Origin of the sequence: Nonomuraea sp. NPDC051191, from assembly GCF_044455665.1 — a bacterium.
Lineage (GTDB): Bacteria > Actinomycetota > Actinomycetes > Streptosporangiales > Streptosporangiaceae > Nonomuraea.
The window spans coordinates 54,616-98,178 of sequence record NZ_JBITEZ010000033.1 but is presented as its reverse complement, the minus strand read 5'-3'; the positions used below and the strand labels follow the sequence as shown (position 1 = coordinate 98,178).

At 73.9% G+C, this 43,563-nt stretch carries 47 protein-coding genes (1 of these 47 only partly in view); 32 read left to right on the top strand and 15 right to left on the bottom strand.

The window, feature by feature from the left end; genetic code table 11:
• Positions 1 to 116: 116 nt before the first annotated feature.
• The 3 genes from ACIA8R_RS51760 to ACIA8R_RS51750 all read left to right on the top strand — a co-directional run bounded on the left by ACIA8R_RS51760 (position 117) and on the right by ACIA8R_RS51750 (position 3,907).
• Positions 117 to 1,865: a CBM35 domain-containing protein gene (locus ACIA8R_RS51760; RefSeq protein WP_397045488.1), complete on the top strand. Its 1,749-nt coding sequence runs from the start codon at positions 117 to 119 to the stop codon at positions 1,863 to 1,865.
• A 111-nt stretch (positions 1,866 to 1,976) separates the two neighbouring features.
• Entirely contained in the window at positions 1,977 to 2,519 is a 543-nt protein-coding gene (locus ACIA8R_RS51755) for a cysteine hydrolase family protein (RefSeq protein WP_397045486.1), read from the top strand.
• Between the two features lie 80 nt (positions 2,520 to 2,599).
• On the top strand, positions 2,600 to 3,907 hold the full coding sequence (locus ACIA8R_RS51750; RefSeq protein WP_397045484.1) for an MFS transporter: 1,308 nt from the start codon (positions 2,600 to 2,602) through the stop codon (positions 3,905 to 3,907).
• Positions 3,908 to 3,925: 18 nt separating this feature from the next.
• Here the strand turns inward: ACIA8R_RS51750 and ACIA8R_RS51745 are convergent, their stop codons facing one another.
• The gene (locus ACIA8R_RS51745; protein ID WP_397045482.1) at positions 3,926 to 4,771 is read right to left on the bottom strand and encodes an alpha/beta fold hydrolase; all 846 of its coding nucleotides are present in this window, start codon (positions 4,769 to 4,771) and stop codon (positions 3,926 to 3,928) included.
• Between the two features lie 68 nt (positions 4,772 to 4,839).
• Between ACIA8R_RS51745 and ACIA8R_RS51740 the strand changes: the two genes are divergently transcribed.
• Complete coding sequence (locus ACIA8R_RS51740) at positions 4,840 to 5,454, top strand: helix-turn-helix domain-containing protein (protein WP_397045480.1); 615 nt, start codon at positions 4,840 to 4,842, stop codon at positions 5,452 to 5,454.
• A 13-nt stretch (positions 5,455 to 5,467) separates the two neighbouring features.
• On the opposite strand, the gene ACIA8R_RS51735 is transcribed toward ACIA8R_RS51740, so the two are convergent.
• Positions 5,468 to 6,319, bottom strand: a complete 852-nt coding sequence (locus ACIA8R_RS51735) for an MEDS domain-containing protein (protein WP_397045478.1) — start codon at positions 6,317 to 6,319, stop codon at positions 5,468 to 5,470.
• Between the two features lie 123 nt (positions 6,320 to 6,442).
• Here ACIA8R_RS51735 and ACIA8R_RS51730 point away from each other — a divergent pair, with 123 nt between their 5' ends.
• Together ACIA8R_RS51730 and pip are read left to right on the top strand one after the other, a co-directional pair.
• Positions 6,443 to 6,892, top strand: coding sequence for an ATP-binding protein (locus ACIA8R_RS51730; RefSeq protein ID WP_364100314.1), 450 nt, complete (start codon positions 6,443 to 6,445; stop codon positions 6,890 to 6,892).
• Positions 6,893 to 6,904: 12 nt separating this feature from the next.
• The gene (pip, locus tag ACIA8R_RS51725) at positions 6,905 to 7,867 is read left to right on the top strand and encodes a prolyl aminopeptidase (protein WP_397045476.1); all 963 of its coding nucleotides are present in this window, start codon (positions 6,905 to 6,907) and stop codon (positions 7,865 to 7,867) included.
• A 30-nt stretch (positions 7,868 to 7,897) separates the two neighbouring features.
• On the opposite strand, the gene ACIA8R_RS51720 is transcribed toward pip, so the two are convergent.
• Positions 7,898 to 8,389, bottom strand: coding sequence for a nitroreductase family deazaflavin-dependent oxidoreductase (locus ACIA8R_RS51720; protein ID WP_364100308.1), 492 nt, complete (start codon positions 8,387 to 8,389; stop codon positions 7,898 to 7,900).
• A 53-nt stretch (positions 8,390 to 8,442) separates the two neighbouring features.
• Positions 8,443 to 9,039 (bottom strand): TetR/AcrR family transcriptional regulator, encoded by a 597-nt coding sequence (locus ACIA8R_RS51715; protein ID WP_397045474.1) that lies wholly within the window; start codon positions 9,037 to 9,039, stop codon positions 8,443 to 8,445.
• Positions 9,040 to 9,102: 63 nt separating this feature from the next.
• On the opposite strand from ACIA8R_RS51715, the gene ACIA8R_RS51710 reads away from it, so the two are divergent.
• Positions 9,103 to 9,705, top strand: coding sequence for a hypothetical protein (locus tag ACIA8R_RS51710; protein WP_364100302.1), 603 nt, complete (start codon positions 9,103 to 9,105; stop codon positions 9,703 to 9,705).
• Between the two features lie 53 nt (positions 9,706 to 9,758).
• Positions 9,759 to 10,292: a GNAT family N-acetyltransferase gene (locus ACIA8R_RS51705; RefSeq protein ID WP_397045472.1), complete on the top strand. Its 534-nt coding sequence runs from the start codon at positions 9,759 to 9,761 to the stop codon at positions 10,290 to 10,292.
• Positions 10,293 to 10,308: 16 nt separating this feature from the next.
• Here the strand turns inward: ACIA8R_RS51705 and ACIA8R_RS51700 are convergent, their stop codons facing one another.
• Positions 10,309 to 11,730, bottom strand: coding sequence for a hypothetical protein (locus ACIA8R_RS51700; RefSeq protein WP_364100296.1), 1,422 nt, complete (start codon positions 11,728 to 11,730; stop codon positions 10,309 to 10,311).
• Between the two features lie 82 nt (positions 11,731 to 11,812).
• Positions 11,813 to 12,334, bottom strand: a complete 522-nt coding sequence (locus ACIA8R_RS51695) for a snapalysin family zinc-dependent metalloprotease (protein WP_397045470.1) — start codon at positions 12,332 to 12,334, stop codon at positions 11,813 to 11,815.
• A 188-nt stretch (positions 12,335 to 12,522) separates the two neighbouring features.
• On the opposite strand from ACIA8R_RS51695, the gene ACIA8R_RS51690 reads away from it, so the two are divergent.
• Positions 12,523 to 13,779, top strand: a complete 1,257-nt coding sequence (locus ACIA8R_RS51690; RefSeq protein WP_364100292.1) for a cation:proton antiporter — start codon at positions 12,523 to 12,525, stop codon at positions 13,777 to 13,779.
• A gap of 143 nt (positions 13,780 to 13,922) precedes the next feature.
• Positions 13,923 to 14,678, top strand: coding sequence for a ZIP family zinc transporter (locus tag ACIA8R_RS51685; protein WP_364100290.1), 756 nt, complete (start codon positions 13,923 to 13,925; stop codon positions 14,676 to 14,678).
• Between the two features lie 15 nt (positions 14,679 to 14,693).
• Here the strand turns inward: ACIA8R_RS51685 and ACIA8R_RS51680 are convergent, their stop codons facing one another.
• Positions 14,694 to 15,293, bottom strand: a complete 600-nt coding sequence (locus ACIA8R_RS51680; RefSeq protein ID WP_364100287.1) for an XRE family transcriptional regulator — start codon at positions 15,291 to 15,293, stop codon at positions 14,694 to 14,696.
• A gap of 117 nt (positions 15,294 to 15,410) precedes the next feature.
• Here ACIA8R_RS51680 and ACIA8R_RS51675 point away from each other — a divergent pair, with 117 nt between their 5' ends.
• Positions 15,411 to 16,247 (top strand): EamA family transporter, encoded by an 837-nt coding sequence (locus tag ACIA8R_RS51675; RefSeq protein ID WP_357705657.1) that lies wholly within the window; start codon positions 15,411 to 15,413, stop codon positions 16,245 to 16,247.
• Positions 16,248 to 16,273: 26 nt separating this feature from the next.
• Here the strand turns inward: ACIA8R_RS51675 and ACIA8R_RS51670 are convergent, their stop codons facing one another.
• Together ACIA8R_RS51670 and ACIA8R_RS51665 are read right to left on the bottom strand one after the other, a co-directional pair.
• Positions 16,274 to 17,014 carry a hypothetical protein gene (locus ACIA8R_RS51670; protein ID WP_397045467.1) on the bottom strand — a complete coding sequence of 247 codons (741 nt, stop codon included), beginning with the start codon at positions 17,012 to 17,014 and terminating at the stop codon, positions 16,274 to 16,276.
• Entirely contained in the window at positions 17,011 to 17,715 is a 705-nt protein-coding gene (locus ACIA8R_RS51665; protein WP_397045465.1) for an ABC transporter ATP-binding protein, read from the bottom strand. Before ACIA8R_RS51665 ends, ACIA8R_RS51670 begins: the two co-directional genes overlap by 4 nt.
• Positions 17,716 to 17,802: 87 nt before the next feature.
• Between ACIA8R_RS51665 and ACIA8R_RS51660 the strand changes: the two genes are divergently transcribed.
• Genes ACIA8R_RS51660 through ACIA8R_RS51640 form a run of 5 tightly spaced genes read left to right on the top strand, consistent with a single transcriptional unit; the run spans position 17,803 to position 21,970 of the window.
• A complete protein-coding gene (locus tag ACIA8R_RS51660; RefSeq protein WP_364100277.1) occupies positions 17,803 to 18,906 on the top strand; it encodes a sensor histidine kinase in 1,104 nt (367 codons plus the stop codon).
• On the top strand, positions 18,903 to 19,532 hold the full coding sequence (locus ACIA8R_RS51655; protein ID WP_397045463.1) for a response regulator: 630 nt from the start codon (positions 18,903 to 18,905) through the stop codon (positions 19,530 to 19,532). The genes ACIA8R_RS51660 and ACIA8R_RS51655 overlap by 4 nt, the downstream gene beginning before the upstream one ends.
• A gap of 50 nt (positions 19,533 to 19,582) precedes the next feature.
• Positions 19,583 to 20,089, top strand: a complete 507-nt coding sequence (locus tag ACIA8R_RS51650; protein WP_397045461.1) for a PadR family transcriptional regulator — start codon at positions 19,583 to 19,585, stop codon at positions 20,087 to 20,089.
• Positions 20,082 to 20,747 carry an ABC transporter ATP-binding protein gene (locus ACIA8R_RS51645; RefSeq protein WP_397045459.1) on the top strand — a complete coding sequence of 222 codons (666 nt, stop codon included), beginning with the start codon at positions 20,082 to 20,084 and terminating at the stop codon, positions 20,745 to 20,747. Before ACIA8R_RS51650 ends, ACIA8R_RS51645 begins: the two co-directional genes overlap by 8 nt.
• Positions 20,744 to 21,970: a hypothetical protein gene (locus ACIA8R_RS51640; RefSeq protein ID WP_364100267.1), complete on the top strand. Its 1,227-nt coding sequence runs from the start codon at positions 20,744 to 20,746 to the stop codon at positions 21,968 to 21,970. The genes ACIA8R_RS51645 and ACIA8R_RS51640 overlap by 4 nt, the downstream gene beginning before the upstream one ends.
• Positions 21,971 to 21,975: 5 nt before the next feature.
• On the opposite strand, the gene ACIA8R_RS51635 is transcribed toward ACIA8R_RS51640, so the two are convergent.
• Positions 21,976 to 22,500: a GyrI-like domain-containing protein gene (locus ACIA8R_RS51635; RefSeq protein WP_397045457.1), complete on the bottom strand. Its 525-nt coding sequence runs from the start codon at positions 22,498 to 22,500 to the stop codon at positions 21,976 to 21,978.
• Positions 22,501 to 22,660: 160 nt separating this feature from the next.
• Between ACIA8R_RS51635 and ACIA8R_RS51630 the strand changes: the two genes are divergently transcribed.
• The 12 genes from ACIA8R_RS51630 to ACIA8R_RS51575 all read left to right on the top strand — a co-directional run bounded on the left by ACIA8R_RS51630 (position 22,661) and on the right by ACIA8R_RS51575 (position 35,587).
• The gene (locus ACIA8R_RS51630; RefSeq protein WP_357705648.1) at positions 22,661 to 23,059 is read left to right on the top strand and encodes a hypothetical protein; all 399 of its coding nucleotides are present in this window, start codon (positions 22,661 to 22,663) and stop codon (positions 23,057 to 23,059) included.
• Between the two features lie 36 nt (positions 23,060 to 23,095).
• On the top strand, positions 23,096 to 23,641 hold the full coding sequence (locus tag ACIA8R_RS51625; RefSeq protein WP_364100259.1) for a GNAT family protein: 546 nt from the start codon (positions 23,096 to 23,098) through the stop codon (positions 23,639 to 23,641).
• A 98-nt stretch (positions 23,642 to 23,739) separates the two neighbouring features.
• Positions 23,740 to 24,237, top strand: a complete 498-nt coding sequence (locus ACIA8R_RS51620; RefSeq protein ID WP_397045454.1) for a hypothetical protein — start codon at positions 23,740 to 23,742, stop codon at positions 24,235 to 24,237.
• 197 nt (positions 24,238 to 24,434) lie between these two features.
• Positions 24,435 to 25,871, top strand: coding sequence for an MFS transporter (locus ACIA8R_RS51615; RefSeq protein ID WP_357705645.1), 1,437 nt, complete (start codon positions 24,435 to 24,437; stop codon positions 25,869 to 25,871).
• Positions 25,868 to 27,394 carry an FGGY family carbohydrate kinase gene (locus ACIA8R_RS51610; RefSeq protein ID WP_397045452.1) on the top strand — a complete coding sequence of 509 codons (1,527 nt, stop codon included), beginning with the start codon at positions 25,868 to 25,870 and terminating at the stop codon, positions 27,392 to 27,394. The genes ACIA8R_RS51615 and ACIA8R_RS51610 overlap by 4 nt, the downstream gene beginning before the upstream one ends.
• Positions 27,391 to 29,064, top strand: coding sequence for a glycerol-3-phosphate dehydrogenase/oxidase (locus ACIA8R_RS51605; RefSeq protein ID WP_357705643.1), 1,674 nt, complete (start codon positions 27,391 to 27,393; stop codon positions 29,062 to 29,064). Before ACIA8R_RS51610 ends, ACIA8R_RS51605 begins: the two co-directional genes overlap by 4 nt.
• Positions 29,061 to 30,614 (top strand): FAD-binding oxidoreductase, encoded by a 1,554-nt coding sequence (locus ACIA8R_RS51600; protein WP_397045450.1) that lies wholly within the window; start codon positions 29,061 to 29,063, stop codon positions 30,612 to 30,614. The genes ACIA8R_RS51605 and ACIA8R_RS51600 overlap by 4 nt, the downstream gene beginning before the upstream one ends.
• A 10-nt stretch (positions 30,615 to 30,624) precedes the next feature.
• Positions 30,625 to 31,236 carry a glycerol-3-phosphate responsive antiterminator gene (locus ACIA8R_RS51595; RefSeq protein WP_357705641.1) on the top strand — a complete coding sequence of 204 codons (612 nt, stop codon included), beginning with the start codon at positions 30,625 to 30,627 and terminating at the stop codon, positions 31,234 to 31,236.
• A gap of 26 nt (positions 31,237 to 31,262) precedes the next feature.
• Positions 31,263 to 32,180, top strand: a complete 918-nt coding sequence (locus ACIA8R_RS51590; protein WP_397045448.1) for a DMT family transporter — start codon at positions 31,263 to 31,265, stop codon at positions 32,178 to 32,180.
• The gene (locus tag ACIA8R_RS51585) at positions 32,180 to 33,292 is read left to right on the top strand and encodes an alcohol dehydrogenase catalytic domain-containing protein (protein WP_357705639.1); all 1,113 of its coding nucleotides are present in this window, start codon (positions 32,180 to 32,182) and stop codon (positions 33,290 to 33,292) included. The genes ACIA8R_RS51590 and ACIA8R_RS51585 overlap by 1 nt, the downstream gene beginning before the upstream one ends.
• 128 nt (positions 33,293 to 33,420) lie before the next feature.
• The gene (locus ACIA8R_RS51580; protein WP_397045446.1) at positions 33,421 to 34,917 is read left to right on the top strand and encodes a carboxylesterase/lipase family protein; all 1,497 of its coding nucleotides are present in this window, start codon (positions 33,421 to 33,423) and stop codon (positions 34,915 to 34,917) included.
• Between the two features lie 112 nt (positions 34,918 to 35,029).
• Positions 35,030 to 35,587 (top strand): hypothetical protein, encoded by a 558-nt coding sequence (locus ACIA8R_RS51575; RefSeq protein WP_364100233.1) that lies wholly within the window; start codon positions 35,030 to 35,032, stop codon positions 35,585 to 35,587.
• A 17-nt stretch (positions 35,588 to 35,604) separates the two neighbouring features.
• On the opposite strand, the gene ACIA8R_RS51570 is transcribed toward ACIA8R_RS51575, so the two are convergent.
• Both ACIA8R_RS51570 and ppk2 read right to left on the bottom strand, forming a co-directional pair.
• Entirely contained in the window at positions 35,605 to 36,795 is a 1,191-nt protein-coding gene (locus tag ACIA8R_RS51570) for a MarP family serine protease (RefSeq protein ID WP_397045444.1), read from the bottom strand.
• Between the two features lie 123 nt (positions 36,796 to 36,918).
• The gene (ppk2, locus tag ACIA8R_RS51565) at positions 36,919 to 37,713 is read right to left on the bottom strand and encodes a polyphosphate kinase 2 (RefSeq protein ID WP_364100227.1); all 795 of its coding nucleotides are present in this window, start codon (positions 37,711 to 37,713) and stop codon (positions 36,919 to 36,921) included.
• A 134-nt stretch (positions 37,714 to 37,847) separates the two neighbouring features.
• Here ppk2 and ACIA8R_RS51560 point away from each other — a divergent pair, with 134 nt between their 5' ends.
• Positions 37,848 to 38,726 carry a GerMN domain-containing protein gene (locus tag ACIA8R_RS51560; protein WP_397045442.1) on the top strand — a complete coding sequence of 293 codons (879 nt, stop codon included), beginning with the start codon at positions 37,848 to 37,850 and terminating at the stop codon, positions 38,724 to 38,726.
• A gap of 225 nt (positions 38,727 to 38,951) precedes the next feature.
• Positions 38,952 to 39,557, top strand: coding sequence for a hypothetical protein (locus ACIA8R_RS51555; RefSeq protein ID WP_397045440.1), 606 nt, complete (start codon positions 38,952 to 38,954; stop codon positions 39,555 to 39,557).
• A gap of 15 nt (positions 39,558 to 39,572) precedes the next feature.
• On the opposite strand, the gene ACIA8R_RS51550 is transcribed toward ACIA8R_RS51555, so the two are convergent.
• A complete protein-coding gene (locus tag ACIA8R_RS51550; protein ID WP_364100218.1) occupies positions 39,573 to 40,448 on the bottom strand; it encodes a universal stress protein in 876 nt (291 codons plus the stop codon).
• Positions 40,449 to 40,650: 202 nt separating this feature from the next.
• On the opposite strand from ACIA8R_RS51550, the gene ACIA8R_RS51545 reads away from it, so the two are divergent.
• Positions 40,651 to 41,505, top strand: a complete 855-nt coding sequence (locus ACIA8R_RS51545) for a universal stress protein (protein ID WP_397045438.1) — start codon at positions 40,651 to 40,653, stop codon at positions 41,503 to 41,505.
• Positions 41,506 to 41,525: 20 nt separating this feature from the next.
• On the opposite strand, the gene ACIA8R_RS51540 is transcribed toward ACIA8R_RS51545, so the two are convergent.
• Entirely contained in the window at positions 41,526 to 42,191 is a 666-nt protein-coding gene (locus ACIA8R_RS51540; RefSeq protein ID WP_364100215.1) for a response regulator transcription factor, read from the bottom strand.
• On the bottom strand, positions 42,188 to 43,300 hold the full coding sequence (locus ACIA8R_RS51535) for a sensor histidine kinase (protein ID WP_397045436.1): 1,113 nt from the start codon (positions 43,298 to 43,300) through the stop codon (positions 42,188 to 42,190). The genes ACIA8R_RS51540 and ACIA8R_RS51535 overlap by 4 nt, the downstream gene beginning before the upstream one ends.
• 216 nt (positions 43,301 to 43,516) lie before the next feature.
• Between ACIA8R_RS51535 and ACIA8R_RS51530 the strand changes: the two genes are divergently transcribed.
• Positions 43,517 to 43,563: the start of a DUF6223 family protein gene (locus ACIA8R_RS51530; protein ID WP_364100209.1), read on the top strand. 355 nt of this gene lie beyond the right edge of the window; the window shows 47 of its 402 coding nt (coding positions 1-47); the start codon lies at positions 43,517 to 43,519; its stop codon lies off the right edge, out of view.

Here is a 43,563-nt window from a genome sequence, read left to right as displayed (position 1 = left end):
AAGGTGCCGAACGCCGCCGCCATCTGGTTCGGCTCGACCAACTCCGACAACAACGGCGACGGCACCGCCGACACGATCCGCCGCTCCGCCATCCAATAGCCCCCGAGGGAGTGACCGTGCTCGCAACCCGCTTACGCACCCTCGTCCCGATCGCCGCCGCGTGCCTGGCCGTCTCCGCGCTCGTCGCGCTGCCGGCCCGCGCCGCGACCGTGCGCTACGAGGCCGAGAACGCCACCAACGTCCAGGGCGCCGTCGAGGCGAACCACGCCGGGTTCTCCGGCACCGGCTTCGTCAACAGCGACAACACGGCCGGCCCGTACACGGAGTGGACCGTCAACGCCCCGGCGGCCGGCACCGCCACCCTGGCCATCAGGTACGCCAACGGCACCGGCTCGGCCCGGACCTCCGACGTCTCCGTCAACGGCACGGTCGTGTCGGCCGGGCGCTCGTTCGGCGCTACGGCGAACTGGGACACCTGGGCGACCTCCACCCTCACCGCCACCCTGAACCAGGGCGACAACAAGATCCGCGTCACCGCCGCCTCCGCGGGCGGCAACCCCAACCTCGACTTCCTGGAGGCCACCACCGCCGACGCCCCGGCCACCGAATACCAGGCCGAGGCCGCGACGCTGACCCAGGCGAGCGTCGCCACCAACCACACCGGCTACACCGGCACCGGGTTCGTCGACTACGTCAACGCCGCCGGCGGCTCCGTCGAGTGGTCGGTCAACGTCGCCGAGGCCGGCAGCCACACGCTGACCTTCCGCTACGCCAACGGCACCGCCGTCGCCCGCCCGATGGACATCGCCGTCAACGGCGTCACCGCGGTGACCGGCCTGGCCTTCCCCGGCACCGGAAGCTGGGACACCTGGGCCGACGCCCGCGCCACCGTGACGCTGAACGCCGGCGTCAACACCGTCCGCGCGACCGGGACCGGCGCCGACGGCGGCCCGAACGTGGACAGGCTGTCGGTCAGCGGCTCCGGCGGCCCCGACGGCCAGGCGCCCACCGTGCCCACGGGCCCGCGGGTGACCGGCGCCTCGGCCGCCAGCATCTCCCTGGCCTGGACCGACTCCACCGACAACGTGGGCGTCACCGGCTACCGCGTCTACGAGGGCACCGCCGTGGTGGCGACCTCGCCCACCGCGAGCGCCACGGTGGCGGGGCTGACCTCCGGGTCCACGCACACGTACACGGTCACGGCGGTGGACGCGGCGGGCAACGAGTCCGCGCACAGCGCCGCGGTCACCGGCACCGCGACCGGCGGCACCGGCGGTCCCACCGCCGACCAGCTCCTCGCCAAGGTCACCACATGCGCCCAGATCTCCAACGGCAAGTACAAGACCGACTCCGACGTCTCCTCGGGGACCGTCCCGGTGTGCGGCAAGACCGGCGGCGTGTTCTGGAAGGGCGACCTGGACATCGACTGCGACGGCGTCCGCACCACGCAGTGCAACGAGAACACCGACTGCTGCTTCCAGGCCGACACGTTCTGCCACACCACGTCCGACACGCCGCTGAACGCGGCGCAGCTGGCGTACATGGTGGTGCCGAGCCCCAGCTCGATCTGGGACTACCGGACCAAGGGCATCGGCTGCGGGACGGTGGTGGCCGTCATCTACAACGGCCAGGTGGAGTACGCGGTCATGGGCGACACGGGCCCGTCGGGGATCATCGGCGAGGCCTCCTACCGCACCGCCGCCGACCTGGGCATCAATCCCGACCCGAGCAACGGCGGCACCGACTCCGGCGTCACGTACATCGTGTTCACCGGCTCGGGGACGAAGGTCTCGGCCATCGAGAACCACAACCAGGCCGTGACGCTGGGCAGGACCCTCGCCCAGCAGTTCGTCGACAACAACTGACCACCCCGTGAGCGTGCCGGGGGCCGCCGGTCGGCCCCTGGCACGGGATCGGGGGTGTCTGCCCCGATTTGTCCTGGATAAAACGGCAGCCCCCTGGACAGGACAGGGGTTATGGCAAGATCTGCGCTGGTCGTCATCGACATGCTGAACCCGTACGAGCACCAGGACGCCGAGCAGCTCGCGCGGCAGGTGGAGCCGATCGTCGAACCGCTGGCGGAGCTGGTCGCGCGGGCCGGCGAGCGGGACGACGTCGAGCTCGTGTACGTCAATGACAACTACGGCGACTTCGCCGCCGACCGGCGGGAGATCGAGGAGCGGGCGATGAAGGGCCGGCGGCCCGACCTGGTGCGGCCGGTCCTGCCGCCGCCGGGGTGCGCGTTCCTGCCCAAGGTGCGGCACAGCGCCTTCTTCGGCACGTCCCTGGAGTACCTGCTGTCCCAGAGCCGGGCGGAGCGGGTCGTCCTGGCGGGGCAGGTGACGGAGCAGTGCGTGCTGTACAGCGCGCTGGACGCGTACGTGCGGCACTACGAGCTGACCGTGCCGCCCGACTGCGTGGCGTCCATCCACCCGGATCTCGGGCAGGCGGCGCTGCACATGATGGAGCGCAACATGTCGGCCCGGCTCGCCCCGTCCGGCGACTGCTTCCCCGCGTGAGCCCTTGACCGCATTCCAGGGAACTCCCTAAGGTCGGTAACTGTTGTTCTTCCTTTTGCCAGTTACCGAATGGAGTCGGTGTGAAGACCCACAGGCCGGAGCCGTCCTTCGCCGGATGGCCGACGGTCCGGTACGTCGGCGCGGCGACGCTGGTCCGATGCGTGGACGGCGGCGCCACCGTGTGCCTGATCCTGCTCGCGATCCAGCGTCTCCCCCAGGGCGCCGCGGCCGGCGGCCTGTTCGTGGCCCTGCTGACCGTGCCCCATCTGCTCGGCCCCTGGCTGGCGCGCCGGCTGGACGGGGCCGCCGACGGGCGGCGGCTGCTGGCGGGGGCCTTCGCGCTGCACGGAGCGGCGCTGGCGGCCGGCGCGGCGCTCATGGGCGTCGCGCCGTTGCCCGTGGTGGGCGCGCTGCTCCTGGTCGCCGGGGCCGGCGGCCCGATGGTGACGGGCGGGCTGAGCAGCCGCCTGCCGGAGATCGCCGCCCGCGGGCGGATGGCGCGGGGACGGGCCGAAGGCTGGGACGCGGTCACGTACGGGGTGGGCGGCACGGCCGGTCCCGCCCTGGCCGCGGGGCTGGCCGCGATGGCCGGCCCGCTGTCCGCCGTCCTCGCGCTGGGGGCGGCCGCCGTGGTGGCGGGCGCCCTCGTCCTGACCCTCCCGGCCGACCCCGCCGCTCACCGGCGAGAGGGCCATGCCGGGAGCGACGCGACGGCTCGGCGGGGCGAAGGGGCCATGACGGTGCGGCAGGCCCTGGGGCTCATGGTCACGGTCGGGCCGCTGCGGCGGGTGCTGGTCGCCACGCTGCTCACCGCCGTCACCGCCGGCGGGCTGACCGTGGTCGCGGTCGAGTTCGGCGCCCGGCTCGGCCACGGCGCGACGGCCGGCGCGGCTCTGGCGGCGGTGTACGGGCTGGGCAATCTCGCGGGCTCGCTGGCGGTGACGGCGTTCCCGTTGCGCGGGGAGCCGGAGCGGCTGACGGTCCGGCACGTGGTGATCCTGGCCGTCGCCCTGGTCCTGTGCGCGTTCTCGCCCGTCTATCCGGTGGCCGTGGCGGCGTTCGGGCTGGCCGGGTTCGCCAACGCGCCGCTGTTCGCCGCCAGCCTGGCGGCACGGTCGGCGTACTCGCCGCCGCGGGCGCGGGCGCAGGTCTTCGTGTCGGTGGCGGGGCTCAAGATGGGGCTGTCCTCAGTGGGGGCGGCCGCGGCCGGTGCGGCGCTCGTCCTGGGGCCGAGGGCGCTGCTGGCCGCGGGGGCGGCGCTCGTGCTGCTCGCCGCCCTGGTGGCCGTGGCGGACCGCCGCCTCACCGCCTCCTCCGCACGCCCGCGTCCGGAACGACCTGGTACGGTCCCCGTCCCGGCCGAGGCGGCCTGCGAGGACCGGACGTGACCACCGATGCGCCACCGATCAGGACGCGTGGTGGAGGAGGCGGGCCGTGCGGTCGGCGACGAGGTGCGGCTGCTCGGCCTGGACCAGATGCCCCGCGGAGACGTCCTCGTGGCGCCCGTCGGGCAGGCTCTCGGCGTAACGGCGCTGGTGCTCGCGGTTGGCGGCGTGCTGACGCTCCCGCCCACGGGCGGCGCGGGTCACCGACAACACGATCGCCGGGCATTCGGGGAGCCGCGGCGGCCGGGCCCGGAACTCCGGGATCGCGGCGGCCACGGCCCGGACCTCGCTGCGGGTCTGGGCGACCCCGGCCGGGGTGAAGTCCTCGGCGAGCATGGTCCGGTAGGTGTCTGCGGGGAACAACCGCCGGACGTTCCCGCTGAACAACCGCGCCAGGGGACGGAACCGGCTGAGCGCCTGCGACACCGCCAGCATGCGGTCGACCTGCTCGGTGGTCCGGTCCCAGGTGTCGTACACCGGCGAGGTCTCCGGCAGGACGTCGGCCAGCAGCAGCCCCCGCAGCCGGGGCCCGAGCCGCTCGGCGGCCCGGCGGGCGACCAGCCCGCCCATGCTGTGCGCGACCAGCACGAACTCCCCCGGCACGACGGCCTCGGTCATCGCGACCAGGTCGGCGGCCAGGTCGTCGATGCCGAGCGGCCCTCCGGCGGGGCCGCTGCGCGCGCGCCCGGCGCGGTCGTAGGTCACCAGCCGCGCCCCGGACGCCAGCAGCGGCGTCACCGCGTCCCAGCAGGTGCGCCCGCAGCCGCCGCCCGCCTCGAAGACCACCCATGAGGGCCCGTCGCCGGACTCCTCGACGTAGACGTGCCGTCCGTTCACCGGCACCGCCCGCCCCCGCACGTCTCGCATGCGTCCTCCTCCGCCGTCCCGAACGTTTTCATTTTGGATAACGGTATCTCATATGAAATCGTTGGGCCATGGATCCTGTCGAGCAGTTGCTGCACCCCGTACGGCTGCGCATCGTGCACGCCGTGTCCGCCGCGGGCACGATGACGATCGCGCAGCTCTGCGCCCGCATGCCGGAGGTTCCGAAGATCACCGTCTACCGCCAGGTCGCCCACCTCACCGAGGGCGGCTTCCTGGAGATCGAGGGCGAGCAGCGCGTACGCGGCGCCACCGAGCGCCGCTACCGGCTGCGCCAGGACCGTCCCGCGATCGACGCCGGCGCCGCCGCCGCGATGTCGCTCGACGACCACCGCAGGGGGTTCGCCGCCGCCATGGCCGTCCTGATCGCCGAGTTCGACGCCTACCTGCGCCGCGAGGGCGCCGACCCGGTCGCCGACTCGGTCTCCTACCGGCAGGGCACGCTGTGGCTCAGCCCCGACGAGCTCGCCGCGATGCTGACCGACCTGCTGGCGGTCCTGGGCGGCCGCCTGGGCAACACCCCGGCCCCCGGCCGCGCCCCCTACCTGCTCAGCGCGATCCTGTTCCCCTCCGGCGCCCCGCCTTCCGACCCGCCTTCCGACCCGCCTTCCGGCCCGCCTTCCGACCCGCCTTCCGACCCGCCTTCGCCGCACGAGACCGGCCGGTAGCCCGCCCCGAACGTCAGGGCGTCCGGGCGGGAAGGACCTCGATGGCGGCGAGCCGGTCGATCCTGAGCAGCGACAGCCGGGTGACCTGGCTGGAGGTGGCGCGGATGGTGAGCGGCCGGGAACGGTCGGCGGCGGCCAGGTCGGCCAGGTCGGCCAGCGCCCGGACGCCGAGGAAGGACATGGCGCTGATGTCCACGACGTGGTGGCCGGGGTCGAACGAGGACAGCAGCGCGTTCCAGGCCAGGGCGTTGGACCGGTCGGCCTCGCCGGAGAAGGCCAGCCCGTCGCCGTCGGCGGTGGCGCGGTGGCCGAAGCGGGCCGCCTCGGCGATCGCCGGATGCGCCTGGCAGGCGCGGAAGACGTGCCCGGAGGTGAAGACGCGGGTGTCGTACGCGCACAGGGCGGTCAGCGTCCCCAGGGTGAACAGGGTGTTGGCGGCGGCCTCGAACGCGATGAGCGCGTCGATGTCCACCGCGTCCACGGCGTCCGCACGGTCCACGGGGCATGCCCACGCCATGTCCACGGCCACCCACAGGCCCGGGTAGCCGGCGGCGGTCGCGGCCAGGGCGGCGTCCCGGTAGGCGGCGTGCAGGCGGCCGGCGTCGAACCCGCCGCCGGCATGTCGCGCCTGGACGGTGTCCATGACGTGCAGGTGCCCCTCGTGGAGCGCGCGCCGCAGCGGCGGGGACGCGCCGAGCCGGTCGCCGAGCGAGCCGCGCAGCCGGGGCGAGGGGAAGATCATCACCTGGGCCCCTCCCGTGACGCCGACGTGCGCGAACTCGGCGGCGGCCGACAGGAAGGCGTCGTCGGAGCCGAAGCGCGCTCCGAGGTGGTCGCCCGTGTGCACTGGCGGCAGAATCGCCATCGTGCTGCCTCCCATGCCCGGTTGCCCTTCATCCTAGGCAGGCGCGGCACGTCCGCCGGAGGGCTTTCGAGGATTTTGCGGCCGAATGTCGTATCAAGGTGCTTAGGATTTGCTCACTGAGGGATGAGCGGCCACGGGGCGAATCAGGCGGTGACCATGGGCGAGTCGTTCGGACTGCACGTGCCGATCGGTACGAACCTGGCTCTGCTGCGTGGCCTGATCAGCGCCTTCGCGCTGGAGGCGGGGCTCGACGGGCAGCGGGTGGAAGGGCTGGTCCTGGCGGTCAGCGAGGCGGCCAGCAACGTCCTGGAGCACGCCCGGGCGCCCGGCATGGTGAGCGCCCGCAACGACCCCGACGGCGTGACGGTGCACGTCGTGGACGAGAGCGGCACCCTGACGGACGCCCACCTCAACCGCGTCCCGCCGTGGCCGCCGCAGCGCGGCATGGGCCTGTGGATGATGCAGCGCGTGTGCGACCGGGTCACGCTCGACCATCCGGACGGCCGTTCACGACTGGAGCTGTTCATGAGCCGCGCCCCCGCGAACACGGACGAGGAGACCACGCACCCCTAGTACGGTGGCCGGATGCATCCCGCCATCGAACCTTATGATCATGGTCTGCTCGACGTCGGTGACGGTCACCTCGTCTACTGGGAGGCGTGCGGCAACCCCGAGGGCAAGCCCGCGCTGGTCGTCCACGGCGGCCCCGGCTCGAACTGCACCCCGGGCCAGCGGCGCGGCTTCGACCCGGACCGGTACCGCGTGATCCTGCTCGACCAGCGCAACTGCGGGCGCAGCCGGCCGCACGCCGCCGACCCGGCCGCCGACCTGTCGGCGAACACGACCCACCACCTGGTGGCCGACATGGAACGGTTGCGCGAGCACCTGGGCGTGGACCGCTGGCTGCTGTACGGCGGCTCGTGGGGCTCCACGCTGATCCTGGCCTACGCCGAGGCCCACCCCGAGCGGGTCTCGGAGATCGTCCTCGCGGGGGTCACCACGACCCGCCGTTCGGAGATCGACTGGCTGTACGACGGCGTCGGCCGCTTCTTCCCCGAGCAGCGGCAGCGCTTCCGCGAGGGGGTGCCCGAGGCCCACCGGGGCAGCCTGGGCGAGGTGCTGACCGCCTATGCCGGGCTGATGGCCGACCCCGATCCGGCGGTCCGCGCCAAGGCCGCCCACGACTGGACGGCGTGGGAGGACACGGTCATCTCGCTGGAGACGAACGGCAAGCCCAACGCCTACAGCGACCGGCCGCCGGACAGCCTGGCGGCGCTCGTCCGCGTCTGCTCCCACTACTTCTCCAACGGCGCCTGGCTGGAGGAGGGTGTGCTGCTGCGGGAGGCGCACCGGCTGGCGGGCATCCCCGGCGTCCTCATCCACGGCCGCTTCGACCTCGGCGCGCCCTTGGAGTACGCCTGGGACCTGGCCCGGGCGTGGCCCGGCGCCCGTCTGGTGATCGTGGAGGACTCCGGGCACACCGGGAGCGGCACCTTCCGCGACGAGATCCTCAAGGCCCTGGACGGCTTCGCCGCCGCCCCCGCCTGATCGCGACCGCCGAGGAGCCGTTCCGGCCGGTCAGGGAGCCAGGGATCGCCCCTCGGCGGGAACGAACCGGATGAACGGGATGCGGCGGCCGACCTCGCGGTAGTCGTCCACGCTGCCGTCGACGGCGAAGCCCATGATCTTGCAGAGCCGGCGGGCGGCGGACGGGTGGCGCGGGGCGTACCGGGCCATGATGGCGGCGCCCTCGCCCGGTTCCAGCGGCACGGCCGTGGCCCGTGAGCGGTGGCCACCCACCTGGATGGTCACCTGCGGGGTGGCCTTGACGTTGCGGTACCAGTCGGCCCTGGGACCGAAGCCGGAGGCGGCCACGTAGCCGCGCTCGTCGTGCTGGACGACCTCGACGACGGCCCGGCGGGGCAGGCGCGAGACGCGTCCGGTGTGGGTGAGCAGCATGACGCGGCGGCCCAGCAGCGGCCCGAGGCCGAGGCGGTACAGCAGGATGGGCAGCCGCCACAGCCGGCGGCTCAGCCCGGCCGGCGGGTCGGGTCTCCTGACGATCTCCATGGTTCAAGCCTTCCGTAGTGGGTCGGAATGCTCCGCGCACCGGACCGGCCTACTTACGGGCCGTCCGCCTCCAGCAGGTCCTCCACCGCCGTCAGCGCCTCGCCGACCGGGAGGCCGGGGTCGATCAAGCGGTGTAGCATCAGCCCGTCGATCGCGGCCGTGACGAGCGTGGCGACGCCGTCCAGGCGGGCGGCCGTCCAGGTGGGACGCAGGCGTCCGAGGCGGGCGGCGATCCTGGCGCGGCCCCGGCGGAGCTCGTCGCGCAGCACCGCGCCCAGGGCGGGGTCGCGGGTGGCGCCCACGATCAGCTCGGCAGCCAGGCGGGTCGTCGGCTCGTCGCCCGCCGCCTGAGCCGGCAGGCCGCGCATCAGGGTCAGCGCGGCGCGTTCGTCCTCGGCGTTCAGCAACTCGGTGACCAGCGGGCCGACGACGAGGTCCGTGGCGCGGCGGAAGATCGCCTCGTGCAGGCCGGGCAGCCCGCCGAAGTGGTAGTGGATCAGGCCGGGGTTGGTGCCGGCCCGCTCGGCCACGGCCCGCGTGGTGACGCCGGGCCATCCGTGCTCCCCCAGCAACAGGATCCCGGTCTCCACCAACTGCTCGCGACGGCGGTCGCCGCGCGGGGAATTTGGCCGATCGGCCAAGTCGGTCATACGGCCAAGTTAGCACCGGAAATTCGCGTGCGCCAGGGGCGGTCGCCGGTGTTGCATGTCCGGATGATCGACGAACCCCTGGACCGCCTCCGCGCCGCCGCACGACGTACCCGCGAACTGGCCCTGGAGCGGGGGGCCACCGGCGTGGGCCACGAGGACGCCGACGACGACGCCGGCACGATCGGCACCGACGGCGCCCTCGGCTTCGACCCGTTCCCGCTGCTGGAAGCCCTCCACCGGCACGGCGTCCGGGCCGTGGTGATCGGGCAGGTCGCCGGCATCATGCACGGGTCCGCCGAGCTGACCGGCGACCTCGACCTGCTCTGGGACGGCGTCCCGGCCCACGCCCCGGCCCTGGCCGCCGCCTTCGCCTCCGCCGGCGCCCGGCTCGGCGACGAGACGGGCCGCCCTCTGGCCGCGCACCCGGACTCCCTCCTGCGCCCGAAGGTGCGCTTCACCTCGCCCGGGGCCGGCGGCGACTGCTGCACCCCCGCGCTCCCCTGGGGAGGGTTCCGGGTCCGCGAGTGCCTGGACCGCGCGGTGACCGCGACCGGCCCGGACGGCCTGGAGGTCCACTACGTCTCGCGGGACGACCTGATCGGGATGCGCCGCGCCCTGGGCCGCCCGAAGGACCTGCGCCGGGCAGCCGAACTGGAGGCCCGGTGACCGGCGGAAAACCAGTCGTGGGAAGGGGCGGCGGTCGAGTAGCTTCGCCGTTCATGACCACGACCCCGACGCTGCGCACCGAACGGCTGCTGCTGGAGCGGTACGTCCCCGAGGACGAGGAAGCCTTCGTCACCCTGTTCCAGAATCCGCAGGTCACGCGCTGGATGGGGGACGGCACCGCCACCGAGGCCGAAGACCGCGCGCTGTTCGGCCGGATCTTCAGCAAGGTCTACGCCCAGGACCTGTTCGCCGTCTGGGCCGTACGCCGGGACGGCGCGCTGATCGGCCACGCCGAGATCAAGGCGACCGACACGGTGGCGGGCCACGAGCTCGTCTACGCGCTCACCCCCGAGGTGTGGGGCGCGGGCCTGGGCCGGGAGCTGGCCGAGGCGATCGTCACCCACGGCTTCGACGCCCTCGACCTGACGGAGGTGCACGCCACCGTGGCGCCGGCCAACCTCGCCTCGCTGGCCGTGCTGCGCAGGATCGGCTTCGAGCACGTACGCGACATCGCCGAGGACGACGGCGGCAGCACCCACGTGCTGACCCGCCGCCGTCCGGCCGATCAACCGGTCCCGGCGTCGTAGGAGGCCCGCCCGCCGGTCATTCGACGGCGCCCGCCCGCGTGAGCAGGTCCTGGTACCAGGCGTCGTAGGGACGGTTGGCCGCCGGGTAGTTCGCCGGCGGATCGGTGGCCTGGCCGGCCGAGTCGAAGTCCCAGCCGCGCACGAGCCGTCCCGCCTGCCGCGCCTGGATGATGAACGCCGACTGCCCGGCGGGCGCCGCGTAGAACAGCGCGTCCTGCCGCAGCTCCGCGCTGTTCCCCTGCTGGAACTCGGTGAAGGCGACCTGCTGGGGGCGGATGCGGTCGCCGGTGAACGCGTCGGTGTCCACCCGCAGGGTGCCGGACGGGGTCGGGCCGTCGGCGCCGGTCCACACGTGCACGCGGGGAGCCGTGCCGGCCGAGGTGGTCTTGTCGTGGCGGGCGTCGGAGGTCCTGGCGTTGCCGGTCCAGGCGACGCTCGACGCGGCAGCGTCCAGCGTGCCGGTCCACTCCCAGTTCTGGTTGTTGCTCTGGCTGCGGTGGATCTCGCGGAGCCGGGTCCCACCGGCGTCGGTGAAACGGACCGTGGGCAGGACGCCGTTGTCGTACTGACGGCTGGCGGACCAGGTGATCTCGCCGTCGGCGTCCAGGCGTCCCACGTGGTACCAGAGCGTGGCGGCGTTCTGGGACTGGTGGACCTCGACCAGGTCGCCGTTGTCGTTGAGGGCGACGGCGGGGGTCACGCCGGTGTCGTACCGGCCGTGGCGCAGCCAGGTCACGCGGCCGTCGGCGCCGTACCTGCCGGTCCAGTACCACAGCGCCCCGGAACCGGAGTCGTGCACCTCCACGACCTGGCCGCGGTTGTTGGCCGCGACGGCCGGGTTGGCGCCGACGTCGCGCTTGTACTGGGTGCGGGTCCCGCCGTCGCCGGAGATCACCGCGAGCACGCGGCCGCGCAGCGCGTCCACGGTCGGCGGGACGGCCGGGTAGTCCTCGGCCCGGAGCAGCCGCGGCCCGAAGGCGGAGACGAGCTTCTGGTTCAGCGCGGTCAGGTTGCCGGCGGCGTGGGAGGGGTTGTCGGTCAGGTCGTCCTTGAGGTCGAGGGCGACGACGACGGGGGCGGCCGCGGGATGCGCCGCCGACCAGTCGCCGATCACCGCGAGCCAGTCGCCGAGCAGGTTGGTGGCCGGGTTGCCCGCGTGGTCGACCTCGTCGCCGGGCGCGTCGTGGCCGACGGAGTAGTCGCGGGCGGTGGCGTACCCGTTGTCGTGGACGTCGAGCTCGACGAAGCGGACGCCGTGGTCGAGCTGGTAGGCGATCGAGTTCCGGGCACCGGCGATGTTGCCCGAGTAGCTGTTGTGCGTGGCGCGGAAGACCGCCGAGGGTAACGGGACGTCCGCCGCCGCCTCGGCCGATCCGCCGGCCGTCAGGACCGAGGCGACGGCGGCGAGGACTGACAGGACGGCTGTCGATCGGGGCATGCGCTGATCCTCACGTCGGGGGGTGTCTCGTGGAACGACGCCGTCCCGCCACCCGGACCGGGGGCGGGACGGCGGGGCGGGGTCAGCGGTCCTCGTGCACGCGGCCGAACTCCACCGCCGGGGCGCTGCCGGCGAAGTTGCGGTCCACCTCGGCCCGTTCGGCCGGGCTGGGGGTGGCGTTCGTGCAGCTCACGGGGGCGCTGGAGCCTGACATCAGGTCGCTGCACAGCCCGGTGCGGCGGTCCGGCAGGCCGAGGATGTGGCCGATCTCGTGCGTGGCGATCCGGAGCGGGAAGTAGCCCTGGTTGACCGCCTGGCGGCCCATCCAGATGGTGCCGCGGCCGAGGCTGGTGGGCAGCGTCCTGGGCCAGCCGTCGTCGGCCAGGACCACGAAGCTGGCGGGCGAGCCCTGCATGAGCCGGACGTTGACCACGTTCGCGTTCCAGACCTGGGCCGCCTGGTTCGCCACGTTGACGAACTCCGCCGACCGGGAGGCGTCGTACCGCACGACCCGGACCAGCACGGCGGCCTGGGCCGGGGAGGTGAGCAGCAGGAAGGAGAGGGTGAGGACGACGGAGAGCGCGGCACGGAGAGACCTTGACACGGATCCTCCTCATGGAGTTGGGGGGCCATGTCACGGTATGCAGGAATTCAGGGGTTAGAAAAGTAGCAATTAGTGCATATTGCCGCCATATGACAATGGCGGCAATAGCTTCCCGTTGCGGGCGATACTGAGCGGTTTGGACGCAAAAGACAAGATTGTCGTGAGTTGCGCAGGGCAGTGGGGCCGGGATGTCCACCCCCGATCTCGTCCTGGCCCTCGGCGGCGCCGCCGCGCTGCTCGCCGCCGTCCTGCCCGGCCTGCTCGCCCGCCGGGCCTTCTCCCCTCCCCTGCTCTACCTGCTCGGCGGCATGGGGCTGTACCTGCTGCCGATCGGTCTGCCCGAGCCCGACCCCGTCGCCCACCGGGCGGCCGTCGAGCACATCACCGAGATCTGCGTGCTGGTCTCGCTCATGGGCGCGGGGCTGGCGCTCAACCGGAGGATCGGGTTACGGAGCTGGTCGACGACCTGGCGGCTGCTCGGCTGGGCGATGCCGCTGACCGTCGCCGGGGTCACGGCCGCGGCGACCGGCGTACTGGGCTGGCCGGTCGCCGCGGCGCTGTTGCTCGGGGCCGTGCTCGCGCCCACCGATCCGGTGCTCGCCTCCGACGTCAGCGTGGGCGAGCCGGCCGACGCCGAGAACGCCGACGACGAGGTGCGCTTCGCCCTCACCTCGGAGGCGGGCCTGAACGACGGGCTGGCCTTCCCCATCGTGTACGCCGCCATCGCCCTGGCCACCGCCGGCGGGCTCGGCTGGACGGGCGAGTGGGCGCTGACGGACGTGCTCTACCGGATCGTCGCCGGGGTCGTCTGCGGCCTGCTGATCGGCCGCCTGCTCGGCCGGCTGTTCTTCCACTCCCCCGCCGAGGAGCTGCGCCTGGCCGAGCGCCGCGACGGCTTCGTGGCCCTGGGCGCCACCCTGCTCGCCTACGGGGTCACCGAGCTGGCCGGCGGCTACGGCTTCATCGCCGTCTTCGTCGCCGCCTGCGCCATCCGCCGGGTCGAGCACGGCCACGGCTACAACAACGTCCTGCACGGCTTCGTCGAGCAGCTCGAACGGCTCTTCACCTCCTGGCTGCTGCTCCTGCTCGGCGGTTTCGTCGCCACCGGCGGCCTGGCCCCGCTCACCTGGCGCGGCGCCCTCGTCGGCCTGCTGCTGATCCTGGTCATCCGCCCGCTGTCGGGCCGGCTCGCCCAGATCCGCGGCCGGGCCGGGCCCCGGGAGCGCCGGGTCATCTCCCTGTTCGGGATCCGGGGGGTGGGGTCGCTGTTCTACCTGGCGTACGCGCTGGGTCACGCCGACTTCGGCGTGCCGCCCGAGGAGCTGTGGGCGGTGACGGCCTTCACCGTGGTGCTCTCGGTCGTCCTGCACGGCATCACCGCCACCCCGGCCATGGCCCGCCTCGACGCCCTCCGCGAGCGGGTGACGCCCCGCGCGCGGAGGTAGGACGCGGCCTCGCGGAGAGGGGGCCGCGAGGCCGCGTCACCATACGCCTGCCGCAGGACGGACGCCCGCCCGGGACGGGTGGCGAACGGGACCTGGACGAGAGAACCTGGGGCGCGGACGAGCGCGCGAGACGGGTGGTGCACATGCCTGAGTGGCTGGAAGCGGGAACATGGGGGCTGGTCGCCGGGGCCGCGCTGGTCCTGGGCGCGGCCGTGGCGATGCTGGTACGGGTCCCGGCGCGGATGATCGCCACCATCATGGCCTTCGGCGCCGGGGTGCTGATCTCGGCGCTCTCCTTCGAGCTGCTGGACGAGGCCGAACGGTCGGGCGGCCTGCTGCCCACGGCCGTCGGCTTCCTCGCGGGGGCCTGCGCGTACGTGGCGGCCAACGCGATGCTGGCGCGGCACGGAGCCCGGCACCGCAAACGCTCCGGCGACCAGCAGCCCAGCGAGGCCGACGCGCAGGGCAGCGGCGCCGCCATAGCCGTCGGCGCGCTGCTCGACGGCATCCCCGAGTCGGTGGTGCTCGGGCTGTCCCTGCTGCACGGCGGCGAGATCGGCCTCGCCGTCGTGGCGGCGGTGTTCGTCTCCAACGTCCCGGAGGGCCTGTCCAGCGCCGCCGGCATGAGACGGGCCGGGCGCGGCCCCGCGTACGTGTTCGGCGTCTGGGGCGGCATCGCCGTGGTCAGCGGCCTGGCGGCCCTGGTCGGTTACCTGACCCTGCGGACGGCCTCCCCCGAGGCCATCGCCCTCATCACCGCGATCGCGGCCGGCGCCATCCTGGCCATGGTGGCCGACACCATGATCCCGGAGGCGTTCGAGCAGGCGCACGTCCTGACCGGGCTGATCACCACCGTCGGCTTCCTGTCGGCGTTCGCCATCGAGCGGCTGGCGGCCTGACGGCCGCCCATCAGGTCAGGGAGCGGCGGCCGATCCGAGTGCCCACGGGCCTGGAGGCAGCTGGACCGTCATGATCATGGAGCAGGCGCCGGTGCCCGCGCCCCGGTAGCCGTGCGGGGCGTCGCCGTCGAAGGTGGCGGTCTGGCCCGCCTCGACCGGGTGCTCGACGCCGTCGAGGATCAGCGTCATCCGCCCGGACACGACGCTGAGGGTCTCCACGACCCCGGCCTGGTGGGGCTGGCTGGGGTACTCCTCGCCGGGTTCCAGCCGCCAGCGCCAGACCTCGACCGGAACCGGGCCCGCGGTGGTCAGCATGAGCGTGGCCTGACCGCCCCGCGGCCCGGTCCACAGAGGGGTGACGTCGTCGGCGGCCACGATGCGCAGCCGACCCTCGGGCGGCCCCTGCATCAGCGCCGACACCGGGACGCCGAGGGTGTCGGCCAGCCGCACCAGGGTGGCCAGGTTGGGGTTGCCCTGCGCCCTCTCCAGCGCCACCAGGGCGCCCTTGCTGACCTGGGCGCGCCGGCCGAGCTCCTCCAGCGACAGGCCCGCGCGGGTGCGGGCGGCCTTGACGTTGTGGGCGACCGTTCGCAGGGCTTGGGCCGGCTCGGCCATCTGTTCACCTTCCCTCGCAGGCAGACCAGTGCAATGTACTGCGCGGTCGGTCCGTTGGCATGCTGCGGTCATTCTACTGTACTGTTTGGTCGTTCCGCTGAAGGCACGGGAGGTGTCGTGATCGCTCTGCTGCTGGCCCTGGGCAGCTCGCTCGCCTACGGCTGCGCCGACTTCCTCGGCGGCCTGGGCGCCCGCAGGGCCCATGTGCTGCGTACCGTGATGGTCGCGGCCCCGGCCAGCCTCGTGGTCGAGCTGCTTCTGTGGCCGATGCTCGGCGCGTCGTTCAGCCCGGCGGCGCTCGGCTGGGGCGCGGCCTCGGGGGTGGCCTCGGCCGCCGTGTTCGCCCTGCTCTACCGCACCCTGGCGATCGGCCCGATGAACGTGCTGTCGCCGGTGACCGCGCTGGTCTCGGCCGCGCTGCCGGTCGCCGTGGGCCTGCTCCAGGGCGAGCACCTGTCCGCCGCCGGGCTGGTGGGGCTGCCGCTCGCGCTGGTGGCGGTCGTGCTCGTCAGCGCCGGTCACGGCGGGGGCTCGGCGCGTCCGTCGCGCACGGCGCTGCTGCTGGCGTTCGGCGCGGGGTCGGCGATCGCGCTCCAGCTCGTCTTCCTGCACCAGGCGCCGTCCGACAGCGGGGTGGCGCCGCTGATCGTCGGCCGCGCGGTCTCCTCGGCGGTCACCCTGACCGCGGCCGGGCTGCTGCGCCGCCGGCTGGGCTCCGAGCGGCCCGCGTACGCGCTGTCGGCCACCGCGGGCGTGCTGGACTCGGTGGCGAACCTGCTGTTCCTGCTCGCCTCCCGGAGCGGCGACCTGGCCGTCGTGGCCGTGATCACCGCCCTCTACCCGGCCGGCACGGTCCTGCTCGCCCGCGGCGTGCTGGCCGAACGCATCCACCGCGGCCAGCTCGTCGGCCTGGGCGCCGCCGCCGTCGCGGTCAGCCTCCTCGCCCTGCCCTGAGCAGGGCGCCCGGCCGTTCACGGGCGTCAGGAGCGTGAGTTGACGACCACGGCGACGGCCAGCGGGACCACCGCCCACCCGGCCAGCACGGCGAACGCCGCCCACGTCGGCATGACGTCCGGCACCTGCTCGATCAGCTGGAGAGCCGGGAAGGCGGGCAGGACCCGGTTGACCACCTCGCCGCCCGGCAGCATGCGGGCGACGAACGGCAGCACCAGGACGATCGCCACCAGCGCCGCCGTCGCCACGGCGCCGTTGCGCAGGATCGCGCCGAGCGCCAGCCCGAGCAGCGTGGTCACCACGATCATCAGGGTGCCGCCGGCGACGATCGTCCACGAGCCGGCGGGCAGCCACGACGGGTGGAACCCGGCGGCGACGGACCGCCCGTAGAGATAGCCGGGCACCGCGATGAGCAGCGAGCCGGCGACCGCGACGCCGCCCAGCACGACCGCCTTGGCCGCCAGCACCCGGCCTCTCGACGGCATCGCCACGAACGTGACGTCGATCATGCCGGACGCGCGCTCGCCGCTGACGGTCATCGCGCCCAGCATGCCGAGTGGAAGCTGGGCCAGGACCACCCCCACGTACACGGCGACCACGACCCCCATGGCCGCCTGGTCGGCCGTACGGCCGGGGTCCCAGCGCGAGATGACGGTGCCGGCGCCGAGCACGGTGAGCGCGAGCGACACCAGCACCCCGACGCCGAGCGCCCACCAGGTCGAGCGCAGGGTCCGCAACTTGATCCACTCGGCCGCGACGGCGTTCACCGCTCGCCCCTTCCGACGAGTTCCATGAACGCCTCCTCCAGCGAGACGCCCTGCCCGGCCAGCTCGCCGAGCCCGGCGTCGGCACGCAGCCTGCCCCCGGCCAGGACGATCAGGTGGTCGGCCGTGACCGCCATCTCGCTGATGAGATGGCTGGACACGAGCACGGTGCGGCCCTCGGCGGCCAGCGACCTGAGCAGGCCGCGCATCCAGCGGATGCCCTCGGGGTCGAGCCCGTTGGCGGGCTCGTCCAGCACCAGCACCTCGGGGTCGCCGAGCAGCGCCGCGGCCAGGCCGAGCCGCTGCTTCATGCCCAGCGAGAACCCGCCGACGCGCCTGCCGCCCATCCCGCCGAGCCCCACGAGCTCCAGCAGGGGGCCGATGCGGGCGCGGGCCAGGCCGTTGGAGCGGGCCAGCCACCACAGGTGCTGTTCGGCGCGCCTGCCCCCCTGCACCGCCGACGCGTCCAGCAGCGCGCCGACCCGGGTGAGGGGGCGGTCCAGGTCCCGGTAGGGCAGGCCGTTCACGGTGGCCCGTCCGGCGGTGGGCTGTTCGAGGCCGAGGAGCACGCGCATGGTCGTGGTCTTGCCCGCGCCGTTGGGGCCGAGGAAGCCGGTGACGCGGCCGGGCCGGGCCGTGAAGGTGACGTCGTCCACCGCCAAGGTCCGCCCGAAGCGTTTGGTGAGTCCGTTGACTTCGATCATGCCCTTCACCCTTCACGGCCGCCCGTCCGGCGCGCATCGGTCCTGAGACCGATACGGGCGGCGGGGGCGCCGGGCTAGGTTCGTACCGTGCGCCAACAGATCCGTCCTCCTCTGCTGAGCCGGGTGCCGGCCTGGGGCTGGGTTTCCGTCGACACCGCCGTCGCGCTGATCGTCACGCTCGCCTACGCCGGGCTCACCTGGTCGCGGAACCCGTCCGAGCCGGGCGTGCCGGACCTCGTGGCGGCGCTGGCGGCGGGCCTTCCCGTGGCGGTCAGGCGGTTGTGGCCGGGGCCGGTGTTCGTGGTCGTCCTGCTGGGCGGGCTCGGCATGCGGGAGTTCCTGCTTCCCCACGCCGAGCTGCTCTGCCTGCCGCTCGCGCTGTACACGCTGGCCACGCGGAGCAGGGCCGTGCTGCCGCTGCTGGTGGCGTGCGCGGTCGCCGCGCAGGGCGTGGCGGAGGTCCCGCTGACGGACGCGGTCCGCGACCGGCTCGGGCTGGCGCTGGCGATCCTGCTCGCCGCCTGGGCCGCCGGCACGGCCGTACGCCAGCGCAACCTCTACACCGGGCAGCTCGCCGCGCAGGCGGAGGAGCGGGCCCGCGCCGAGGCCGTGGCGGAGCGGCTGCGGATCGCCAGGGAGCTGCACGACGTCATCGGCCACAGCCTCAGCACGATCGCCGTGCAGGCGGGCGTGGCGGGGCACGTGGGCGAGGCGAAGGAGATGGGCCGCACGCTGGCCTCGATCGAGGAGACCAGCAGGTCGGCCCTGCGGGAGACCAGGCAGCTGCTCGGCGTGCTGCGCGAGGACGGCGAGGCCGAGCTCGCGCCCGCTCCCGGCCTGGCCGACCTGGGCACGCTCGTCGCGCGGACCAGGGCGGCGGGCCTGGAGGTGGAGTTGTCCATCGACGGCGCCGTGAACGGGGAGATGGAGCCGACGGTGTACCGGATCGTCCAGGAGGCGCTGACCAACGTGCTCAAGCACGCCGGCGCCCGGCACGCCGTCGTCCGCGTCGAGCGCCGGGCGGACGAGCTGACCGTGGAGGTCACCGACGACGGCACGCGCGGCCGGGCGCGCCCCGACGGGCACGGCCTGACCGGGTTGCGCGAGCGGGTGCGCGTCTTCGGCGGCGAGTTCGAGGCGGGCGCCCGTCCCGTGCGCGGTTTCCGGGTGCGGGCGAGGCTGCCGCTGTGATCAGGGTTCTGGTGGCCGACGACCAGGTGCTCATCCGGGCGAGCTTCCGGCGGCTGGTCGACTCCGCGCCGGGGTTCCGGGCGGTCGGCGAGGCCGCGACGGGCACGCAGGCGGTGACGGCGGCCGCCGGCGAACGTCCCGACCTGGTCCTGATGGACGTGCGCATGCCGGAGATGGACGGCATCGAGGCCACCCGCCGCATCTGCGCGGACCTGCCGGAGACCCGCGTGCTCATCGTGACCACCTTCGACCTCGACGAGTACGTCTACGGCGCGCTGCGCGCGGGCGCGGCGGGCTTCCTGCTCAAGGACACGCCCCCGGCCGAGCTGATCAGGAGCATGGCCGTCGTCGCGTCCGGCGAGTCGCTGCTGGCGCCGAGCGCGACGCGGCGGCTGGTCGAGCGCCACGTGCGTCCGCCGTCGACGGCGGACGCCCTGGACGTCACCGAACGCGAGCGCGAGGTCCTCGTCCTGGTGGCCAGGGGCCTGTCGAACGCCGAGATCGCCGCCACCCTGTTCGTCAGCATGAGCACGGTCAAGACGCACGTCAGCAGCCTGCTGACCAAACTCGGCGCCCGTACCCGCGTGCATCTGGTCATCGCCGCCTACGAGGCGCGGCTCGTCTGAGGGCGTCGTTCCCGGCCGCGCGACTATTCATTGAATGTATAGTCGTGATCATGTCAACCGGCCACGTGCTGCTCGGCTTCCTCGCCGAGCGGCCGAAACACGGATATGAGCTCAAGAAGGAGCACGACCACCGTCTCGCCGGCGCCAGACCCCTGGCGTACGGGCAGGTCTACGCCACCCTGCAACGCCTGGAACGCGACGGGCTGGCGGAGGTGGCCGAGACCCGGCAGGAGGGCGGCCCCGAACGCACCCTGTACACGATCACCGACTCCGGCCGGGCGGAGCTGGACCGGTGGCTGAACACCGTCGAACCGTCGGCGCCGTACGTCGCCGGCCCGCTGTTCGCCCGGGTCGCCGTCGCGGGGAAGGCCGCCGACGGCTATCTCGTGCGGCAACGCGAGGCACACCTGGCCCGCATGCGGGAGCTGACCGCCGAGAAGGCGTCCGGCGGGCCCGCCCAGGTGCTGGCGGCCGACTACGCGCTCCAGCACCTGGACGCGGACCTGCGCTGGATCGAGACCGCGCTCGCGCGGATGAAGGAGGACCACGATGCTTGAGGCCAGGGGCCTGAGCAAGTTGTTCGGCGGCGCCAGGGCGCTGAACGGCGTCTCCCTGGAGATCGCGGAGGGCGAGGTCGTCGCGATCACGGGGCCGAGCGGCGCGGGCAAGTCGACGTTGCTGCACTGCCTGGCCGGGGTCGTCCGGCCGGAGTCCGGCGAGGTCGTCCTCGGCGGCCGGCGCATCGACACCCTGCCCGAGGACGACCTGACCAGGTTACGACGCGAGAGCTTCGGGATCGTCTTCCAGTTCGGCGAGCTGGTGCCCGAGCTGACCGCGGCGGAGAACGTCGCGCTGCCGCTGCTGTTCAACCGGCACGGCAGGCAGGAGGCGATGACCGCCGCGGCCGAGTGGCTGGCCCGGCTGGAGGTGTCCGACTGCGCCGGGCAGCGCACCGGCGAGCTGTCCGGAGGGCAGCGGCAGCGGGTCGCCATCGCGCGGGCGCTGGTGACCGGACCGCGCGTGGTCTTCGCCGACGAGCCCACCGGGGCCCTGGACACGCTCGGCGGCGAGCAGGTGATGGGCGCGCTGCTCGGCGCGGCCCGCGCCGGCCGGGCCGCGGTCGTCCTGGTCACCCACGACAACCGGGTGGCCGCCTACGCCGACCGCGAGATCCCCCTGCGCGACGGAGCGGTGCTGGCAGGGGTGGAACGATGATCGCCGTACTGCTGATGTTGAACAGGGGCCGCTCGCGGGCCGAGCGCGTACGCGCCTGGCTGGTGGGGACGGGCGCGGCGGTGGCGACGTTCCTGGTCTGCACGGCCGTCAGCCTGGCCGACGTCGAGGACGAGGGCGGCTCGCTGACGGGGCTCGCACTGACCCTGCTGGCGGTGCCCGTCGCCGGCCTGGTCCACCAGGCCAACCGGCTGGCATCGGCCACCAGGGAACGACGGCTGGCCGCCCTGCGGCTGGCGGGCGCGACACCGGGCGACGTACGGCGGCTGGGCGCCCTGGAGGGCGGCCTGCTGACGCTGGCCGGGTCGCTGGCGGGCGGCGCACTTTACGTGGTCACCCACCTCGGCGGCCCGCTGCCGCAGGTGCCGGTGGTCGTGGCCCTGGTGACGTACGGCGGGGTCGTGTCGGGGGCGCGCGCCGGGCGGGACGTCGTCGTGTCCCCGTTGGGAGTGACCCGCCGGGCGCGCGTGCGGGGGCCGCGCGTGCGGGACCTGCTCCTCCTCGCGGCAGGCATCGGCCTCTACGTTCTGGGGGCTTGGCTGAAGGGCCGCTTCCCCTTGGCCGGTCCGTACGGGTCCGTGCTGGCCATGGCGGCCGGGCTGGTCATGATGCTGTTCGGGCTGACCCTGGCCACGACCTGGCTGATCGGGCTGTCGGCCCGCCGGACCGGTCGGCGGGCCCGGTCGCCGGAGGCGTTGCTGGCCGCGCGGCTGGTCGAGGCCGACCCCCGGGCGTGGGCCAGGGCCCTGTCCGTGGTGAGCCTGACGGTGTTCTTCGGCGCGGCGGCCGGGGCCCAGCAGGCCCCCGTCGGCTACTCCCAGGCCCACGCCCTGGTGGACGTCGCGCTCCTGCTGGCCCTGACGACCTCGGCGGTCGCGCTGGTGGTGCACCAGGCGGAGGAGCTGATCGACCTGCGCCGCTCGCTGGCCGCGCTGTCCGCCGCCGGGGTGCCGGAACGGGCGCTGGGCGGGGTGCTCGTGCGGCAGGCGGTCGTCGCGGCGCTGCCGGTCTGCGTGGTGGCGGCCGTCTCGGGGGTCGCCGTGGTGGTCCTGACCGTGGTGGACGTCTACCCCGTCGAGGCGCTGGCGTGGGCGATCACCAGGGCGGTCCTCATGGCGGGCGTCGGGGTGCTGGCCGCCGTGGTCGTCGCCCTGGCGGCCCGTCCCCTGTTGCGCGGCGCGCTGCGTCCCGAGGCGCGGGCGTGATCCGGCTACGCTGACGGGCGGCGGGCGACCGGCTGTCTGAGCAACGTCCTGGGGGCGGGGTCGGTGAAGTCGGTCAGGTAGATCTCGTGGTGCGGCCCGCTGGGCTCCAGACCGTGCTCGGCCATGAACGCCTCCATCACCTCCAGCGATCTCTTCTCCTCGCTGTAGGGCCCCTCGTGCAGCAGTTCCACGCACTCGCCCTCGGTGAAGGTGACGACCACGACCCGGTCCACGGCCGCCCCGGACGCCCGCGTCCGTTCACGCGCCGCCTCGACCGCCCCGGGTTCGGGCGTCTCGGGCAACGGCAGCAGCAGATGCCAGCGCCACCGGTCGCGGGGCGTCTCCAGCGGCGGCAGCGAGGTGTCCTCCACCCACCAGCGCCCCTCCAGCGGCCCGGCGGGGCCGCCCATGGCGGAGGCCACGGCGTACAGGGCGCCGATGGCCGAGACGTGCTCGGCGCCGCCGGGCTCTCCCATGCCCGTGACGTTGAGACAGGTGACGGGGGCGCAGTGGATCAGTCGCGGGGTCATCGATTCTCCGGGTAGATCTCGGGGGAATCCCCCTAGCGTGGGGTCTCCCCATGGGGGAGAGTCCAGTCAGCGACGGCGGGGTGCGCAGAGTGCTCCTGCCCCCGATCGCCTCCGCGCGCCGTCCGACCGGCTCCACCCCCACAGATCCGGAGGATGTCCCATGACCACGCCGAACTCTCCGGCCGCACTCCCCGGCCTGCACACGGCCAAGGTCCTGATATCCGCCTACGCCGCGCTCAGCCTGCTGACCGTCGTGGCGATCGCCGTCTTCTCCGCCGTCGCGCCGTCGCTCGTCACCCCCGAGGCATGGGGGCGCGGCGTCATCGTGGCGGCGACGTCCGTCCTCACCTTCGCCTTCGCGCGCCGGGCCCAGAGCGGGGGCGACCGGGCGCTCCTGCGCCTGCGCATCGTGCTCGTCGTGATCCTCGTCGCGGTGGTGGGCGTGCTGCTGTTCCTGCCGCTGCCGAGCTGGATGGTCGCCGAGCAGGGCGTCTGCGGGGTGCTGCTGCTCGCCGCGGCGGTGCTCGCCTTCCGTGCCGTCCCGCCCGCCGGCGACTGAGAGCGCGGGTCACATACAGCGCATAGTGTCACGATCATGACGATCGAACTGCGTGCCGCCCTTGAGGACGACCTGGCGTTCCTGACCCGGCTGATCGGCGACCCGGAGAGCAGCGGCGAGTACCAGTGGTACGGCTGGCAGGACCCCCACCGCCTGCGCCGCCGCTGGGACGACAACGGGCTGCTCGGCGACGACGGCGGCATCCTCGTGATCGCCTCCGGCCAGGAGCGGGCGGGGCTCGTGTCGTGGCGCAGGCAGCTCACCTCCCGGGTGTCGTACTGCTGGGAGATGGGCCTGATCGTGGCGCCCGGCTTCCGCGGCAAGGGGCACGGGACGCGGGCGCAGCAGCTGCTGGTGCGCTACCTGTTCGACCATTCGCCGGTGAACCGGGTGCAGGCGACCACCGAGCTGGGCAACGTGGCCGAGCAGCGGGCGCTGGAGAAGGCCGGGTTCACCCGCGAAGGCGTGCTGCGCGGGTGCGGCTTCCGCGCGGGCGAGTGGCGCGACGGCGTGATGTACGGCATCGTCCGCGCCGACCTGGACGGGAACCGGGAGGCCACCGCCCCGGACGGCGGCGCCTGACCGGCGTCCGCCGGGCAGAGATCAACACGGGCTCAACAGATCTTCAACACCGGTGCTCCTACGTTGCGATCACAAGATCTCGCAACAAGGGGGAGCACATGCGCAAGCTTCACGCCCTGGTGGTGGCCGCGATCGTGGCCGGCGGCGTCCTGACCGCGGCCTCGCCCGCCGGCGCGTCCGCGCAGGACGCCCGGCAGGCGACACGGACGCAGGCCGCCGGGCCGATCAACTACTCGTGCGGCGCGCGGCTGCGGGTGAGCCGGGACGTGGCCAGGAACACCTGGCACCGCATGACGAAGGCGAAGGGCCGCCGCGGCATGGTCTACCTGTACGAGGCCGACGGCATCTACCGCGGCCGGAACGTGTGGTGGGCATGGGGCACCAGCCTGCGCTCCGGCGACCGGATCTCCATCGACTGGACCGACGACGGGGGCCGCACCTACCACGCCTGCCACGCGGTGGTCAGGGGCGGCGGACGCCGCAGCGTCACGTCGTACGCGGTGGACGCCCCGGCGGGCCGCAAGTTCCGCGCCTGCGTGAAGGCCGCGGGCAAGTGGTCGTGCACCAGCGCCTGGTGGGAGATCAGGTACTCCTGACCGGCCGGTGCGCCGGGCAGGGCGTGCGAGCTGCGGCGATACGACAGTGACTGCTTGACATACCGGACAACGGGCACATAGTGTCCCGTCAATCGGCAGGCACAGACGAAGACATCCCTGTCAGTGGTCTTCGTCTGTGCCTTTGTCGTATCCGGACCGCTGGCAAGGGATCACACCCCCCTGAAAGGCGGCCGGGCATGAGCGACGCCCCCGTGCAGAACACCTCCACCACGCCGATCCGCAACGCCGGAGACGCGGCCGACGTCATCAACACCCTGACGAGGCTGACCGGGCGGGCGAACTGGATCTGGTTCCTCGCCCTGGCGGGCCTGTTCCTGGACGCCTACTCCAACGCGGCCCTGGGCGCCGGCCTGTCCCCCATGGTCAAGCAGCTCGGCCTGTCGCCGGGCCAGGTCGGGGTGCTCACCGCCATGGCGCCGGCCATCGCCATCATCTCCAACCCGTTCGGCGGCTGGCTGGCCGCCCGGATCGGCCGGGTCAAGCCGCTGCTGCTGACCAAGGTGGTGTTCGCGCTCGGCGCGCTGCTCACCGCGGCGGGCTCGGACTTCCAGACCGTCTTCGCCGGCCGCGGCCTGGTCGGCATCGCGTACGGCATCGACTTCGCGGTGGCCATGGCCCTGCTGGCCGAGTACACCCCGTCCACGCTCAAGGGCAGGCTCAACTTCTGGCAAGGCGTCTGGTACACCGCCACGACCACGAACCTGCTGCTCACGCTCGTGTTCTACCGTTTCGACGTGGGCGCGGACATCTGGCGCTGGTCGGTGGGCTCCTCGGCCGCCTTCGCCGTCGTGCTGCTGATCCTTCAGCTGATGTTCCTGGTGGAGAGCCCGACGTGGCTGGCCGCCAAGGGACGCCTGCGCGAGTCCGCCGCCGCCCTGCGCCGCATGTACGGCTTCGCCGTCCAGGAGGACACCCGGCAGGCCGGCGGCGCGGCCGAGCAGGGGCGGCAGGTGGGGTTCGGTGACGCGGGCGTGCTGTTCCGCAAGCCGTACCTGCCGCGCACGATGTTGTCCACGGTCATCTCGCTCACCCAGGCCATGCAGTACTTCGCGGTCGGCTGGTACCTGCCGGTGATCAGCCTGGAGCTGTTCGGCAAGGAGTTCGAGAAGGCCACGATCGGGTCGATGGCGTTCAACGCGGTCGGCATCGTGGGCGGCTGCCTGGCCGCCTACACGGGCCGGCGCCTCGGCCTGCGGGTCAGCTCGATGGCCGGGTACGCGGTGGTGTTCGTGGCCCTGCTGGTGATGGGCGCGACGTTCAAGGAGCTGCCGGTCGCGCTGGCCGCGCTGCTGCCGGTGCTGTTCATCTTCTTCCACTCCGCCGGACCGGGCCCGAACGGCAAGTCGATCGCCGCGCTGTCCTACCGCAGCGACATCCGCACCCTGGGCACCGGCGTGACCGGCATGCTCGGCAGCCTCGGCTCGGTCGCGGGCCTGTACCTGTTCCCGCAGCTCCAGGCGGGCATCGGGGTCGGCGCCAGCCTCATGGTGCTGTCGGTGGTGCCGCTGGCCGGCCTGGTCACCTGCCTGCTGATCAAGTGGGACCCCACCCGCGTGGCGGTCAACCTGGAGGAGGAGGAGATCGCGCTGCCGAAGAGGGACGGGCGCCGATGACCGGCCGCACCCGACGAGGGATTCTCAGCATCGACGAGGGCACCACGGGCACCCGCGCCGCGGTCGTCCTGGACGACGGCGCCGCCGCCCCGCCCGCCTACCGGCCCATCTCGGTCCACTCCCCCGACCACCTGCGGGTCGAGCAGGACGCCATGGAGATCTGGACGAAGACCGCCCAGGTCTGCGCCGAGGCGCTGGAGTGGGCCCGGGCGCACGACGTCGAGGTCACCGGCGTGTCGATCGCCACCCAGCGCGCCACCGTGCTGCTGTGGGACACCGTCACCGGCGAGCCGCTCACCCCGGCCGTGGTCTGGCAGGACCGCCGGTACGCCGCCCGGCTGCGGGAATGGGAACCCGCCTGGGACGCCCGCCTGGTCGAGCACACCGGCCGGCCGGTCGGCTCGCGCGCCCCGCTGCTGTGGGCCGCCGACGTGCTGCGCGACGACCCGGCCGCGCGCCGGGCGCACGAGGCGGGACGGGTGGCGTTCGGGTCGGTCGACACCTGGCTGGTGTGGCGGCTCACCGGCGGCGCGCGGCACGTCATGTCCGCCACCAACGCGGTCGCCGCCGGCGCCTACGACCTGCGCACCGGCGACTGGTACGAGCCGTGGGCGGACTTCCTCGGCTGCCCCCGCGACGTGCTCCCGCGCATCCTGGACGAGGACGGCGACTACGGCCACACCGACCCGTCGGTGCTCGGCGTACGGCTGCCGGTGTTGTCGGTGATGGGCGACCAGCACGCCGCGATGATCGCGCTCGGCGCGCACCGGCCCGGCCAGGCCATGTGCGTGCACGGCACGGGAACGTTCCTGGACGCCGTCGCCGGCGACCGGCCGCCCGCGCATCGCCGCGCGGTGCCGGGCGTGCTGACGCTCGTCGGCTGGCGTTCGCGCGGCGCGGCGGTGTTCAGCCTGGAGGGCTACGCCGCCACGACCGGCTCGGCGGTGCGCTGGCTGTGCGAGGAGATCGGGCTGTTCGACTCGCCCGCCCAGCTGACCGCGCTGGCCCGCGAGCATCCCGGGCCGAGCCGGGTGCGTTTCCTGCCCGCGCTGGCCGGGATGCGCACCCCGGTCTGGTCGCCCGAGGCCACCGGCGTCCTGACCGGGCTCAGCCTGTCCACCACCAGGGCCGAGCTGGCCCGGGGCGTCCTGGAGGGCATCGCGCACTCGGTGTGCGACCTGCTCGACGGGGTGGAGCAGGCGCTCGGCGCGCCGGTCACCGATCTGTTCTGCGGCGGCGGACTGGCCAGCAGCGACGTGCTGATGGCGAGCCAGGCCGACCTCGTCGGGCGGCCGGTCCGCCGCGCCCGCGCCAACGAGACGGCCAGCCTGCGCGGCGCCGCCTACCTCGGGGGCGTGCGCGCGGGGCTCTGGCCCGACCTGCCCGCCGCCCTCGCCGGGCTCGGCGACGTCCCCGTCTTCGAGCCCACGTTGCCCGACGCCGCCCGCGAGGAGGCCCGTGCCGCCTGGCGCGACCTGCTCGCCCGGCACATCTCGTCCCAACAGGAGGAATCCCCCTCGTGATCCGGCTTCCAGAACGCAAGCCCAGATCGGAGACCAGGAGCGCCATCCGGCGCACCCCGCTGCGGCTTGACCGTCAGGCGCAGATCGAGCGCCTGGCCGCCAGGCCGGTGGACGTGCTCGTCGTCGGCGGCGGCGTGACCGGCTGCTACGCCGCGCTGGACGCCGCGACCCGCGGCCTCAGCGTGGCGCTGGTGGAGCGCGACGACTTCGCCTCGGGCACCTCCTCCAAGTCCTCCAAGATGGTGCACGGCGGCCTGCGCTACATCGAGCAGGGCAACCTGCCGCTGGTGCGCCGCTCGCTGCTGGAGCGCCAGCGCTTCCGCCGCAACGCGCCGCACCTGGTGCGGCGGCTGCCGTTCGTGCTGCCGATCCTCGCCCAGGACGGCGTCTTCGACGCACGCATCGCCAAGGCGTTCGAGGGCCTGCTGTGGACCTACGACCTGGCGGGCGGCTGGCGCATCGGCCGGCTGCACCAGCGGCTCAGCGTGGCCGAGGTGCTGGCCAGGGCGCCGCGCCTGCGCGCCGACCGGCTCAAGGGCGGCCTGCTCTACTACGACAGCCGCACCGACGACGCCCGCCTGACCCTGACCATCGCCAGGACCGCCGCCCACTTCGGCGCCACCGTGCTGAACGGCGCCACCTGCCGCGAGCTGGTCAAGGAGGGCGGCCGGGTGCGCGGCGCCCGCGTCGAGGTGGACGGCCGCACGGTCGAGGTGCGCGCCGGGGTCGTCGTCAACGCCACCGGCGTGTGGACCGACACCCTGGACGCGCTGTCCGACCCGGCACACCGCCCGCGGGTGCGTCCGGCCAAGGGCGTGCACATCGTGGTGCCGTGGACGCGGCTGCCGGTGGACGGCACGGTGACCGTCCCGGTGCCCGGCCGGGCCCGCCGCGCCACCTGCACCCGCTGGGGCGACGTGGTCGTGGTCGGCACCACCGACACCGACTACGACGGCTCGCCCGACGAGGTGCTGTGCACCCGCGAGGAGATGCAGTACCTGCTCGACGGCGCCAACACCGCCTTCGACGCCGACCTCACCCCGGACGACGTGATCGGCTCAATCGCCGGGCTGCGCCCGCTGGTCGGCGAGAAGGAGGGCGCCACGCTCGACATGAGCCGCGACCACCGGATCATCACCGACGGCTTCGGCCTGGTCACGGTCACCGGCGGCAAGCTGACCACCAGCAGGCACATGGGCGAGCTGGCGGTGGACGAGGCGCTGAAGGTGCTCGGCCGCAAGGCGCGCTGCCGCACCGCGCGGCTGCCGCTGCTCGGCGGCGCCGGCTACGACGCCGAGGCGACGACCGCGACCGGCGGGCTCGGCGCCCACCTGGGCGAGCGGTACGGCACCGAGGCCCGGTTCGTCGCCGACCTGATCACCGAGGACCCGTCGCTGGCCGGGCCGGTCGTCGAGGGCAGCGAGTACCTGCGGGCCGAGGTGGTCTACGCGGCCCGCTGCGAGCTGGCCAGGAACGTGGACGATGTGCTGTCGCGGCGCACCCGGATGCGGGTCTTCGCCCGCGACCTGTCGGTCGAGGCGGCTCCGGAGGTGGGCCGGCTGCTCCAGCGCGAGCTCGGCCTCTCCGACGACGAGGTGGCCAGGCAGGTCGAGGACTACGTACGCGGCGTGGACCGCGAGAAGAGCGTTCTGATGGAGGGACTTTCATGATCAGCAGGCAGACCGTCACCCATCCGTTCAACCGCGGCGACTACGTCGTGGGCGCGCCCACCCCGCCGCGCTGGGCCGCCGACTGCCCGCCGGGGACGGGCCCGGCCAGTCTCCAGGACCAGGTCGTGCCGGTCCCCGAGAGCGTGGTCGCCGAGCTGCGCGCGGTCGCCGCCGCCGTGCACACCGAGCGGAACGAGGTGATCCTGCGCACCCGCGACTGGTGGGCGGGCACCTCCATCGGCGAGACCGACGGCCGCCCGGCCACGCCGGAGGCGGTCGTCGTCGAGGTGGACGAGGAGGAGCAGGTGGCCGCCGTCGTGCGGATCTGCCACGAGCACCGCCTCCCGCTGACCGTCTCGGCCGGCCGCAGCAACGTGCTGGGCGCCGCGTTGCCCGTGCACGGCGGCGTCGTGCTGGACGTGTGCCGGCTCAACCGCATCCTGTCCTTCGACGCCGAGTCCATGATCGTCGAGGTGCAGGCGGGCATGTTCGGCGACCTGTTCGAGAAGGAGCTGCAGGAGACGCACGGCGCCACCACCGGCCACTGGCCGTCGGCGTTCGCCATCTCCACCGTCGGCGGGTGGGCCGCCTGCCGCGGCGCGGGCCAGCTCTCCACCCGCTACGGCAAGATCGAGGACATGGTGGTCGGGCTGGACGTCGTGCTGCCCGACGGCACCACGGCCAGCTACGGCACCTACCCCCGGGCCGCGGTGGGCCCCGACCTGCGGCAGTTGTTCATCGGCTCGGAGGGCACGCTCGGCGTGATCACCCGGCTGCGGCTGCGTACGCACCGGCTGCCCGACTACGCCAAGGGCATCGCCTACGGCTTCGACACCTTCGCCGCCGGGCTCGACGCGTGCCGGGAGATCCTGCAGCGCGGCGCCACCCCGGCCGCGCTGCGCCTGTACGACCGGCACGAGAGCGGCACCCACTTCGGCGAGCCCGGCACCAACCTGCTGCTCATCGCCGACGAGGGCGACCCGGTGCTGGTCGACGCCGTCATGAAGGTGGCCGCCGAGGTCTGCGCCGAACGCGCGTCGGTGACGCTGGACGGCGACGCCGTCTTCGCCCGCTGGCTGGACGAGCGGATGATCGTCGGCAAGGCCGCCGACGGGTTCGTCCGGGGGCCGGGGTTCGTCTCCGACACCTGCGAGATCGCCGGGCCGTGGTCCGCGCTGCCCGCCCTGTACGACGAGGTCGTGGCCGCCGTCGAGGCCGTCCCCGGCACGCTGCGCGCCTCGGCCCACCAGTCGCACGCCTACACCGACGGCGCGTGCCTGTACTTCTCCCTGCGCGGCGACGTCGAACGCGACCAGCGGCGCGCCTGGTACCGGGCCGCCTGGGACGCCGCCGCCGCGGTGCTCGTCAAGCACGGCGCGGCGATCAGCCACCACCACGGCGTCGGCCTGCTGCGCTCGCCGTACATGCGGGACGCGCTGGGCAGCGGCTACCCCGCGCTGGTGGCGGTCAAGCAGGCGCTCGACCCGCGGGGCATCATGAACCCCGGCAAGCTGGGCCTGCCCGCGTCCTTCGAAAACCCGGCGCACTAAGGTGGATGCGGTGAACTCTCGCCACAAGGGCCCGCTGGATCGGCGCCTGCTCGCCGCGCTGGCCGAGCATCCCGTCGCCGCGTCGCTGGTGGGGGTGGAGATGGTCGAGCGGTTCACCTCCTCCCCCACGCCGCTCGGCATCCTGGCCTCGATCCCGCTCGGCGACCTGGCGGCCACCGTCAAGCGCACGGTGGCCGCCCAGAAGATCGCGTTCGTCAACATCGACTCGACCCCCGGCCTGGGGCACGACCCCGGGGCGCTGACGTACCTGCAGGGCATCGGCGCGGTCGGGATCGTCTCCACGCGGCAGGCGATGATCGAGCGGGCCACCGGGCTCGGGCTGCTGACCATGCAGAAGGTGTTCGTGACCGACCGGTCGAACCTGCGGCGCAGCATGCAGTCCATCACGCGGTCGCGCCCCGACCTGGTGCAGCTCATGCCGGCCATGGTGCTGCGGCACGTCGAGCGGCAGGTCAGGGCGGTCGGGGTGCCGTGCCTGGCCGCGGGGTTCGTCCAGAGCGCCGACGACGTGGTGGAGGCGCTGCGGCACGGGGCCGTCGGCGTGTGCACCTCCGATGAGGAGCTGTGGGGGCTGCGCCGCTCGGCCCTGCGCGCCTCCTGATCCCTCTCACCCGGAAGGACCATGCGATGACGCCTGCCCGCGTGCGGGAGACCGCCGCCCCCACGGTGCCCGTCCGGGGCGCCGGGAGGCGGTGGCCGGTGGCGCCCGCGGTGTTCGTCGTCCTGTGGAGCAGCGCGTTCATCGCGGGCATCCCCGGGGTCAGGGCGGCGCCGCCGTTGCTGCTGATGTTCGGCAGGTTCGCCGTCGCCGGGGTGCTGCTGGGGGCGTACGCGCTGGTCAGGCGGGTGCCGTGGCCCCGGGGCCGGGCCCTGGCGCACGTGGCCGTGGCCGGGCTGCTGATCCAGGCCGTGCAGTTCGGCGCCTTCTACAGCGCGCTCGGCGCGGGCCTGCCGGCCGCGGTCGTGTCCCTGGTCCAGGGGCTGAACCCGGTGGTCATCCTGCTGGTCGGCCGGGTGCTGGGCGAGCGGGTCGGCGCCGGGCAGTGGGCCGGGTTCGCGCTCGGCCTGGCCGGGGTGGTGCTGGCGGTGGCCGACCGGATCAACCTGTCCGCGTCCGGGGTGGCGCTGTGCCTGCTCGGTCTGGCCGGGCTCAGCGCGGGCACCCTCTACCAGCAGCGGTACGCCCCCCGCATGGACGCGCTGAGCGGCACCGCGACGCAGCTGCTCGTCAGCGCCCCCGCCGCCGGGCTGGCCTGCCTGGCCCTCGGCCCGGTACGGGTGTCGGACTGGACGGCCTTCGGGCTGTCGATCGGCTGGATGGCGCTGGTCAACTCCATCGCGGCGTTCATCCTGCTCAACCGGATGTTGCTGCGCTCACCGGCCAGCCGGGTGAGCACGGTGTTCTTCCTGACCCCGGCCGTGACCGCCGTGCTGGCCTGGTCGCTGGCCGGGCAGCCGCTGCCCCCGCTCGCCGTCGCCGGGCTCGTCCTGGGCGGCTGCGGGGTGCTGCTGGCCAACCTCTCGACACGAAGAAGGGCGAACTGATGCGCATTCGCGGCGCGGTTCTGGAGGAGATCGGCCGGCCCCGGCCCTACGCCGGTTCGCGGCCCCTGTCGGTCTGCGACCTCGAACTCGACCCGCCGGGGCCGGGCGAGCTGCTGGTACGGGTGGAGGTGGCGGGCGTGTGCCACTCGGACCTGTCGGTGGTGGACGGCAACCGGACGCGTCCCTTGCCCATGCTGCTCGGCCACGAGGCGGCGGGCGTGGTGGAGCGGACGGGCCCCGGCGTCGACGACCTCGCCCCTGGGCAGCGGGTCGTGATGACCTTCCTGCCCCGGTGCGGCGGCTGCGACGGCTGCGCCACCGAGGGCGTCACGCCGTGCGTCCCGGGCAGCGCCGCCAACAACGACGGCACCCTGCTGAGCGGCGCGGTCCGCCAGCGCAGGGACGGCCTGCCGGTGCTGCATCACCTCGGGGTCTCGGCGTTCGCCACCCACGTGGTGGTGGACCGGCGCTCGGTCGTCCCCGTGGACGCCGACGTGCCGCCCGAGGTCGCCGCCCTGCTCGGCTGCGCCGTGCTGACCGGCGGGGGCGCGGTGCTCAACGTCGGCAGGCCGCGCCCCGGGCAGACGGTCACGGTCGTTGGGCTCGGCGGCGTGGGCATGGCGGCGCTGCTCACTGCGCTGGCCCTCGACGGCGTCCGGGTGATCGGCGTGGACGCCAACCCGGCCAAGCTCGCCACCGCCCGCGAGCTGGGCGCGCACGAGGTGTACGGCCCCGCCGACCTGCCGGGCGATCTGCCGGGCGGGGCGGACGTCGTGGTGGAGGCGGCGGGCAACGCGCGGGCGTTCGAGACGGCGGTGAACGCGACGGCCCCCGGCGGCCGCACCGTCAGCGTGGGGCTGCCCGCACCCGGCGCCCGCGCCTCGATCTCGCCGCTCGCGCTGGTGGCCGGCGGGCGCAGCATCGTCGGCAGCTACCTGGGCTCGGCGCTGCCCGCCCGCGACATCCCGGTGTTCGCCCGGATGTGGCGCGAGGGCCGGCTGCCGGTGGAGCGGCTGGTCTCGGCCCGGATCGGCCTGGCGGCCGTCAACGAGGCGATGGACCAGCTCGCCGAGGGCGCCGCCCTGCGCCAGCTGATCGTCTTCGACGCGTGAGGGCGGCACGCCGTCCTCACGTGGCCCGTACGGGGTGCGCGAACAAACGAGGTGCGGCGGAACCGTCGCCGGGGTGAGGATGGCCGCGCACGGCCGTGAGAGCCGGCCCCCCGGATGAGGAGCGTGCCATGAGCGCCGTCGAAGGCGATCGCCCGCAGGTCACGGTGAGCACGGGCCGGCTGCGCGGACGGCTGGAGGGCGGCGTGGCCGTCTTCCGCGGCGTGCCGTACGCCCGCCCGCCGGTGGGCGGCCTGCGTCTGACCGCCCCCGAGCCGGCCGAGGTGTGGGACGGGGTGCGCGAGGCCGCCGGGTTCGGCCCGCCGCCGCCGCAGTCCAGGCTGCTGGGCGCGTCCGGCGAGCCGGGCACGGACGGGAACTGGCTCACCGCCAACGTGTGGACCCCCGACCCGGGCGCCGCCCGGCTGCCGGTGATGGTGTGGCTCCACGGCGGCGGCTACATGTACGGCTGGTCCGGCGACCCCCTCTTCGACGGCCGCGCGCTGGCCCGGGACGGCGTCGTCGTGGTCACCGTCAACTACCGCGTCTCCGCCGAGGGCTTCGGCCTCTTCCGCGGCGCGCCCGCCAACCGCGGCCTGCTGGACCAGGTGGCCGCCCTGCGCTGGGTGCGCGAGAACGTCGCGGCCTTCGGCGGCGATCCGGACCGGGTGACCGTCTTCGGCGAGTCCGCCGGCGCCGGGAGCGCCGCGGCGCTGATGACCATGCCCGGCGCGGCCGGCCTGTTCCGCCGGGCGATCGCGCAGAGCGTGCCGGCCCTGTTCTTCACCCCCGAGCTGGCCGCCGACCTCGCCGCCGCGGTGTCCGGCGAGCTGGGCCTGCCGCCGCACGCCGACGAGCTGGCCCGCCTGTCGCCGGAGCAGCTGATCGGGGCGGGCGACGCGGTGGCCGCCAGGATGGGCGGCAACCCGCGATGGGGGCTCGCCGCGCACGTCCGCACGCCGTTCGCGCCGGTCGTGGACGGCGAGGTGCTGCCCGCGACGCCGTGGCGGGCACTGGCGGACGGGGCCGCGCCCGGGGTCGAGCTGGTCGTGGGCCACAACCGCGACGAGTACCGGCTGTTCATGGCCCTCGCCGGCGACCTCGGCCAGGTCACCGCCGAGCAGACGGCCACCGCGCTGCGGACGCTGGCCCCCGACCCGGCGGCCTACCGGGCCGCCCACCCGCAGGCCGACGAGGAACGGCTGTACGAGCTGGTGCACTCCGACTGGCTGTTCCGGATGCCGTCGCTGCGGCTGGCCGAGGCCCGCCTGAGGCACGGCCGGGCCCACCTGTACGAGCTGACCTGGCCGGCCCCCGGCATGGGCGGGACCCTGGGGGCCTGCCACGGGCTGGGCCTGCCGCTGACGTTCGGCAACCTGACCGAGGGCGCGGCCGGGCTGCTGCTCGGCCAGGAGCCGCCCCCGGACGCCGCCGAGCTGTCGGCCCGGGTCCGGGCGGCGTGGACCTCCTTCGCCGCGACCGGCGACCCGGGCTGGCCGGCGTACGAGCCGCGCGACCGGCGGGCCTGGATCATCGGCACCGAGCCGGGCACGGCGGCGTATCCGGAGGAGGTGTCCCGTGCGCTGTGGGCCGGGCACGCCTTCGACCCGCTGCCGCTGCGGACGTGACCGCCCTGGCCTGCGGATCTTGTCGGTCACAGGTCACTTCCAAGTGGGACTGCACCAGGCTGGGCGATCGTGTCCGTCGTGCCGGAGAACCGGCGAGATCGACTGACCTGAGGTGACCGTGTACAAGAAGGCGTTTGCCGCTGCGGCGTCCGCTGTCCTGGCCCTGACCCTGGCTCCCGCCGCGCCCGCGGCGGCGAAGCCGTCCGTCCAGATCGTCGAGGGGTACTCCGCGACGATCCGGGAGAACGACAGCAAGTTCTTCTGCCCGGCCGGCGAGGTGTTCATCGGCCGGTCCCACAACGGGGACGAGAACGGCTGGACGACGTACTGGTGCGGCCGGATCTGGATCGGCACCGAGCAGGTCGCCGTGTCCACCGCCCACCACCAGGAGGTCGCCACCGAGACCTACTCGTGGTTCGAGGGGCCGGAGAGCAACGCCCTGGTGGGCCGCGAGCACGACGGGGACGAGAACGGCGTCACCTCGGCCTACTTCGCGCTGCTCACCTGGCAGGGCAGGCCCGTGACGCTGGTGAACAAGCGCTGGTCGCAGACGTACAAGGAGAGCAGGCACGAGTCGAAGGCGAACCCGGGCGAGATCATGACCGGCCGCAGGCACTTCGGCGACGAGAACGGCGACACCGTCTACCAGTACGCCACGGTCTCGTACTGACCGGCGGGCCCCGGCGGTCAGTCGCAGGCCTGGGTGCTGACCGGGTTGGTGGCCGTGGCCGCCTGGCGGGCGTCGGGTGCGACCTCGGCGGCCGTCAGCGCGTAGCCGGTCTCCACCTGGCCGGCGACGGCGGCGAAGATCACGCCCAGCACCCGGCCGTCGACGGCCAGCAGCGGGCCGCCGGAGTTGCCCTGCTGGATCTTGCCTCTGACCTGGTAGACCTCCCTGGTCACCTTCAAGGCCCGGTAGATGTCGGGGCTGCCGGCCCGCTGCCGGATCGCGACGCGGGCGGGTTCCGGCGTGAACCCGCCGCCGTTCGGGTATCCGGCGACCAGCGCGTCCTGGCCCTCCCGCGCCTGGGGCCCGAAGGTGAGCGGGGGCAGCCCGAGCCCCGGGACGTACAGGACCGCGATGTCCCGCCGCGGGTTGTACCAGACGACCTGTGCCGGGTGCGGCCGCTGCTGGTGGTCGACGACCTGGAGGTCCGTGTCCACCCCCGCCACGACGTGCGCGTTGGTCATGATGTGGTCGGGCGCGTACGTGAAGCCGGTGCCGGTGATGCGCTTGCCGCAGGAGGTGGCGGTCCCCTGGACCTGGAGGATGCCCGTCCGCGCCTGCCGCAGCGCCGGGCTGCGCAGCACGGCCACGTCCGGCGGCGGCACCCGGGCGGTGCTCATCCCGGCGATGGCGTCGAGCACCGGCGGGAAGTCCGACCGGTCGACGAACTGCTTGAAGGGCCGCTGCCAGTCCCGCGCCGCCTCGGGCACCGCCTCGTCCATCGTGGACAGCAGCGCCGAGCCGCGGATCTGCTCCACCACCAGCGCCCACGGGCCGGACACCAGCAGGCTGCCCACCAGCCAGGCGACCACCAGGACGAACGCGGCGTTGACCAGCCCGCCACCCACGGAGTCCAGGATCAGGGCCGGCTCGGCCCGGATGTACATGCGTAACCGCACCCCCAGCGTGGACGCGGCGAACTGCCCGGCCAGCGCGATCAGGAACACGATGACGACCGCCAGGGCCGTCTGCGGCATGTCGCCGGTCACGAGCGCGTCCGTGACGGCGGGGGCGACGGCGATCCCCAGCACGCATCCGGCGACGAACCCGATCGAGCTCGCCACCCCGACGACGAACCCCTGCCTGAACCCGGCGACACCGAAGCCGATCACCAGGACGACCAGGACGACGTCGAGCAGATCACCAGGCACAAGGAAAGACAATCACCTTTTCCCCGACAAGGGAGCATTCCATCCGGTACGGCAGCTTTCCTTGATCCACCCGCCCTCGCGGAAGGGCCGGCCCGGCGCGCCGGGCAACGTGACAGCCCCCGATCAGAGCCCGGCCGTGACGTCGGGCACGTACCCGTCCGGGCGGCGCGGCGGACGCCGGTAACCGGTGGCGGGCGGCCGCGGCGGGATCTCCAGCGGCGACCGCTCCACCCGCCGGTAGGGGATCGTGGACAGCAGGTGCGCGATCATGTTGATCCTGGCCCGCCGCTTGTCCTCGCTCTCCACCTCGTACCAGGGGGCCTCGGGGATGTCGGTGTGCACCAGCATCTCGTCCTTGGCCCGGGAGTACTCCTCCCACCTGGTGATCGACTCCAGGTCCATCTCCGACAGCTTCCACCGGCGCATCGGGTCCTCCAGCCGGTCACGGAAGCGCCGTTCCTGCTCGGCGTCGCTCACCGAGAACCAGTACTTCCGCAGCAGGATCCCGTCCTCGACCAGCAGCCTCTCGAAGATCGGGCACTGGTGCAGGAAACGCGTGTACTCCTCCTGCGTGCAGAAGCCCATCACCCGCTCGACCCCGGCCCGGTTGTACCAGCTCCGGTCGAACAGCACGATCTCCCCCGCGGCCGGCAGGTGCTCGACGTACCGCTGGAAGTACCACTGCGACCGCTCCCGCCCGGTCGGCACGGGCAGCGCGGCGATCCTGGCCACCCGGGGGTTCAGGTACTCGGCGACCCGCTTGATCGTGCTGCCCTTGCCCGCGGCGTCCCGGCCCTCGAAGATCACCACGACGCGCCGCCCCTCGGCCCGCACCCACTCCTGCAGCTCCACCAGCTCCTGCTGGAGGCGGAGGAGTTCCTTCTCGTACGGCTTGCGGCGCAACCTGTCAGTCCCCATGCCTGCGGATTCTAGAAGCCGGCCCCTTCCGGGAGGGCGGAAGGTCACGGAGTTCAGGACGTCCGGCGGTGTCGCCCCACGGCCGCACGCGTCAGTCTGGGACCAGGTTCGACCACGGGAAAGAGATGATGACCATGCCCCCGATCCGTTCCCTGCTCGCCGTCGCCCTGGCGGTGACCGTCACCGGCGTGCCGGCCTTACCCGCGCGGGCCGCGCGGCAGGCCGCCGTCCCCGTCCTGGTGGGTGTCCGGGCCGCGCACCTGCCCGGACTGGACCGGCTGGTCTTCGAGTTCCAAGGCCCGGTCCCGGCCCGGCAGGACGTCCGCTACGTGTCCCGGCTGGTCGCCGACGGCTCCGGGCGTACGGTCGGCGCGGTCGGCGACGCCCTGCTCCAGGTCCGCTTCGACCAGGCCGACGGCCACGACCGCCGGGGCCGGACCACCTACGGCCCCACCCGCCGGACGTACGCGCTCCCCGGCGTCGTCCAGGTCGTCAACACCGGCGACTTCGAGGCCACACTCACCTTCGGCGTCGGACTCGCCAGGCGCGTGCCCTACCGGATCCGCACGCTCACCCACCCCAGCAGGGTCGTCGTCGACCTGACCACGTCCTACCGGACCGTGCCCGTACGCGATCACTTCCTCGACACCACCGCCCGGAGCCCGCGTACGACGGCCGTGACCCGCCCGGTGCCCCCGCCCGCGACCGCGTTCGGCGCGCTGCGACGGCTGTTCGCCGGCCCGACCCAGGACGAGCGGGCGCGCGGGCTGCGCTTCGTCGGCTCCAAGGCCACCGGCTTCAGCAGGCTGACCGTGCGGGACGGGATCGCCAGGGTCTACCTGACCGGCCCCGTCGACGGCGGAGGGGCGGCCTTCACCGTCGCCGACCAGATCAGGCCGACGCTCAAGCAGTTCCCGGCGATCAGGTGGGTCAAGATCTACGACGCGGCGGGCCGTACCGGGGCCCCCGCCGGGCCGTCGGACTCGATCCCCCGTTCCCTGGAGCCGGGCTGAGAGAGCCGGGTGTCTTCCCAGGAGAACGGCCATGTTGATCTCCCGGGTTCGTTCATGATGGCGGTGTGACCGCACCTTCTCCCCGTGCCCTCCGCGATCCGGACGACCGGGCCGCCCGGTCCGTCCCGTCATGACGCACTCGGGACGAAAGCCCTCCCGTCAAGAGTCACACGCCCCTGCCGTCCCCCGCCGGGACACTCGCACAGTGCTTCAAGGAGGTGCCCGTTGAAAGCGTTGATCGATCTTCTGGCCCGGCGTGTACGCCTGTACCGTCCCGACGGCAATCCGCTGCGTCGCCGTTCCGACCGGCTGGAGTCGGTCGCCGTGCTGGTGACCGCGCTCGTGCTGCTCGCGGGCGTCTGGCCCGCCGTCCTGGCGGGGCGGCTGGCCTACGAGGGCGCGCTCCAGGAGGAGAGCGCGCACGCCGCGGGGCGACACCAGGTCAGGGCGACGTTGCTGGCGGACGCGCCGGCCGCCCGTGTGACCCTCACCGAGATGCCGGTGCGCGGGCAGCAGGCGATGGCGCGCTGGACGACGTCCTCGGGCGCGGTGCGGAGCGGCCCGGTGCCGGTCCCCGCGGTGGCCAAGGCCGGCTCGACGGTCCCGTTGTGGATCGACGCCGCCGGAAGCCCGGCGCCGCCGCCCGCCGACCGCACGGTCCTGCGGACGAGGGGCGTGGTGACCGGGACGCTGCTCATGTCCGTGATCGTGCTGGCCGCTCTGGGCGGGTTCGCGGGGTTCCGGTGGTGGACGGACCGGAGGCGGTACCAGGAGTGGGAGGTCCAGTGGGCGCGGGCCGACGAGGACTGGGGACGCCGGCGCAGCCCCTGACCGCAACGGTCTCCCTCAGCCCGGCCCGCCGCCCCCGGGGTCCTCGGCGGGACGGACCACCGCGACCGGGCAGCGCGCGTGGTGGAGCACCCCCCTGCTGACCGAGCCGAGGAGCAGCGCGCCGAACGCGCCCCGGCCGCGCGAGCCGACCACGAGCAGGTCGCAGGGGGCGCCGGTGAGCGCCTCGACCGGATGAGCGCTCTGGACGTCCTCGACCAGGTTCACCCCGGGAAACCTCTCCCGCCATCCGGCCGTCCTGGTACGGATCACCGCAGTCTGGGCGGCGCGGACCTCGTCCACGTCGAAGGCGATCTCCGGGGCGAAGGCGTGCACGGGAGCCTGCCAGGCGTGGATCAGGCGGAGCGTCGCGCCCCGCCGTTCGGCCTGTTCGAAGGCGTAGCCGATCGCCGGCCCGCAGACGTCGGAGTCGTCGATCCCGACGCCGACCTCGCCGACCCGTTCGGGCGGGTCCGCGCGTACCACCACCACGGGGCACCTGACCTGCCCGGCCACCTGCGTGGTCACCGACCCGAGCAGGGCTCCGGCGAACCCGCCCAGCCCCCGGTTGCCGATGACCAGCTCGTCGGCCTGCCGCGCCTGCTCCTGGAGCACGGCGGCGGGCGTCCCCTCGACGACCTCGGCGTGCACCGCCACGGACGGCTGCCGCTCACGGGCCGCCGCCTCCGCCGCCTCCAGCACCCTGGACGCCGCCAGCAGCAGGTAGTTCCACTGCCCGAAGTCGGGGAACCTGCCGACGCTGTACGGCTGCCGGTCCAGCGCGTGCACGATCCGCAGCTCCGCGCCCGTGCGCGCCGCGTCGTCGGCGGCCCATCCCAGCGCGGCGTTCGACGGCGCGGACCCGTCGACGCCGACCATGATCCGTCCCGGCATCGTGCCCTCCCGGCCGTGGATCTTCCTCGGCGCCCGTCTCCGCAAAGTCAGGAGTGGGCGAAGAATCCTCCAGTTCCGTGGACGCGAAGCCGCCCGGCGCCGCCCGCGCCCGCTCCGGCCGCCAATCTTCTCCAAGTTTTGGGACGGGCGATCCTGTCCGCTCACCTGCCGGACGGCTGAATGAGTAGGGGAGGTATGAGCGATGTCTGAGCTGGTCGTGGTGGGGGTCGACGGGTCGCCGTCCGGGTTCGACGCCGTGGCGTGGGCGGCCGACGACGCCTTCAGGGCGAAGGGCGCGTTGCGGATCGTGTCCGTGGTGGAGACCTGGCCGTACCAGGTTCCGCAGATCGCCGCCGTCGAGTGGGAGAGCTCGATGACGGAACGCGCGCGGGAGATCCTGGCCCAGGCGGAGGAGATCGTCCGGGAACGCCGGCCCACGGTCGACGTGAGCACCCGGGTCATCGCCGGGAAGGCGTCGGTCGCCCTCCGGGAGCAGGCGTCCGAGGCCGCCGAGCTGGTGGTCGGGCGCAGGGGGACGGGCGGCTTCGCCGGGGCCGTGCTCGGCTCGGTCAGCATGAGCGTCGCCGGTCAGGCGCCGGGCCCGGTGGTCGTCGTACGGGACGGAGGCGCCGCCGCGTACGGCGAGGTCGCCGTCGGCGTGGACGGCTCCCCCGCCGCCGAGCCCGCCCTCGCCTACGCCTTCCGGCAGGCCGAGCTGCGCGGCAGCATGCTCCGGGCGGTGCACGCCTGGCCGCCGCCGTTCGCGCTGGCGCCGGACTTCTCCTGCGACATCGAGGCCCTGAGGGAGAGCCACCTGCGCATCACCAGGGAACAGCTCACCCCCTGGCAGGAACGGCACCCCGAGGTGAAGGTCGTCACGGACGTCCAGTGCGGCCATCCCGTCAAGACGCTCGCCGGCGCGGGCGAGCGGGCCGACCTGCTAATCATCGGATCGCACGGCAGGAGCGGGCTGGGCTCGGCCGTGCTCGGCTCGGTCATGCGCGGCGTCCTGCATCACGCGCACTGCACCGTCGCGGTGGTCCGCGAACGCCACTGAGTCAGCCCTGCGCCGGCTCCTCACGGGGTGCGCGGCGTCACCAGGCCCGACTCGTAGGCCAGGACCACGAGCTGGGCGCGGTCGCGGACGCGCAGCTTGCCCATCGCCCGGTTGACGTGGGTCTTCGCGGTCATCGAGCTGATCGTCATCCGGGCGGCGATCTCGTCGTTGGACAGGCCCCGCGCGACCAGGGCGACGGCCTCGCGCTCGCGGTTGGTCAGCTCCCGCAGCTCCTCGCCGGTGGTGGCGGCGGCCGGCGGCCGGGTGACGTACCGGTCGATCAGCTTGCGGGTGATCGAGGGGGCGAGCAGCGCGTCACCGCGGGCGGCGACGCGCACGGCGTGCAGGAAGTCCTCCGGCACGACGTCCTTGACGAGGAATCCGGCCGCGCCGGCGCGCAGGGCGTTGAAGACGTACTCGTCCAGGCCGTAGTTGGTCAGGATGACGACGCGCACGCCGGCCAGGGCCGGGTCGGCGGCGATGCGCCGGGTCGTCTCGATGCCGTCCACGACCGGCATCTGGATGTCGACGAGCGCGACGTCGGGCAGGTGTTGCCTGGCCAGGGTCAGGCCCTCCGCCCCGTCGGCGGCCTCGGCGACCACCTCGATGTCGTCCTCCAGGTCGAGCAGCGCGCGGAATCCGCCGCGCAGCAGCGGCTGGTCGTCCACCAGCAGGACCCGGATCACGGCGTACGGTCCATCGGCAGTTCGGCCTGGACGGTGAAGCCGCCCGTGCCACGCGGCGCCGCCCGCAGCCGTCCGCCGAGCGCGGTGACGCGTTCGCGCATGCCGATCAGCCCGACGCCGGGCACGGGGGCGGTGTCCGGCGTGGCCGTGCCGTCGTCGTCCACGCGGATCGCCAGGGCGTCGGGACGGTAGTCGATCCGGACCTCCGCGGTCGCGGCGGCGGCGTGGCGGGCGATGTTGGTCAGCGACTCCTGGACGATCCGGTACGCCGTCCGGTCCACGGCGACGGGCACGTCCCGCCGCTGTCCGCCGATCGTCAGCGTCGCGTCCAGGCCGGTGGTGCGGGCCCGTTCCAGGAGCTCGGGGACCTGGTCGAGCCCGTGCGGCGGGGTCACGTCGTCGCGCAGCGCCTCCAGGGTCGCGCGCAGTTCCCTGGTCGCCTCGCGGCCGGCCTCCTGGATCACCAGCATGGCCTCCGGCACCTGCTCCCCCTTCCTGCGGGCTACGTGCACGGCCACCTCGGCCTGCACCTTGATGATCGAGATCTGGTGGGTGAGCGAGTCGTGCAGGTCCCGCGCGATGCGCAGCCGCTCCTCGTCGGCCCGCCGCCGCGCGGTCTCCTCCCGGGTACGCTCGGCCTCCTCCGCCCGTCCCTCCGCCTGCCGCAACGCCTCCCCCGCCGCGCCAGCCGCGACCAGCCAGGCCAGTTCGAGCGCGCCCCGAGCCTGCGCGAACGCCTCACCCGTGTCGTGCAACCCCGAGGCCAGCGCCGCCAGGGGCAGCAGGGCCAGCACGATGACGCTCGCGGCCACGGTGGCCAGGCGTCTTCCGTCCCGCATCGCCGCATACACCGCGAACAGGTACGCCACGGCCGGCACGTCGAACCCGGCCGCCTGGTACCCCACCGCGCACAACCCCGTCACAGCCAGGACGGGGACCGGAGCCCTGCGGCGCGCGGCCAACGCCAGGCCACCGGCCGCCAGCAGCGCGTATCCGAGCAGGGCGAGGGAGGTGGCGGGACGCTGCCCCGACAACCCCGTGACCACCAGCGCCGCCGCCACGCCGACCGCGATCAGCCAGTCGACGGCCCCGGCCCGCTTTGTGCTCATACGCGCACCATAGCCGCATGTCCGCCCGTCCGACTCCTGCCCAGGGATCACCCGCCGACTACCGCGGACGCGGTACATCCCGCACTTCCTGCCGTCCGCGCGGTAGGCGGCTGCGGCATCGGCGGCACCCTGGAAAGCCCGCCGCAGCCGGACGACCGGCGGCGGTTCCGGCGGCGATGCTCTTCCCACGCCGACGTCCAGACGAAGGGACCTGTCATGCTCATCCGTCACCTGCTCGCGGTCCAGGCCGACCCGGTCGGCGC

What these genes read in the sequence shown, in the direction of transcription:
- ACIA8R_RS51625 (WP_364100259.1), top strand. Translation starts at nt 23,096, where the DNA reads ATGACGATCGAACTGCGTGCCGCCCTTGAGGACGACCTGGCGTTCCTG.
- ACIA8R_RS51640 (WP_364100267.1), top strand. Translation starts at nt 20,744, where the DNA reads ATGATCGCCGTACTGCTGATGTTGAACAGGGGCCGCTCGCGGGCCGAG.
- ACIA8R_RS51730 (WP_364100314.1), top strand. Translation starts at nt 6,443, where the DNA reads ATGAGCGGCCACGGGGCGAATCAGGCGGTGACCATGGGCGAGTCGTTC.
- ACIA8R_RS51615 (WP_357705645.1), top strand. Translation starts at nt 24,435, where the DNA reads ATGAGCGACGCCCCCGTGCAGAACACCTCCACCACGCCGATCCGCAAC.
- pip (WP_397045476.1), top strand. Translation starts at nt 6,905, where the DNA reads ATGCATCCCGCCATCGAACCTTATGATCATGGTCTGCTCGACGTCGGT.
- ACIA8R_RS51630 (WP_357705648.1), top strand. Translation starts at nt 22,661, where the DNA reads ATGACCACGCCGAACTCTCCGGCCGCACTCCCCGGCCTGCACACGGCC.
- ACIA8R_RS51665 (WP_397045465.1), bottom strand. Translation starts at nt 17,715, where the DNA reads ATGATCGAAGTCAACGGACTCACCAAACGCTTCGGGCGGACCTTGGCG.
- ACIA8R_RS51600 (WP_397045450.1), top strand. Translation starts at nt 29,061, where the DNA reads ATGATCAGCAGGCAGACCGTCACCCATCCGTTCAACCGCGGCGACTAC.
- ACIA8R_RS51645 (WP_397045459.1), top strand. Translation starts at nt 20,082, where the DNA reads ATGCTTGAGGCCAGGGGCCTGAGCAAGTTGTTCGGCGGCGCCAGGGCG.
- ACIA8R_RS51715 (WP_397045474.1), bottom strand. Translation starts at nt 9,039, where the DNA reads ATGACCGACTTGGCCGATCGGCCAAATTCCCCGCGCGGCGACCGCCGT.
- ACIA8R_RS51685 (WP_364100290.1), top strand. Translation starts at nt 13,923, where the DNA reads ATGCCTGAGTGGCTGGAAGCGGGAACATGGGGGCTGGTCGCCGGGGCC.
- ACIA8R_RS51720 (WP_364100308.1), bottom strand. Translation starts at nt 8,389, where the DNA reads ATGGAGATCGTCAGGAGACCCGACCCGCCGGCCGGGCTGAGCCGCCGG.
- ACIA8R_RS51580 (WP_397045446.1), top strand. Translation starts at nt 33,421, where the DNA reads ATGAGCGCCGTCGAAGGCGATCGCCCGCAGGTCACGGTGAGCACGGGC.
- ACIA8R_RS51535 (WP_397045436.1), bottom strand. Translation starts at nt 43,300, where the DNA reads ATGAGCACAAAGCGGGCCGGGGCCGTCGACTGGCTGATCGCGGTCGGC.
- ACIA8R_RS51755 (WP_397045486.1), top strand. Translation starts at nt 1,977, where the DNA reads ATGGCAAGATCTGCGCTGGTCGTCATCGACATGCTGAACCCGTACGAG.
- ACIA8R_RS51710 (WP_364100302.1), top strand. Translation starts at nt 9,103, where the DNA reads ATGATCGACGAACCCCTGGACCGCCTCCGCGCCGCCGCACGACGTACC.
- ACIA8R_RS51545 (WP_397045438.1), top strand. Translation starts at nt 40,651, where the DNA reads ATGTCTGAGCTGGTCGTGGTGGGGGTCGACGGGTCGCCGTCCGGGTTC.
- ppk2 (WP_364100227.1), bottom strand. Translation starts at nt 37,713, where the DNA reads ATGGGGACTGACAGGTTGCGCCGCAAGCCGTACGAGAAGGAACTCCTC.
- ACIA8R_RS51690 (WP_364100292.1), top strand. Translation starts at nt 12,523, where the DNA reads ATGTCCACCCCCGATCTCGTCCTGGCCCTCGGCGGCGCCGCCGCGCTG.
- ACIA8R_RS51620 (WP_397045454.1), top strand. Translation starts at nt 23,740, where the DNA reads ATGCGCAAGCTTCACGCCCTGGTGGTGGCCGCGATCGTGGCCGGCGGC.
- ACIA8R_RS51745 (WP_397045482.1), bottom strand. Translation starts at nt 4,771, where the DNA reads ATGCGAGACGTGCGGGGGCGGGCGGTGCCGGTGAACGGACGGCACGTC.
- ACIA8R_RS51610 (WP_397045452.1), top strand. Translation starts at nt 25,868, where the DNA reads ATGACCGGCCGCACCCGACGAGGGATTCTCAGCATCGACGAGGGCACC.
- ACIA8R_RS51590 (WP_397045448.1), top strand. Translation starts at nt 31,263, where the DNA reads ATGACGCCTGCCCGCGTGCGGGAGACCGCCGCCCCCACGGTGCCCGTC.
- ACIA8R_RS51550 (WP_364100218.1), bottom strand. Translation starts at nt 40,448, where the DNA reads ATGCCGGGACGGATCATGGTCGGCGTCGACGGGTCCGCGCCGTCGAAC.
- ACIA8R_RS51680 (WP_364100287.1), bottom strand. Translation starts at nt 15,293, where the DNA reads ATGGCCGAGCCGGCCCAAGCCCTGCGAACGGTCGCCCACAACGTCAAG.
- ACIA8R_RS51650 (WP_397045461.1), top strand. Translation starts at nt 19,583, where the DNA reads ATGTCAACCGGCCACGTGCTGCTCGGCTTCCTCGCCGAGCGGCCGAAA.
- ACIA8R_RS51740 (WP_397045480.1), top strand. Translation starts at nt 4,840, where the DNA reads ATGGATCCTGTCGAGCAGTTGCTGCACCCCGTACGGCTGCGCATCGTG.
- ACIA8R_RS51700 (WP_364100296.1), bottom strand. Translation starts at nt 11,730, where the DNA reads ATGCCCCGATCGACAGCCGTCCTGTCAGTCCTCGCCGCCGTCGCCTCG.
- ACIA8R_RS51635 (WP_397045457.1), bottom strand. Translation starts at nt 22,500, where the DNA reads ATGACCCCGCGACTGATCCACTGCGCCCCCGTCACCTGTCTCAACGTC.
- ACIA8R_RS51560 (WP_397045442.1), top strand. Translation starts at nt 37,848, where the DNA reads ATGCCCCCGATCCGTTCCCTGCTCGCCGTCGCCCTGGCGGTGACCGTC.
- ACIA8R_RS51705 (WP_397045472.1), top strand. Translation starts at nt 9,759, where the DNA reads ATGACCACGACCCCGACGCTGCGCACCGAACGGCTGCTGCTGGAGCGG.
- ACIA8R_RS51735 (WP_397045478.1), bottom strand. Translation starts at nt 6,319, where the DNA reads ATGGCGATTCTGCCGCCAGTGCACACGGGCGACCACCTCGGAGCGCGC.
- ACIA8R_RS51585 (WP_357705639.1), top strand. Translation starts at nt 32,180, where the DNA reads ATGCGCATTCGCGGCGCGGTTCTGGAGGAGATCGGCCGGCCCCGGCCC.